Below are 46,827 nucleotides of genomic sequence, written 5' to 3'. Positions count from 1 at the left end.
GGTGGGAGGTGGGCGGTGGGAGGTGGGCGGTGGGTTATACGGCGGACGGTCAGATGGAAGTGGTCAGTGGCCAGAAGTGCTAGGGTCAGCGTTTTGGCCGAGCTGGCAATTCGGGTGCGTGCGCGACCAGGGCCTCGGGGTGCTGGTCGAAGTGATGACGGCGGCTGAGTCCGTCTTCGGTGATCAACGTCTCGGGGGTATCTCGGCAGCCGAACGATGGCTCGTCGTTGCCGTACACGCACCCCGTGCGGACGCGGCGCAGCTTCTCGCGCTCGGGTCCGTTGGGGAGGTCGCTTGATCGGCTTACGTCGCGGACCAATTCTACAAAGTGAAACTCGAAACTCGTGGTGAGGGCGAGTCCGAACAACGCGAGTCTCACCAACTGCTGCTCGAGGGTAGTTGGTCGACGAGTGGTCACGAACGGCACGGTGTCGGCGCCTCGAGCATGGCCAACCAGCACGATCCGATCGGTCAACCATTGCCGTTGGGCGGGTTGTGATTACGCGCACGGGATAATGGTGTCTCCTTCTACACCAGTAAAGTCCGAGGGCTCGTCGCGCGCCTATTTCACCCCGAACGCCATCGCTTCCGCCCGCAACACCACACTCGCCATATCCGATGTCGAACTGAACATCACGTTGCCCTTAGCGTCGAGCAGATACATCGACGGCGTGCCCAGTTGTTGAACGCGTTGCCGGCACTGCCTCCGGCGTCGAGATACACGGGCAGTGTGAACCCCTTCGCGCGCAGCAGGTCGCGCATTGCCAGCGTAGGCTGCGACTGTTCGGAAATGGTGATGGTGCGGATGCCACGCGCGGCGAGTGTCTTGGTGGCAGTTTGAATCTCGGCGAGCGCATCTACGGCGGGGCCGCAGTCGGCCGACCAGAACACGACCACGGTGACGGCTGGCGCCAACAGCGATCGGAGTGACGCGCTGGCGCCGTCGAGGCCGCGCAGGGTGATGTCGGGCAGCACGCGTCGCTTGGCGCCGGCCATGACACGCGTGGAGAGATCACGTTGCGCGTTGCGCACGAGCTGCGCAAACGCCTCGGCACCAATCTGCGATGCCCCGAACGCCTGCATGGAGTCGCGGCGTGCTGCGCGCGTGCCCGGATCGACGGCAATGCGCGCCGACATGATGCGGGCGGTGGCGCTATCGCCCACGCGCAAGCTGGTTTCGCGCACCGCACTGAACACGCTGACATCCCATCCGGCGGCGGTGGCGCGGGCCAGCGTGTCGAGCGCTGCCCGAGGCGCGCCGTCGTCGGCGAGGGCACGTCCGAGCTGCGCCAACGCCAGCCGCTGCGAGCCGGCCAGTCGCGCCTCCTGTTCGGCGTGCGACTCACCGAGCAGACGCAACTGCGTGCGACCGCGCTCGAGCCGTGCGATTTCGGTGCGCAGTCGACGCTTGCCTTCGTTGCGCCAGGTGGGCGACGCGAGCAGCCGCACGGCGAGGAAGCGCGCGGCGCCTGATGATGAGTCGGCAGCGAGTAAACGATTCGACCAGCGCAGCAGGTCGGCCGCATTGGCACTCGGCGGCGGCAACAACGTGAGCGCGGCCGAGGCAATTTGGGTGGCACGATCGGCCGGCACGTCGGGCCACAGCGTCTCGAGCGCGACGAGTGCGGAAATGGTGTCGCGGCGCAGGGTGAACTGTTGCGAAAAGATGTCGTTCATCCGCTCTTGCGCCGCGAACGACTGGGTCGGCGCTTCGCGCAGCAGACGTTCGCGCCAGTAGCTGTTGGCGGTACTGTCGCTGCGGCGTGTATACCAGAACGTTTGACCAATGATGGCCGGAGAGATGTCGCGCAAGGCGCGATGCCGGGCGTGGAACATGACTACTGCGCGGCGATGCTCGGCGCGCGTGCTGTCGGTGTCGAGTGACATCCACGATTCGAAGCTCTGCAGCCAACTCCACGCCGTGAGTGAATCTGGATACAGCCGCATCATGCGACGCGTGGTGGAAAGTCCTTCTTCCCAGCCACGTCCCATGAGATCGTTGTTCCGCTGGTCGAGTGCGGAAAGCAGGGGTTGCCCGTTCGGTCCGGCGCGCATGACCTCCCAGGCGCGGCCGCCAAGATCATCCACGGCGATGGCGGCGGTATCTTCGACCGCCAGCGCGGCAAACACCACGGAGTCGGGGAGCGTGAAGCGCCCGGTGTATTCGTTGCCCGTCGTGCGCTGCAGCGTGGCAATCTCGATCACGGGGACGGTGGCGTTGTAGTTCTCGCCGTGCACGGTCCGAATGCGCGCGCGGAGTCGCAGCACCGGCGGACGTCCAAGCAGCGCACCGGCGTTGTAGCGCACCGTGACCGCCTCGCCGGCCTTGGGCAACACGGTCGATAGCGTCATGGTGCCGGAGATCATGCCGGCCTCGACCACCGGCGTGCCGCGCACGAACGCGATTGCCGTCCAGGCGGCGATTCCGGCGGCGATGGTGGTCGGAACGCGCCAACGAGTACGCCACAGCGGCTGCGCCGCATGCTGCGCGACGGGTGATGCACTGGATATATGGTCGTCGAAGCTCTCGTGGTCGATACGCTCGTCATCGAATGCTTCCACCTGCTCAGGCACGAGCACACGCACGCCAGCGGCGCGCGAGGCCAGTATGCGTTCGCGCAATTCCTGTGGCGCGGAGCCCGTGGGATGCTGCGCCACGAGCGCTTGCAAGCTACTGAGATAGCGCACGGTGCGCTCGCACTCGATGCAGCGCTGCCGATGATTGGCGAGCGTGCGGTCACGTGCGACAATTGGCGTACTGAGATAGTCCTGCCAGGTGGCCATGGACGGATGCGCAGCGTGCAAGGCAGTGGGCGTGGTCATCGGGTGATCCTGGCGCGGAGATGTTCGAGCGCGCGGGTGTGTCGTACGCGCGAATTGCCTTCGGAAATACCGAGCAGGGCGGCGATCTCGGGATGGGAAACGCCTTCGAACTGTCGCCGCACGAATACGGTGCGCAGCGTGTCGGGTAGCGTCGCGATGGCGCGCTCGAGGTCAGCTAGGCCGAAGCCGCTGTCGGCCGATGCGTGTTGCGCGACGTGATCGCTGTCGGCGAGCGCGTCTTCGCGACGACGTTTTGCGCTGCGAAGTCGTATGAGGGCGACACGGACGGTGCGGGTGGTCAGCCACCCGCGTAGTGTGCCGCGTTCGTCGTAGCGCCGTAGTGCTTCGGGCAGCCCGACGAACATGTCGTGCACTGCGTCTTCGGCATCTTGGCGGGGACCAAGCAGTTGCCGGGCCACGCGCAGTAGGCGCGGCGCGAACTCGTCGTAGAGTTGGCCGAGCGCGTGCGGATCACCGGCGCGCACCTGATCGATCAGGTGTGTCGGTTGGTCGGTCACTCGGCGAGGTGCGGTAGGAGCGGTCATGATGGGAAGGATTTCCCAATCAATGCCGGCGGAGGGTGGAACGTTACAGGGGGGCGATTAGGGAGTAGGGAGTAGGGAGTAGCGAGTAGGGAGTAGGGAGTAGGGGAGTCGGTGGGGGAGGCTTGTGAGCGAACGATAGGCTGTGGGCGTGTGGCCATGGGCCATGGGCCATGGGCTGCGGGTGGTGGGTTTTACGGCAATGGTCACTGGTCAGAAGTCAGACGGACATCGGTCAGCGTTTCTGACTGTTGGGGATTACGTGACGCCTGACGTCGGCGGCATCGACCGGGTGGCGCTAGCGTTCTGGTCGAGTCAGTAATGCCAGTACGTGCGCGACCAGGGCGTCGGTATTCTGGTCGAAGTGATGACCACCGCGGCGTCCATCTTTCGTGATAAGTGTCGCGGGTGCGTCCCGACAACCGGATGCTGGCTCGTCGGTGCCATATACGCACACCATGCGGACGCCACGCAGCTTTTCGAGCTCAGGTGCGATGAGAAGGTCGCTGGGACGGTTTGTATCGCGTATAAGGTCCATCAGGTGAAACTCGAAACTCGCGGTTGGGGCGAGACCAAAGAACGCCAGTCCAGCCAACTGCGCCTTCTCGCCAGCCGGAAGGCGCGTTGCCACGAACGGCAAGATGTCGGCACCACGGGAATAGCCTACCAGCACAATCCGATCGCTCGGCCATCGCTGGCGGGCGGCGTTGATCACGCGCACCACGGCGGCCGCCGTGGCGTCGGGTGACTTGGCTGAAGACAGCCAGGCGCGCGAGTTGAACCCGACCACACCGATACCCTTGCTGGTGAGCCCGACGGCCACCGACTTTACAAGTTCCGCCCAGCCTCCATCGCCCGTGAGAATAACCGCGGTCACCCGCACGCGCGCGCCTTGCGGGTCGTTCCAAGTGAGGGGCAAGTCGGAGACATTCACGGCCGCCGTGGTGGGCTGTGCGCGCGCGGGCGTGGCGGCCGTGGCGGCAACCAGCACGGCAAGAAGTCCCGACATGTATTTGCGCATAGGAGCGATTGCGGTCACTTATGGAATATGCCTCCCAGACCACCCGAGATCAGCGCGGCCACGTTGGTCAAAATGCGAGGGAGTACGAGACCGCCGGGTGACGCGAGATAGCGCGGTTCCCAGATGGGATCGAACTTGTCCTTGTACTGGCGTAGACCGCGGAAGTTGTAAAAGTGTTCGCCGAACCTGAACACCAGCGAGCCCGCGCGATTCCAGAGCGGCGCCAGCGCGCGCGGATCAAGCCCGGACAGGGGTGCCATGCCGAGGTTGAAGTGGCCATAGCCCTCTGCTTTGCCCCACAACATGAGCTGCACGAACAGGAAGTCCATCATGCCGCCGGGCGCACTTGGCGTCCACCGCATCAGGTCGACGCTGAGTTCCGAGTGCTCCGCACCGCACCACACGTTCGCGAAGGCGACCAACTCGCCCTCGTGTCGCACGACCGCCATCGGGTGATGCTGAAGATACGCGGGGTCGAAACGCCCCAGCGAGAACCCCTTCTCGCGAACCAACTTCTCCGCAAGCCACGCATCCGAAATGCGCTGCAGGTCGGGCATAATCGCGCCGACCTGCTCAACGGGGACCATCTCGAACGTCACGCGCTTTTTCTCGGCATCCTTCACCACGCGACGCAGGCCCTTCCGTGCGCTACCGTCCAGCCCAAAGTCGGCCAGCGGGACGATCGCCTCTTCGCCCAGCTTGAGTAGCGAGAGACCGAGATCGATGTACAGTGGCAGTCGCTCGGTGCCAACTTCGTAAAACACCGTCCAGCCACCGTGGCGATCGGCAAGCTCGCGGAAGCGCCACGCGAGTTCTTCCGCGGCGGCCGGCTCGCCGATCGGATCGCCAAGCGCGATCCAGCTGCGTCCTTCAATGCCATACATGAGCATTGCACGATCGGCGTCATCCATCAACAGCGCCTTGTCACCAAGCAGCGCGAGGTTTGAGCGGGTATCACTGGCGTGCGCTACCACCGTTGCGGCTCGCGCGAGGGTGATCGTATCGGGCAGCGCCGGCTCACCCGGCGCATGTCGCATCAGTCGCCAGAAGGCGAGGAGCACCGTGCTGCCGAGCACCGCCGTGGTCGCGCGCAGGAAGCGCGGTGCATCGCCATGTCGGGTAAATCGCCACCACAGATCGTTGTCGTAGTCGACGTGACGATAGGCAAACATGCCAAAGGCGATGCTGGCGCCAATGGCCGCGACGATGGCGATGATCCACTCCGGCTCGAGTGGCTCGGCCAGCAACGCCGCGCGCCGATGGAACGCCGAGCGACTGGGGATCAGGACCGCAAGAACGGTGGACAGGACAACGGCCTCCTCGACATCGAGCCCCTTGAGCAGCGACACCACAATGCCGACGCTCAGCGCGACGACGCCCAGGACCCACGCCGCATCCAGCCGACGACGGAGCGCCCACGCCAGCACCAGTAGCGCCGCGCCCAGCAGACTGCCGGTGAGGTGCGAGACCTCAATGACTCCCAGCGGCAGCACCCCATCGATCGCCGCAATGCGGGCGTTCTCGGCCGGGAGCGCGCCAGAGAGCAGGAGAATGAGTCCGGCCACGAACGTCGCGCCGCTGAGCGCCGTCGGGAGCACCGTCGGTCCCCACCGACTGGCTATGCGCACGGTCGCACGCGCCGCGTGGGTAATGCGCTCCCGGCGCTGCCGGATGACCAGCACGGACAGTGACGACGCGGCGAGTATGAACGGCAGCAGATAGTAGATGGCGCGATAGGCGACGAGCGATGCCAGCGCCTGCGGCGCGCCGCCATGCGGTGTGAGCAGCAGCACCATTAACGCGTCGAACACCCCAAGCCCGCCCGGTACGTGGCTCACCAGCCCGACTGCCTGTGCCAACGCAAAGGCCCCAAGGAATGCCACAAAGCTGAGTCCCGGCGTCGAGGGGAGCAGCGCCCACAGCACCGCGCTGGCGAGTGTCCAGTCGGCCGCTGCCACCACGAGTTGCAATCCGGTCAGGATGGGTCCGGGCGGTGAGAACAACATCCCCGCGACCGCAATGGGGCGACGACGCACGCTGGCGACGAGTACGTAGCACGCGACGATAGCGAGCAGTAGCACGCCGACGGCACGCAGTACCGCGCTCGGCGCGTACCCGAGTACTGCCGTCGGCAGCGTCTCGAACGTCAGCGCGAGTCCGCACGTTGTGAGCATCCCGAGCCAGAAGCCGATCCCCGAGAAAGAGGCGGCGCGCGCCACATCACTGGTCGTCAGTCCCGCCGCCGTCCAGAAACGCAGCCGGACGGCGCCGCCGGTGATGGCCGCAAAGCCAAGGGTTTGGCTGAACGCGTAGGCGAAGAACGAGGCCTGCATCGAACGGAGGAGAGGAATTGGCGTGCGCGCGTAGCGTAATCCGAGCAGGTCGTACATCGGCAACACGAGGTAGCACGCGATGGTCAGGGCAACGGCGCTGAGCACCGCGCGGCGCGGCACTGCGTTGACGGCGCGCATGACGGAGTCATAGTTGGTCGTGCGCAGGACGTCGCGCACGGCCATCGTCGCGATCATCAGGATCGCCAGCGTCAGCACCGGGACGAGCCAACGTCGCCAGGTCGTGTTTCCGCGCAGCGTTGATGGAGCGGCGGGTTGCGCGCGATCGACGGGTGACAATGCGGGAGCGCTCATCTGACGGGCACCTGCACCGTGGCCTTGCGTTCCAGTTTGCCCCAGCCGACCAGCCCACCGCGCGCTGCTGCCGCGAATGCCTTGAGCACCACCCAATACATGAACTGCCGATAGGCGAAGCGCTGCAGGAATACCAGGAGCGTGAGGCGCCAGTCTTCGTCCGGCTCCACGAGGATCGCGATCACGGCCGCCGCCCAATCGAGCAGCAGAAACACCGCATACAACGTGAGCACCTGCTCCAGCGGGGCGACCGCGTAGGTCGCACCGTGTTGCAGCTCGATCAGCCACACGGACACGAGGCTCCAGACGAACATCAGGTCGGCCAGGGGTGCGATCGCACCGACGAGCAACTGGAAAATCCATGTGTTCGGCAACGCGATCATACCCAGCGATCCGTAGCGTGGCCGCAGCAGCGCGTCGCGATGCTTCCACATGCACTGCAGCGTGCCGAAGCTCCAGCGAAAACGCTGTTTGAGCAGGCCATGAACGGTATCTGGCGCTTCGGTCCAGGCGATCGCGAGGGGCGCGTAGGCGACATGGTATCCGCGCCGTAGCAGGGCCAAGGTCAAATCCTGATCTTCAGCCAGCGTGTCATCTGAGAAGCCGCCTGCCTCACGTACCGCCGCGCGTCGCCACGCACCGACGGCACCCGGGACGACGGTGATGCCGTTGAGGAGTGCGAACGCGCGTCGGTCGAGATTCTGGCTCGTGATGTACTCGATTGCCTGCCATCGCGTGAGGAGATTGATCCGGTTGCCGACCTTGGCATTACCGGCGACCGCGGCGACGGTCGGTTCGGCGAGCGGTTGCACCAGCTGCGCCACCGTATCCGGCTCGAAGAGTGTGTCCGCATCGAGCCCGACCACGATATCGGATTGCGCGTATTGCAGTCCGACGTTGAGTGCGCTGGCCTTGCCGCCATTGGTCTTGGTGAAGACCCGCACCCGTGGATCATGCGCGAAGGCAGTCTTGGCCACGTCGTACGTGTCATCGGGAGACCCGTCATCAACCACGATGACTTCGAGTATGCCCGCGTAGCGCTGCTTGAGGAGGCTCTCGACGGTGCGCGCGATGACTTGTGATTCGCGAAAGGCGGGGACGATGATCGTGACGGGCGGGGCGAACGGCACGCCGCCGCGGCGCGCAGTGGCGGAGGCGAATACCCGTGCGACGCGGCGTTCTCGCCACCGGTGGACCAGCGCCAGTGAGCCGACGGCCAGCACCCGCCCCACGCCCAACGTAACGGCGATGAGGAACAGCCACGTGAGCACCCACTCCACACTGCCGATCGCGGCGATGCCCGCGAATTCCAAGGTGCGGGCGGCCTCGTCTCCGTGCGCCAGCGGGACCATGCCTTCGATCGCACCATTTGACAGCCCAGAGAGCGTGACCAGTGTATCACCGTGCGCCTGAAGCGAGTCGATGAGCGGGCCGAGCGCCGCGATCGTCTGCGAGCGCTCGCCCCCGCCATCGTGCAGCAGCACGACGTTGCCGCGCGGTCGCGATTGGAGGACGTTGCGAACGATGTTCGACGCGCCCGGCCGTTCCCAGTCGCGCGAATCAACGTGCAGTCCGGCGATCACATAGCCACGATCAGATGCGATGGACGCCGGTAGCAGTTCATCGGCCGTCGTGGGTTCGGCATCGCCGAAGTACGGTGCGCGGAAGAATACGATCCGACGGTCGAGCGCCACCTGCAGCATCCGCTGATTGACGTCGAGCTCGAGTCCCACCAGCCGATCCGGGAGCATCGCCAGGTTGGGGTGCGTGAAGGTGTGGCTGCCGACTTCGTGGCCGTGGTCCATCACGCGCCTCGCCAGTCGCAGGTGGCGTTCCACTTGCGACCCGATCATGAAGAACGTTGCGTGTACGCCACGTGAGGCGAGCGTGTCGAGGATGGCGGGCGTCCAATCGGGGTCGGGCCCGTCATCAAACGTCAGCGCGACCTTGTGTGGATGGGCACCAAAGCGCTGCACCACCCACGGCGATGGATACGACGTCACCTGCTGCGCAACGATAACGCCGCGTGACGTGTCGAGGCGGGTGGTTCGCTGCCCGTTGGTTGGCTTACTCTGCACACGCAGTAGCTCGCCGCTACCGTCGAACTGCACATCATATCCCGGCGGGATCCGGCTCAGCCCCGCGACCGACGTGCGTTCACCAAGCACTTCCCACAATGACGGGTCCTCGGCGCCGAGGCGCCATAGCGCATGTCCGCGGACGCCGAGTCGACGACCGGCGGACAGCTCATTCCACGCGGTCACGCCGTCGAGGTACCAGGCTACGTGGTCGGTGGAGTCCGCATCTGTCCACGTGAGGTACGGATTGAGCGAGACGCTGTCGAAATGAATCGGGGCTCGATGAGTTTTCGCCACGCGCATGATGTCCTGAAAGGTCATCGCGTCTCCCGACGAAACCGGGCCAGCGTCGTTCCAGTCGTAGCCATACGCGCCTATCGCGAGGAGGGCCTTGTCGACCGGCACCACTTGCAGCAACCGCGCCGCTTCCTGCTCGTACCACGCCTGACTCGCCACCGGTCCTGGATCGCCATGCCCATAGTGCTCGTCATAGAGCATGAGGAAGAGGCGATCGTTCACGGCGGCGTACTGTTGGAGGACACTGGGCGCGAGGTCGGTGCCCACCGCCTGCGTGAGCATCGGTCGCGGCGCGCCGGGCGCCCTGGGGATCGAATCGAGCGCGGCGCGGAGGTCGCGAAGAAAGGTCAGCACGGCGGGATGTAGCGCCGCCGGGATTTCTTCGAAATCCACCGACACGCCGCCCAATCCCCACGTACTCACAAGCCGGCGTAGTTGCGCGATGGCCTGCGCCCGAGCCGTCGGTCGCGAGACGAGCGCCTCGAGTCGTTTGGGGTCGAATCGCTGCGTGGAGGAATCGATGTTGCTGATCATGGCCAACACGCGCGGACGCTCGTGCGGTGGCATGCGCGAGAGCAGGAACGGCACACGCCGATCGACTGTGATGCGCAGTGAGTCGCCGCCCGCCGTCACGAATGCCCATTCGCACACCAGCAGATCGATGGCGCTGGCGTGGGCGGACAGGGCAGCGAACGCGTTGTCGTCCCAATTCACGTAGAACGCCGCAAGCTCACCGCGCTCGAGGGGTGGGCGTCGCGAGCCCGCCACCGACTGCACCGGCAAACTGGCGGCGCGAATCGACGGCACCGATGGCCGATGCTCCAGCGACGCCAAGAGCTTCCGTCGGGCCTGCTCTCGCTCCCGCAGGCCTTTCGTTCCTCGCCATATCGGCAACGCCGTCAAGGCGCGATCCACGCGTAACCCGGACGTTGCGGGAAGGGCGGGGGGCACGAGCACGTACGCCAAGAGCGCCAGCGCCGAGACGGTGCTCATGATGCCAACGCCCAAGGCCGCGCGCCGGACGCGTCGCCACCGTCGACCGGTCGGGTCCGCGAAGATATGCTGAGTCATATTGCGGTTAAGTCAACGTTGCGCCGCCTTACTGCAGCATGAACAGCCGCCACCGCTCGGTGCCGTTCCTCCGGAGGGGTATCGCCTGTCGTGGTCAGGAAAGCTCGTAGGCGATGACGACACAGACCACGGACATGCACGTCAGGCCCACGAGAAAGAGGGCATCGGCGGCCCTCTCGAACCGACGATACGCCACCGCTGTTCTTGATCGCATCGCGCCATATGCGAGCGTTGCCGCGCCGAGGAAGACGAGGGAATCGATCGCCAGCAGGTTGTCTTCGATCGTGCGCACGGTTTGCAGGTTCTCGATGACCCGAATCAATCCAATCACGGTCAGGCAAACACCAACGAGCGCCGCCGACACGGACAGGATGCTGGCGCTAAGCGTCACCTGCTCGGCGGAGCGCACGAAGGATGAATCGGTCGTCGCCGAAGGCGGACGGTCAGCGGGCCCCTCGGCTTCCGGGTTCGGCCGTGCCGACAGTGCGCTGGGCATCATTGACTCTCGGTGCGAGCGGGTCTCCCAGGATGCCGAACAAGATCGTCCAGCATCCGTATCTGCTGCTGTTGCATCAGGATCATCTCCGCCCACTGTGACTCACGCAGGACGTCGAGCTTGTCATGCAGTTGACGGATCTCGAGTTCTGCCTTGAGGTTGACTCCGTAGTCATTTTTGGCCTCTACGCGGTCGCGCTGCGCGGCGCGATTCTGCGACATCATGATCAGTGGCGCTTGGAGTGCCGCGATCATGGAGAGCAGCAAATTGAGAAAGATGTAGGGATACGGATCGAAGGCGGCCTGTCGAGGACCAAGGACTTCGGTGTTCAGCACCGCCCACGTGAGCAGAAAACTGAGGAACAACAAAATGAACGTCCACGATCCGCCAAAGGTGGCGATGCGATCTGCCATGCGTTCGCCGAAGTTCCGCGTCTCGCGGAACTCAGCGTCCGTGTCGTGCGAAATAATTTCCGATCCGGCGATGCGCGACAGGACGCCGTCAATCACGGTGCGCTCTTGCGGCGAAAGCGTGTCCCAATGCCGCCGAAGCATCCGTTTCGCCAGGGCGTCAACGGTGGTCGGCGTCTCGTCGCTGCGTTCGGCCGCACGCGATTCCTTAAACGGAGCGCCGGTCATGATTGTTGGTCCGGGCAGACGTAGCGAGCGTGTCTGTGCCACGCGGACGGATTCGGTACACTCATGGTGGTACTCTCCCGTCGTCGAAAAGACCTGATTGGCTCCCAAGTAAGAGGCAACATACCGGTGTACACCGAACCAGACAAAACGGCGGTGTAGCACGGCCGAGGGGATCGCGACTAGACTTCCCGCATGATCCGATTCGGTGCGCGTCACGGTGCCATGCAGCTGTCGTTGCTGGCGCTGATGGTCATGGTGGGATGCCTCACGCCGCCCTTGTCACCGCCGGTGGGCGTACGCACAAGCGATGTCGAGGAAGTCGAGACGTCGTTTCGGAGCGGTGGCGAGGAGATTCGCGTCGATGTGTACCGTCCGAAGTCCGCCGGTCGACACGCGGTCGCCATCATCCTGCATGGCTCCGGCGGGATTCATGCCATCGCCCCGAGCACCACGAACCGCTATGCACGCACGTTGGCGCAGCTCGGCGTCGAAGCCCTCGTCGTGCACTACTTCGACGGGACGGGCCATTTTCGCGCGGATGATCAGGCAGAACGTGACTTCTACTACCACTGGGTACGCGAAGTGAAGGACGCCGTCACGTGGGTACGACGGCGCACCGACGTCCAGTCGAATCGCATCTCGTTGGTCGGGCAGTCGCTGGGTTCGTGGGTGGCGGTCGGCGCAGCAGTCGGTGACCCTCGCATCTACCGCATCGCGCTCTTCGGGGCGGGACTCGAACCATTTCTGGAGGATAGTCTCGCGCGCGTGCCTCCGATGCTCCTTTTCCATGGTGACGCGGACGATGTCGTCCCGCTGTCCGACGCGAAGCATCTTGCTGCGTTGTTGACGGCGAATGGTCGACGGGTTCAGTTGGTGGTCTATCCTGGCGAGCGCCACACGCTCAGCGACTCCGCCGCGACCGATGCGCTGCTGCGCACGGCACGATTCATCGACCCCAAACGGGGAATCGTACCACGTCGATAGCGTGTGATGGGCTCGCCGCGCCAGCCCTTGTCCTGATGCGATTCAGACGGCGTTCGAGGCGTTGTCTGACGTAGTAGACCAGGTGTATCTGGTCGACGTCGCCGATGGTGAGCCGGCGAAGCTGCTGATGCGTTCCGTGACATTGTTATCGACACGGGCAGCTGTGCGCGCGGCCATCATGCCGTCCTGAGCCGTACGTCGGCTCATGCGTCTTGATGCCGAACTTGGTCGAGAGCGGTGGCTGGAGCCTTTCGGCGGTCAGGAGGGCATGCTGCCGATGTATCGACCGCAACGGTACTACGAAGTATGAAGTACGCGAGCGCGCTTAGCGGCGCGTGCTGGAACCCGGATGATGGCCGTGGGCCGTGAATAGCGGGTCAGACGCTCAGAGGTCAGGCGGTTCAGATATCAGATTTTCTGTCTTCAGGGTTTTAGAGTTCTCGGTATGAGACGACTTCTGTGGGCCGCGATCGTGGTCGGGGTAACGGGGTGCGCTGGGGCACCTCGATTTGCGGTGCCGATTCCGCCGGTGGAGGGGAAGGCGGTGCCGCTGTTCTCGCTCTCCGCGATTGATCTCGCCGTGGGAGCGGGAACGGCGCTCACTGCGGGGCGCTGTGTGTACGCGCATTACACGGGGTGGACAACGGACGGTAAGAAATTCGACTCGTCACGTGACACCACCAACGCCGGCCGGGCGAAGGATCCGATCAGCTTTCCGCAGGGATTCCGACGCGTGATTGCGGGATGGGATTTGGGTTTTCAGGGGATGAACGTGGGCGGTTCGCGCCGGCTCGTCATTCCGTGGCAGTTGGCGTACGGAGAGAAGGGACGGCCGCCGGCGATCCCGGGAAAGGCCACGTTGATTTTCGACGTGGAGTTGATGCACGTCGCCGATACGATTCCGCGTGCCGATGGGTCGCCGCGACCGGCTGGACAGGCGCCATCGTGTCCGACGTGGAGTGCGGTGCAGCCGGTGCAGGCGCCTACATTTCGGGAATGAACGATTCGTCCACTCCAACGTTTCCGGCCACCTCGCCGTGCATCAAAGTCTGCGTGATCGACCTGCGCGGGGAGTGTCGCGGTTGTCGGCGCACGCTCGCGGAGATCGGACGGTGGTCGTACATGTCAGACCACGAACGGCGCGAGGTGAACGAGCGTATCGGGTTTCGTGGCCACGACGAGAACCGTTGAATGGGCATCGCGCGGGCATCGCGCGGGCATCGCGCGGGCATCGCGCGGGCATCGCGCGGGCATCGCGCGGGAGCCATCAACTCCATTGGAACGACCTCACGCTACATCGCGAGCGGCAACCGAACGACAAAGGTGCTGCCGTGTTCGAGCCCGGGGCTCCGCGCCTCCACCTGACCGCCGTGCAGTTCCACGATGCCTTTTACGAGCGCCAGTCCGATGCCGAGGCCGTCGTCTGAGCGGAAGCGCACGCTCTCGACCTGCGTGAACATGCCGAACACGCGCTCGAGATCGGCCTCGGCCATACTGATACCGTTGTCTTCGACTTCGATCACGGCGTGTAGTCCGTCGCGCACAATGCGCAGGGAAATGGCGCCGCCGGTATCGGTGAACTTGGCCGCGTTGGTGAGCAGGTTGCAGCACATCTGTGCCAGTCGCTCGATGTCGCCATGCACGTGCATCCGATCACTCGGCGCTTCGACCACGAGCTGATGGCTGCGCGCTTCGATAGCCGGCCGCGCCATCTCGACGCCGCGCTCGAGCATCGCGGCGAGTGTCACCGCTTCGCGTTGCAGGGTGATCTTCCCGTGTGTGATGCGTGACAGGTCGAGCAGGTCGTCGAGCAGTCGCCCCATCTGCGTGACCTGACGGTCGATAATGTCACGACACCAGGCGAGTTGTGCCGTGGAAATGGGATCCTCCAACAACGCCACGACGTTGCCGAGCGGTGCCAGCGGATTGCGCAGTTCATGCGCGAGGGTGGCGATGAAGCGATTCTTCTGCGCGTCCGCCTCGCGCAACCCGAGTTCGGCCTGCTTTCGATCGGTGATGTCGCGCATGAGGGTGTCCCGGTACTGCGGAACGCCGGCGTCGTTGCGTACGAGCGTCATGATCGCCCAGAACCAGCGCCGGTCTCCCGACGCCGAGAAGGAGCGGAACTCCGAGTCGGCGCGGCCCTCGCGCTCGAGCGTCTTGAACGCGGCCGCCAGCGACGGCCGGTCGTCTTCATGCACCATCATCTCGAAATGGCCGACGTCCATCCGCATGAGTTCCTCGGGAGCGAAACCCAACACTCGCTGACACGACGGACTGACGTACTCGTCATACCCGGTGCTCAGGTTCGCCCGCAGATGCAGGTCGGGCATGTGTTCCACGAGCGAGCGAAAATGCGCTTCGCGGCGTGTCAGCGCTTCGGCCGTGGCGCGTTGCGCGGTGATGTCCTCGAACACCGCATAGGCTTCCACTGGCATCGGGAAGCTGCTGTGCATGAGCGGCACCGCGTCGATGGAATCCACCGACGCTGGCGTTCCCGTGGATTGTAGACGCCCATGACCACGTTGCGCACGGTAACGCCGGAGGTGAGCGCGACCATCACGGGATGTTCCATTGCCGGGAAGACGGACCCATCTTCCCGCACCGTGTGGTGCTCGGCCTGTTCCGATGTGCTGCCCAGCATTTCGGCGCGCGACTTCCCAAGAATGCGTTCGGCGGCCGGGTTCATGGCGATGATGCGTCCGTCGGCCGACTGATGCACGACCCCGTGCAGCATGGTGTCGGCCAGCACGCGATAGCGCGCATTGCTGTCGCGGAGTGCCGCCAACGCGTGCGGAAGATCGGGCGTGTCCATCCCGGCGGCCGTCAGACTGTGCAGGGGGGCCGCTACTGAGAACCGACGGTGATCACGACGGGATCACATCTTGATGACGGCGGCGATCGCGGTCGCGGCCACTTGTTCATCCTGCGCGCTGGTGGCTCCACTTACCCCGACGGCGCCGATCACTTTGCCGCCCACGAGGATGGGAAGGCCCCCCTGCAGTGCAACGAGCCCGTCGACAGAAAGAAACGTCAGCGTGTCGCTGAGAATCCGGTCGGCGTACACTTTGGTGGGCCGCCCGAAGCGCGCCGCGGTGCGCGCCTTGCCCTGCGCAATCTGTGCGGAGCCGACGCTGGCATTGTCGAGCTTGAGGAAGCCCAGAAGGTCTCCGCCAGCGTCGGTTACGGCGATCGACACGTTCCACTTGTTCTGCTTGGCGGTGGCTTCGGCGCTGGCGAGGAGGCTTTTCACCGCCTCGGCGGTGAGCTGCTTGGCGTCGGCCAGCTGCGCCAACGATACGCGCGGTGTGGTGATCGTCAGGACAACGACGGCAACGGCTGCGGACAGCAGGCGAGCGATGTGCATACTGGGGGGAGCTGATGGTGGGTGGGCGGCGGGGCGCACCGTAACACTCAAGGCAACATGTAGCCGTTTTCGCGCCGCGGCGCCAGCATGAATGTATGGATGAGCTCTCTGTAGTGGCTGGTGCTTGGCGTGGTCATGGTCGGCACCGACAGCGGCGTGTGATGACTGCGATACCGTACCGGCTGGTTCGCGCGACGCTCGCGGAGAACGCGACAGCAGGCGAAGAACCGCAAACAGCCCGTTCGTTGTTTTTGAATACACAATGACCCACCGTCGATTCGATCAGACCGTGGGTCATCTGCTATTTCTCCCCGCTGTTCTTCGCATCCCAAGAGCACCCCGAACGCACTCTTCAGAGCGATCCCAGCAAATCGTCGATGGCTTTCCGGTCGGCGTCTTCCAGCGGTTCGGCGCCATGGATGATGCGCTGCAGGATGTCGACCGCTTCTTCGGCCAGGTTGTCCGGATACTTGCGGTCCTTGGCGAAGCGCACGATGTGGCCGAGGAGAATGGTTTCGAACGGTGACTCGCTGTCGCCGTCCTCATCATCGTCGTCCGTGTCGTCGTCCATGTCGTCGTCGGTGTCGCGCATGGCCTCGTAGCTCGGCACGCTCGCCTTCCACGGTTCCGACGCGTGCGCGTCGGCTTCGAGCGAGGCGCGCGGCACGAGGGCAAACAGGCGGCACTGCAGACCCGGGGCCTCTTCGTAGGCGAACAGGCCGAGGGGGACGGGCTCCTCGAAAAGCTTGAGATCCACGAGACGTTCGATCGCTTCTGGCGGCATCGCGCTGCGCGCCACCATGCGGCCGTCGATGTAGGCGGCGAGCGCGGACGACTCCGGCGCGCGCGGATCGTCCAGACGCGACACCACCAGCGCGATCGGTTCGCGCGTGGTCACGAAAACGGCTGGCTTCGCCTCGCCATCGACCTCATTCGGGTTGATGCTGTCGGTGACGCCGTAATCGTCGTCATCGCCGTCATCGCCGTCATCGCCGTCGTCATCCCCGTCGTTGTCGTCGGGGGACGCAGGCGTGTCGTGATCGGGCGTTTCGTCCGGCGTTTCGTCGTCGGGCACTTTGAATTCGTCAGCCGGCATGGCTCATGGACACGGTTCGTGAATCCTGCAACGGGGACATACCCCGGCATGGCAGGTTAGGCACCAAACCACCCCACGGGAAGGGCGCAGTCAGGCGACGATCAGGTGGAGGCGGCGACCTCGCTCACATCGATCTTCTCAAATACGCCGCCAAGCCAGAACAGGATCGGCCAGAGCTCGGCCACCACCACCACACAGGCCAGCATGGTGGCGACCAGCACCGACCAGCCGCCCCAGTCGTTGGTGAACCACAGGATCAGTCCACCCAGTCCCACCGGAAATACCAAGGCAACGGCGGCCACGAGCGTCGTGGCCCCAGTGGTGAGCAGGTTCTGCCCCATGGTTTCGAAGCCGCGCGCTTCGGTGCCTAAGCGCACCCACGCTGGAAAGAGCAGCGCGGTGCCGTTCTGGATTGTAAACATGAGCGCGTTGAAGATCGGTACGCCCACCACCACCGACACAATGATCGGAATGGTAGCGCCGCTGTCGGCCAGTAATGCGGGCTCCTGCAGGAACATCACCAACGGTACGACCATCAGCGACCACACGGTGATGGAATGCAGTGCGGTCACGGCGGCAATCTCGGCCGCTACGATGCGCCACCCGGGCAGCGGCATCGTTTTCAGCATCGCTAGACGCGGGAGGTCGAGACGCAGGTCGAAGCGCATCCAGAGAGGCCCGATGAACAGCAACATCGCGCCCCACCCGAAGGTGACACCCAGGAACACATCGCCGGCGCGATCGGAGGCGGAGCGCGTGACGGCGGCCAACACGGCGAGACCGATCGTAAACGTGAGGAGTTGCGTGCGCCACGCGCCACCGCGGAGGGCGGCCACCACGTTTTTCCACGCGATGGCCATTTCCGGGCGACCCGTGAGCGCGAGCGACGGCACTTTGGCCAGCTTTCCCTTCCGCGAACGTGAGTTGCCCATTTGCGACGTGCGGAATCGCTGCAGTCGCTCGGCGCGATGCTGGGTGGCCTCGAGCGCGGCTTCTTCGAACGCTTTGTCGAGACGTACGACCCAGATGTAGTGCAGTGTGAGCATCGCGGCGGCCCACGGCATGGCCACGAGCCACTTCGCGCCGCTGCCGAGGAAGACCGGTTCGAGGACCGCGCGCACGGGCCAGAGGGCGGCCGACGGCATCGGAGTGCGGAGTGCGTCGGTGATCGCGAGTAATACCGCCTTGAAGCCCGACAGACTCGCGACACGCAGCAGCGGCCACGCGGTAACGACGCCGGAGATCACGGCCACCAGCACGACGCCGAACACGATGAGCGGCAGGATGAGCCGGCGACGGGCCTTGCCGACGTGCTCCATGGCGTTCGCGTGGACGATCGAGGCGCCCAGTCGATGCAACGCAAGGGTGGAGAAGAGCATCCAGAGCGAGAGACCGCGCTGCCACCCTTCTACGGTGCCGCCGCCGCCGCGAAGCAGCACGGTGAAGATCAGCGTATTGAGCAAGATCGCGAGCTGCATGCGCACCAGCTTCGCATGTACGAGTTGCCGTCGACTCACGGGGGCCGGAAACAGGAACTGCACTTCGGCCGGTGTGAACGCCAGCGCACTGCGTTCGCCGCCGAACACCCACCACCGTGCGGCCGAGAGCAGCATGAGGGCACTGGCGATCGGGACGGCCACGTCGGTTTTTACGATCGACGCGAGCGGTCCGCCGCCGAACTGTGAATTTCGGAATAGCGCCCACCAGATGTAGAGCATGCCCATGACCACGGCCGCGAGGTAGCGCGGGCTTTTGGCGCGGGCCGCCTGTCGGCGCAGCCGATTTACCAGGGTGCGCTGATACAGAAAGAGCATGGCCGGCACGGGAGCCGACAGTGGAGGCACGCTCACGAGACCGTATCGTCGCCGGTCAGCGCGATGAACATCTCCTCGAGCGAACGCCCGGCCAGTTCAGGGCGGGACTCGACGATCTCCGCCAGCGTGCCGAGGGCCACGGCCTGACCGCGACGAATCACGAGGATGCGCGTGCACAGTTCTTCGACGAGATGCAGCAGGTGGGAGCTGAGAATGACGGCGGCGCCTTCGCGGGCGCGCGCCGCGATCGTTTCCTTCATGCGACGGATGCCAACCGGATCGAGTCCGGTGAGCGGTTCGTCGAGCAGCAACGCCGTCGGTCGATGCAGCAGACCGCACGCGATCGCCAGCTTCTGTTTCATGCCACGGGAGAGCTCGGTGGGCAGCGCATCTTTTTTGGCGGTGAGCTCGAGCTCTTCGAGTAACACCGGAATGCGTGGCGCCGCGTCAGGCACGCCATACAGACGCGCCACGAACTGCAGATGCTCAGTGACCGTGAGATAGTCGAATAGTTGCGGTTCATCGGGGATGAACGCGAGCCGCGACTTGGCGGCCACCGGATCGGCGTGGAGATCGATGTCGGCAATGCGAATGCTCCCCGACGTGGGCTGCAGGATGCCGGCGAGGGCGCGCAATGTGGTGGTCTTGCCGGCTCCATTGGGACCGACCAGACCGAGCACATCGCCCGGGGCCACGCGAAACGACAGGGACTGCACGGCCACGGTGTCGCCGTACAGCTTGGTGTATTCGATGACGTCAATCACGCAAAACAGTAAGGAGTACGGAGCACGGAGGAAGGAGTACGGGGGGCATAGGACGAACTACGTAATGTGCTTGCTACGGAAAAATGAGCGGTGCACTGAGCGTGACGATGAGGGTCGCTCCGGCCGGAAGACACCGCTCTGTCTGTGCATTGCGCGCGGCGGCAATGGTTCCCGCGGCCGCGCCGCCGGCGGCTCCTATGACAGTACCACGGGTCCCGCCGCCGAGCACGCGGCCGGCGATCGCGCCGAGAATGGCGCCGGTGATAACCTTGCCTTTGTCGCCGCCTTTGGAGACCCGTCGCTCGGTGATGGCCACGTCGTCGCCCACGCGCACGGCGCCCTGTACGGGGACGAGCTCTCCGTTCACCTGCACGCTGCGCAGGCGGAACACGAAGCTGCCGTCGGTTGCCGGGGGCGCCATTTCCACGAGGATCGGGGTGCCGGCGGGGAGCGAAGCGCCGTCGGGGCCGTTCACGGACACCGCGAGCTCCGCAACGATACGGTCACCGGGGCGATTGGCCAGCGAGCAGATGGCGGCGTTCGTTTTTCCAGAGAGGGACGTTCCGGCGGCCAGTCCTCGGGCCGGGCCGGACGCGCTGACTGGTGCTGAGCTTGGTATGGCGGCGGCCATTGACGTTTCGGCGACGACGGCCGGCGCAGTGGCCGGTACCTTAGCTTCAAGAGGAGGGCGCGAAGGAGGGCGCGAAGGAGGGCGAACAGCAGGGCGAACAGGTGCCGGTTCAACGGGGCGGGGGGTCGCGGGCGTTGGTGAGCTGGGGCTAGAGAGTGCCGTGTCGCCGATTGCGGGCGTGGATCGCACGGGCGAGTCGCCGGCCGCCAGTGTGAGGTCGCGCGCGAGGAGTGAGTCGACGGCCGACATTGGCGCATTACGATCGCGACATCCGGCCATCATGAACATTGATAACGGGAGGCTGAGTGCGATAATGTGTCGCACACCGAAACGCTTCATCCCTTTTCGACGTTCGCATTGAAGTTGCTGCATGGTCACGCCGATAGTCGAGGGTAAGATGACGAACCCGGGTCCCGAATGAATTACACCGAAGTCGACGTGACGCCGCCACCGACGGCGCAGCACGTGTTCATTGCGCGCCAGCCGATCTTCGATACCAATCGACGTCGGGTTGCGTATGAGCTGCTGTATCGCGCGAGCCGGGATGCCACGCAGGCAATGGGCCTGTCGGAATCGCACATGTGCGGCGATACGGCCCTGCACGCTCTGCTGTCCATCGGCCTCGACCGACTCACGGCCGGCACCACGGCGTTCGTGAACATTACCCGCGAACACCTGCTGGGCGAGCTCTATAAGATCTTCGACCCGACGGCGGTAGTGCTCGAGCTCTTGGAAACGGTGGACGGCGACGCAGCGGTGGTCGATGCCTGCAAGCGCGCGGTGGCCGAGGGGTATCGCCTCGCACTCGATGACTACGACGGACGTACGTCGCTCGATAGCTTGTTGCCGTTTGCCAGTATCGTAAAGCTAGATGTCCTCGGGAAGACCGCCGCCGAGCTCGCGCCGACGGTGTTTCGCTTGAAGGAGCTTGGACTCACCGTGCTCGCCGAACGGGTGGAAACGGCGGAAATGCTGCACGCCTGCGAGGCGATGGGGTGTGTACTGTTTCAGGGCTATGTGTTCAGCCGTCCTGAAACGCTGGACGGACGCGCGGTCAACGTGCAGCATGCCACGGTGTTCAACATCATGGCGCTGTTGAACGAGCCGGATGTCACGGAAGCGGCGCTCGAGGATGCGTTTCGCAGCCACCCGTCGCTGTCGCTGTCTTTGCTCCGTATCGTGAATTCGGCCTCGTTCGGGGCGCGCTCCGTCGACTCGATTCCGTTTGCCATTCGCCTGATCGGCCGTGAAGCGCTGTCGCGCTGGATGCTGATCATGTTGATCGCCACCGTCGGCGCGCAGAGCCCGGTGGCGCACGAAGCCGTCGTGCAGGCCCTCGTCCGTGGCCGCTTCTGTGAGACAGTCACCGCCCACGGCCTTAGCGGCGATCCAGCCGCACGTTTCTTGGTGGGACTGCTCTCGCGCATGGACGCGTTGCTAGGCCTGCCAATGGAGTCCGTCCTGGAGCGGCTCCCGGTAAGCATCGACGTGCGCGACGCCCTGCTCTCGGGTACCGGACCGCATGCACCGGTGCTACGCCTGGCCGATGCCTACGAGCGCGGTGAGTGGGCCGAGGTCGATGCCGACGACAGTGTGGCGATCGCGCTGCGGGCCGAGCTCGCGGGGCTGTACGCGGATGCGGCGCTGTGGGCGACGCAACGGCTGGCGAGCGCGGGATAACGACAGCGTATGGAGTGCGGAGTCGGGGGTATGGAGTAGCTATTCCCTACTCCCTACTCCCTACTCCCTACTTCGCCATTATTGCGGGACCCGTTTCGCCAAACTGGCGTGCATGGAGTCCGTCTTGTACTGCGCCATACTCGCGGCATCCGCGGCCCCATCGGGCGTTACGCTGAACGGCAGCAGAATCGAGATACGGCGGTTGGCGGCGGAGAGCGGATCGTTCATGATGCGCGGTTTGGTGGCGGCGTATCCGCGCACTTCCACGATGCGTCCGTCGCTCAGTCCCACACCTTCGAGCACGCGACGGGCGGCATTGGCGCGGTCGGCGGAGAGCTCCCAGTTGCCGTAGGTGCCGCCGGCGGTGCTGAACTGCGCGCCGTCGGTGTGGCCTTCGAGAATCACCGGGTGGTGCAGCGTGGCGAGTTCGGTGCCGATCAACTGCAGGGCGAGCATCGTCGGTGACTTCATCTTGGCCGAGCCCAGCGGGAAATACACGTCGCCGGTGCCGGTTTCCACGAGCTCGATACGCAGGCCGTCGTTCGTGACTTGCACATCAACCAGGGCCTTGAGTGCCTTGAGCGAATCGTTCGACGCGACCTTCTCGAGAATCGCGTTCTTGAGCTGTTCGAACGTGCGTTGTTCGGTGCTGCGCACGATCATGCGCAATGGTGTCTTCTGCACGTTCGTGGGCGCGGTGCCAGTAGACAACGGACTCGAACCAGCGCCGTATCCCTTCTTGTAGCCGACGGGATTGGAGAAGTAGCCTTCAATGGCCATCTTCGTTTTGTCGTCCATGCCAAGAATCCACATCACCATGAAGAATGCCATCATGGCGGTCACGAAGTCGGCGTAGGCCACCTTCCATGAGCCACCGTGATGGCCACCGTGAGCGGCGACCTTCTTCTTGACGATGATGATCTTCTTGCCGCCACGCGGAGCCATGAGCTTACGCGGCCTTCTTGCGGGTCATCTCTTCAAGCTCGGTGAAGGTCGGGCGCTCATGCGGCTCAACGTTGCGACGGGCAAATTCCACGGCAGTCATCGGCGCATCGCCACGCGCAAAGCACAGCAGGGCCGTGCGCACGCACAGCATGTAGTCATGCTCGGCGGCAATACGACTGCCCATGGCGGCGGCGATCGGACTGAAGACGCCGTAAGCGAGCAGAATACCGAGGAAGGTGCCGACGAGTGCGGCGGCGACCTTTTCACCGATTTCGGAGGCGGCGCCGCCGATCGAGCCCATCGTGATGATGACGCCGAGGACGGCGGCGACGATGCCGAAGCCGGGCATGGCGTCGCCGACGGCTGTCACGGCGCTCGGTACCAGCATGGCTTCGTGATGATGCTTCTCGAGGTCTACGTCGAGAATTTCGGCGAGGTTATGATCTTCCACGGTACCCGTGAGCAGCACTTTGAGCGTATCACAGAGGAGCGACACGGCGTGGTGGTTACCCATGAACGACGGGTACTTTTGGAAGATGTCGCTGGACTCAGGATTCTCGATGTGTGATTCGAGGCCGACCAGACCGTCCTTGCGGGCCTTCTGGAAAATCTCGTAGAGGACCTGCAGGAGTTCCGCGTAGGCGGTCGCGCCGAACGGATTCGGCTTGAGCAAGCCGAGCGTCTGGGACACGACACCTTTCAGGACCGCGGGAGGATTGGCCACGATCATCGAGCCAAGTCCCGCCCCACCGAGAATGAGAAACTCGTTGGGCTGGATGAGCACGGCGAGCTCGCCGTGGTGCATCATATAGCCACCGATGACGGAGCCCATCACGATGACCAAGCCGATGATGACAAACACGCGGCAGATCCTGGAGTGCGAGTGGAAAGTTCAGACGTGAGCGGCGACGCCGGAGCGGCGCGCTGGCTCTCGGTACATGACGATTTGCTTCGCGGCTTGGCACATGCTTTCAGCAATCGGGTGGCGACGGTCTCGGCCATCGCCGCGCTCTTCGATCCGTCGCGTAGTCCCGACGAACGCGTGCTTTCCGGATTGCGTACAGATGCCGACCGATTGGACGGTTTGCTGGAGCAGATGCGGCAACTGCCGCGACGCGGCGATGCCGATCTCGAACCCTTGATGCCCGGCGACAGTGTCCGCGCCGCGCTGGCGCTGTTCGAGCATCATCCCGAGTACCGCGACGTGCGCTGCACCGTGATCGCCGCCGATACTGTCCAGCCGGTCCGAGCCGAGCCGTCGGCGCTGCAGCACGCCGTGTGTGTGGCTCTGGCGGCGGCGTGCCGGGTGGGAGCCGGCGGTGGCGGAGCGTCCGGCGCGGGAGTGCGCGTGGTGCTCTCCACCGACGGCGACGTGGTGCGGATCGAGGTGTCCACCGACGGCAGCACCGGCGAGGGTGAGGCCGACGCCCTGGCGCTCGACGCGGGCGCGATCGACTGGCTGCTGGCGCGAAGCCACGGACGCGGTCACCCGTATCCGTACGGCTGTCTCATCGAGCTGCCCACCTTGCAGGCCTCGCGCCGAGCGCGCTGACATCAGGCGTCCGGTTCTGCGATCGGCGCGGGCGCCGGAGTGCTGGCGGGCGCGGTAGCGGGCGCGGTAGCGGGCGCGGTAGCGGGCGCGGTAGCGGGCGCGCCAAGGGCGGCCAGCCATTCCCGAGCCACCGGGGCCGCGGCGCGCTCGTTTTCCGACTTGACCTGATCGGCGATCTCGCCGCGCAGAATCTTGACGCTGCTGGGCGCGTCGATACCAATGCGGACGCCCCCGCGATCGCAGGACACGACGACGATCCGAATCCCGCCGTCAATAATGATCGAGTCGCCTTCGCGACGTCCGAGGATGAGCATCGCGTATCAGACCAGTGAGAGGAGCGTCTGCATCATTTCATCGGCCACCTTAATCATCTTCGTGGCCGCCTGATAAGACTGCTGCACGCGCATCATGTTCACCAGTTCCTCGTCGGTACTGACGCCGCTGACCGACTGGCGTCGGGCGTCGGCCTGGTCGGCCAGGCTGCGATACACGGTCGCATTGTCATCCGCCGCGGCGGCATCGATGCCGATGCGGGTGACCATGCTGCGAAAGAAGCTCAGAAATGAGCCGGTCTCCGTGGCGCCGCTGCTCGACGTCCAGTTGACCGTGTTCTCGACGATGCGCAGTCCGGCGAGTCCCTGCGCCACGCTGTTGTCGGTAGGTCCGTTGGCGTTTCCGCTGGCGGCAATCTTGAGCGGGTCGCCGAGAATGGCGCTGTCGAGCTTGAGCGTGGCTGCGGAGACCGGGTTGGTGACCGAACCGGCATCGAAGAAGTTGCCGGCGGCGGTACCGGGGACGGTGGTGCCGCTAAAGCTGTAGCCGGTGGTGTGCACGGTGTTCACGGCCGTCGCGAACTGCGCCGCCATGGCATCGAGCCGGCTGCGAGCATCGGGAATGTCCGTATTCAGTACGTCCACCATCGACTTGAGCTCGCCGGCCAATGGCGCGAGACGATCGGGAGACGTACCAAGTTGGATCCGCACGTTCACGTCAGTGAGCGGCGTGGCCGGCATGGGGTTGGGCATCTCGAGCTTGAGCGAGAGCGGCCGCGCCGTATCGCCCTGCACGAGCGTGGAGTTGCCGATCAGCACCGACACCGTGCCGTTGGCCTGCGGAATGACCCGCGTGCCGGCAATCTTCGAGAGCTCGTCAAGCTTGATGTCGCGCAGATCGCGCAGATCGTTGTTGGCGTTCCCGTTGCTCTCGGACGTCACGATCCGCGTGTTCAACTCGGCGACCTGCGCCGCGATCGAGTTGATCGTGTTCACTGTATTCTGCAGCCGTTCCAGCGTAGAGTCGCGCTGCTGCGTAAGCTGCGTGTCGTACGCATTGAACAGCTGTGCCACCTGACGGCCGCGCTGTTGCACCACCGAGCGCGCCGACAAACTGCTGGGCGATGCGGACAGATCGCTCCACGATCCCCAGAAGGCATCGAGAGCGCTGGCCATGCCGGCGTCGCTCGGCTCACCGAATACGCCTTCCACTTGGCCCATGAGATCGCGACGCATTTCCGCATTGCCCGCGAGGGTGCTCGCCGAGCGATAGCTGTCGTCGAGCAACAGGTCGCGCTTGCGGATGATCGTTTCGACGTGGACGCCGGTACCGACGTTGCCGTACGTCATGCGAACCGGCACGTTGGCAGCGAGGACTGCTTCCTGGCGCGAGTATCCCGGCGTCTCCGCGTTCGCGATGTTCTGCGAGATCGTCTGGAGTGCGGATTGATGCGTGAGAAGCGCTGTGCGCGCAATGCTTAACAGGCCGGAGGACATGTTATGCGGTCCGGTTCACGAGCACGCCGCGTGGCGCGCCGCTGCTGGGCGTGGCTACCCCTTCGGTGGCATACGTGATGGGCAGGGCAGGCGCGCCCACGAGGGTGCGCACGTGCTGGTCCGTGTTGGTCAGCGCTTCGCGCAGCAGCTTACGGTTCATGCCGACTTCGCGGGTGAGGAGATCGGCGGCTTGCGTGAGACGGAGCCGTGCATCGCGCAGTCGCGTGTCGACCTGATCGCCGAGCATGTCTTCGAGTTCGCGCAGCGTGCAGTCTTCGGAGCCGCCCAGCAGGATGTTGAGCTGACGACGACGCGTGCGCGCCTGTCCGAGTGTCGCGAGAATGCGGTGCGTGGCGAACGTGCTTTCGTCCACCCCTTCGATGTCATCCGCCCCTACCGCCGCGCGCTGGCGTCGCATCTGCGCAATCAGATCATCGAGCAGCCGGCGCTCGCTGATGAGCGCATCATGCAGCGCCTCCAGCAATGCCCCGGTCGGTACGCCGAGGCGAGGGGCAGGTTCTTGTGCGAAGAGTGTCATCGGCGACATCAGCGGGTGTTTGAATCAGGAGTAGTCACGGAGTCCTGGGTTGCGTCAGCGAGTGTGCCGTGACGCAGCTGTCGGTAAAGCGCTTGTGCGATCCCATGCTCCCACTGCTTGGGAGTCTCGGCAGCAAGGTGCTGATCCAGGAGTCCCGTGAAAATGTCTTCCCCGGCCCCTCCTGAAACGATTCCTTCCTGCTGTGGAACGGTCTCGCGCATTGCTTTGTAGAGTTGCTGCACGAACATGCCCTCGAGCTGACTGGCGGACTTCATGAGCGCGGCGTCCCGCTGGTCCTTGGCGGACAATGGGGCCGACGGCACGCTCGCGCTCTTCAGGCTGCTGGCATTGATGCGGTCGATCATCGAACGATGACCTCGGCGGTGATAGCGCCCACTTCGCGAAGGGCCGCGAAAATGGCGGCGATCTCGTTGGGCGGCGTGCGCACCGCATGCAGTGCGGAGGCAACGCGCTGCACCGGAATGCCCGCCGGTAAGCGGACACTGCCCGGAATCGCACTCGTGTCGTTGGCGGTCTCGGTGCCGATGGCCAGGGTGATGGCGCCGTGACTCACGGTGGCCGAGCCGACGATCATCTCGCCGCCGGCAACGACGGTACCGTCTTTCCCATCGATGATGATGCGCGGGCGCGACTCCGGCTTGATCGCAAGGTCACGAATGCGGGCGAGCGCGGTGGGCTTCTGCACCGAGTCGGGGAGCGTGACGATCACTGAACCTTCGTCTTCCACGGTGGCAGTTTTTTCGCCGTACGTGGCGTTGATGGCAATCGCGATGCGCGTGGCGGTACCGAGGTCGGGCTCACGCAGCAGCAGTCGCGAGGTGGCGACGATGGCTGGGCGCGGCAAATCGGCTTCGAGCACGCCACCGGTGGGAATGCGCGCCGACGTTTCATGCGACGGCATATACCGGGTGGCCGCGCCTCCGTCACTGACCAGCAGCGATCCTTGCGCCGAGGCGAGTGGGGCACCGCTGGCATCGGCTACCAGCGGCGTCATATACAGTGTGCCACCGCGCAGCGAACGCGCATCACCCATGGATGCCACGTTCACTTCAAAGCGGCCACCGGCGCGCAGGTATGGAGAGACTTCGGCGGTCACGAGCACCGCCGCCACGTTGCGCATCCGAATGAGATCGGCCGGCACTTCGATGTTGAAGCGACGCAGGATGTTGATGACGCTCTGAATGGTAGGGCCAGCCGTCTGTCCGCCGATCGCCCGGTCACCGGTGCCATCGAGTCCGACCGCGAGTCCGTAGCCCACCAGGCGCACGGGCAAGGCGCCCTCGGCGCTCGTCAGATCGCGGATCTTGCTGTCGTTCTGCGCGCGAGCCATGACCGGCAACAAGAGCAGGCCAGCGCTCACGAGAATGGCACGGACGATCTTCACGCCGAGATGACGCGCCTGAATTGAGGTCATGGCCAGAGTGCTCCGAGCACTTTCGTGATGATGCCCTGCTTCGGTTTGCCGAGCGGTCCAGGCGAGGCGTACCCCAACTGTGCGTCGGCCACGCGGCTCGATTCAATCACGTTGGACGTGGACACGTCCTGCGCGCGCACCCAGCCGGTAAATACGATGTCCTGCAGTGCCTTGTCGATGTCGATCTTCTTCGTACCCTTGAGTTGCAGCAGGCCGTTCGGGCCCATCGCGACGATGCGCACGCTCATCTCGTTCTGGAAACGGTTCTCGCGGCGCGCTGAACCACGCTGTTGCTGGTCGGCGCTGTTGCGTGAGTCGATGCCGACTTGCTTGGAGCTGGTGGGAAGCTTGGCGTTCACCGACAAGCCGCGCGTGCGGTTGTCGGAAGCCGAGTTCTCTTTCACCGCGGTAGAGATGGTGTAGTCGTCGATGAGAATCGTGATGATGTCACCGACGGCAAAGCTGCGACGATCGGCGGTCCATGATTCACGCGGTTTGATCGGAGCCACCGGCGGCACGGTGGTCGTGCTTGCAGTCGCCGTCGCGGCCTGTGCGGCGGCGGTAGGCGGAGCGATTGGCGGCGTCGCACCGGCAGGCTGCGCTTGGAGCGGATGCGCAGAGAGTGCCAGCGCAACGGCGACGCGGGTGGTGATAGGCAGGCGCATAGGAGTCATATCGGCGGTCCTCACCTGATGGGGCTTCAACGGAGGCGAACAGTATTGGGCCCGGCCGCAATGCCGTCGAGCCGACGTGTGGGATCGATGCGAACGCCGACCGGTGCTCCGATGGCGGCAGTATTGGTGGCGATGCCGGTGACGACCACGCGGAGCGGACCATCCTGCCAGATCGCGGTGACGCGGGTGCCGCTGGTGATCACGGGCGGCGGCATCACGGCTGGTGCACGCAACACTTCGCCGAGGGCGATGTTGCGGCGCGTCACCCAGCCTGGAAGCGCACGCGTGGAGTCCGGCGCGATCGAGTTCCAGCGCCATACGATCGTCGTGTCCATGGTCGCGATGTCGCTGGCCTGCAGCGTCTCGCCGCGTGCGAGCGCGCGCGCCGCGACGGAGACCGTGATCGTCCGTTCCTGCGCGCCGAGCACGGAGACCGCGCCGACAAGCATGAACGTCGCGACCAGGAGTCGCATGAGCACGAGTTTCATGAGCCGAGCTAGCGAGTGATGTTGTTGGCGATCTGACCCATCTCGTCGGCCGTCTTGATGGCTTTCGAGTTGATCTCATAGGCGCGCATGGCGGCGATCATCTCGACCATCTCGGTCACGATTTCGACGTTGCTGCCCTCAAGGCTGCCCTGCTGCAAGCGTCCCATGCCTTCATCGTTGGGAAAGCCAACCACCGGCTGTCCGGACGCCGCCGTGGGGGCGAGTAGGTTCTGGCCGAGCGACATGAGTCCCGACGGATTGGCGAACCGGGCGATTTCGATGCGTCCGAGTTCGGTTGGTTCGATGTCGTTGCCGCGACGCACGGACACGATACCGGTGTTCGAGATCGTCAACTCAGCCGAGTCGATCGGAATCTGAATGGGCGGCTGCAATCCGTAGCCGGCGCTGGTGACAAGCTGTCCTTGATCGGAGATCTGGAAACTGCCGTCGCGCGTGTAGACGGTCTCGCCATTCGGCATCTGCAGCTGGAAGAAGCCTTCGCCTTCGATCGCGACGTCGAGATTGCGATTGGTCTGTTCGAGCGGCCCTTGCTCGTGCATACGCTGCACGCCGGAGAGTCGCGTACCACGTCCGACCTGAATGGCGGCAGTGGTATTGGTGGCGGTCTCGCCGAGGATGGCTTGATCCTGCACGGTCTGGTACAGCAGATCCTCGAAGTGCGCCCGGCTCCGCTTGAAGCCGGGCGTGTTCACGTTGGCGAGGTTATTGGCGATGACTTCGGTGCGGGTCTGTTGCGCCATCATGCCGGTAGCGGCGGCGCGAAGTGCCGGATCCATGTCCTATTCTCCTTAAACGGGCTTGGCGAGGTCGTTCACGGTCGTCCCGCGCGCGGCATCGATGGTCGAAAGCGCCTTCTGGGCCGCACCGTATCGGTGCAGCACGGCGAGCATGTCGGTCATCGCCGACATCGTGTTGACGTTGGATTCTTCGAGGAATCCCTGGCGGACGGTGCGCGCGGCCGGCGGAATCGCCTGACGCGAGGCATCGGGTACGAACTGGGTGCCACCTTCGTGCAGGAGCTGCGCGCCATCGGCCACACGTTCAAGCCGCAGTCGCTGCAGCACGCGTCCATTCACTTTAACGGTGCCGTCCTGTTCTACTTCGACGTTGCCCGTAGGTAGCACGAGCGGACCGTCTTCACCGAGCACCGGATTGCCGCGTGCATCCACGAGCTGGCGTTCCGGATCGAGCCGGAAGCTGCCGTTCCGAACAAAGCGTTCCCCGTTGGGGGTTTGCGTGACGAAGAACCCGTCGCCTTCGACGGCGAGATCGAGACTGTTGTGCGTCTCGGTCAGGGAGCCGGCGGTGAGGTCGAGGGCGGTGTCGGTCTTGGCGAGCTGGTTGTCCATCAGCCGTGCGAACGCGGTCTCCGCTTTGAATCCGCGGGTGGAAGCGTTGGCGAGGTTGTTGGCAAGCACCTGCTGCTTCCGCTCCAGCATCTGCATGGCGGCTGCGGCACTGCTCATACCATTGGTTCGAACGGGTCCGGGCATGGTCGTGGTCGGGAAAGGGTACACGAGCTCACCAGGGGAACAAGCAACGGTCGGGCCACGAATGGCCCGACCGGTATAATTTCTCTAACGTGTTGTTGGTATTCGTTTTAGCTAGTACTGCGAGGTGCCGTTCGGCGTCATCGTGGATACCGCAGGTCGGCAATAGCTGCCGATTGGTACTGGATCGACAACGGGCCTCGGCGGGAGTTGCCGGAAGGGGGACGGCGGAGTCTGCTGGCGCTTTCAACGACGACAGACAACTCAGCAGATGATCATGTTGCTTCTCTGTGCGGCTCCGTGCAATCCGCCAACTCCGTGTTCCAGCCGGTCGTTGTTGCGGTCGTTGTTGTACCGGCTCCAGCGCCCGGTGTCAGCCCACGAGCGCCGCGGTCCGTGCGCCGGAGATCTCGAGGAGCATGGATACGGCGTCCACGGGGAGGCCGGTTTTCCAGGCAATCTCGGTGGGGTTGGCGCCGGCGGCGGCGAGGGCGGCTACGGCGCGCGGGGTGCGCGACGACTTGCCGCCGCGCAGCGTGATCGAGGGGGCCGGGGCCTGACGAGCCTGACGGGTGGTCCTGGTGGGGCGCGTGCGGAGCGCACGGATCACCAGGCGCGCGGCGAGGACTACGGCGGCGATGCCGAACAGTGCGGCGATGCCGAGCAGGCGCTGTTGGTGTGATACAGCGGGCGACACGACCACGGCGCCGATAATCAGGCCGATCACTGTGACAGCCAGCCCGACCCCGATGAACTGCATCGTGTCGCGGAGTATCGTGCGCGTGGTCGTATTCATGCCACGTTCCCGCGGAGCGGCGTGAGTTCGACGCGGAGCTTGCTGAGCGCTTTCGAGCGAATCTGCGACACGCGCGATTCCGTCAGTTCGAGCACCTTCGCGATCTCGTGCAGCTTGAGCTCCTCAAAATAGTACAGCGACAGCACCACGCGCTCCTGCTCCTTGAGATGCATGATCGCATCTTTGAGATGCGACACTTCTTGCTCGTGCGTGAGGCTATCCTCGACATCGTTGTCGCCGTCGCTGCTGAGCGTTTCAGCCGGCACCGGTGAGCTATTCTCGCGCTCGCCCGGGGCGCGGTCGAGCGGGATGTGATGCGCGCCTTCTACGTCGGCCTGCCAGCGCCACAGTGTATCCATGTCTACATTCAGATGCTGCGCGAGCTCCTGGTCGTCGGGAGCGCGGCCATGCGCACGCTGAAACGCTTCACGGCCGGCGGAGATTTCACGCGTCTTCCGACGAATCGAGCGCGGGACATGGTCCTGCTTGCGCAGCTCGTCGAGAATGGCGCCGCGGATACGCGGCGCCGCGAAGGTGCTGAACGCGAGCCCACGCGAGAAATCGAAACCCTCGAGCGCCGTCATCAGTCCAATCGTACCGGCGCTGACTAGCTCATCGAAGTCGGCGCGTACGGCGAGCGTGCGTGAGACCTGACGGGCCACATGATGGACGAGTCCGAGGTGCTCTTCGAGGAGCCGATCGCGCGCGGTCTGATTGCCGGCCTGGTATGACTGCCAAAGCTTGGAGTGCATGGTGGCAGCGCCTTGCGTAGAAACGAGAGTCACGGTCAAGTACCAGATCGGGAGAGGGAAGCAGTTGCGAGCGCGCGCATCACGACTTCGTGAGCAGCAATCGCCGCCGGCGAGCCGGCAGCCGCATGCGGAAAAGGCATTCCCGCGCGGAGCGCGGCGTCGAGCGTCGGATCGGTGGGAACAACGCCTGCGAGTTGCAGAGAAATTCCGAGGAACTGTCGGGCACCGGCGTCGATGGCGTCGAAGCAGCGAGCGGCTTCGCTCCCTTCATGCCGATTGACGAGTACGTCCATCGGAAGGGCACCGTGACGGGTGTGCACCGCTTTGCAGAGAGCGTAGGTCGAGGCGAGGCCCACCGGATCAGAGCCGGCGGAGATGGCGATGAGGCGTTCGTCGGCGTGCGGCGTGATGGCGGCCAGTACCGTGTCGATGCGCGCCCCACAATCGATGACGACGAGGTCCATGCCGTCTGACAGAATGCCGAGGCGACGCATGCAGGCGCGGCGTTCGGCAGCGGAGAGTGCGAGCGCGTCGGAGCCAAGGCGCGGGGCGCCGCCGGCCACGAGCGTCAGCGTGGTGCTGATGGGTGTGGCCACATCGGCGGGCGTCACTCGACCGCCGCGCAGATCCTGCCATGACGCTCGGGCCTGCACACCGAGTGTGAGCGAGAGCGGTCCGACGAAATCATCGGCGTCGATGAGGAGCACGCGACGACCATCGCCTGCCGCCGCGACCGCGAGCAGTGCCGACACCAGCGAGGTGCCGCTCCCACCGCGGCCACTGGCCACCAGCAGGGTCGTCACACCGCGCGGGGTACCGCGGAGCGTCTCGCCCTGCTGCGCGCCGTGACGCGGGCCGCGACCACGCAGCGCATCAACTTGCGACACGTTGGCGGTTCCACGCGGCGGCGACATGAGCTGTTGACCGGTCATGCCGGCATCCAGTCAGGCTCCGCATCGGCGGAGAGTCCCCACGCGCGTAGTAAGCGCGGCACACCGGGCTTGAGATCGCTGGGCACGTCCTGGCCGTCGGTCACCCACCGCGTAGGCATTTCGAGCGACAGCGCGAGATCGCTGATGCCTGACTCGCGCGGCACTTCGTCGACCTTGGAGAGAATGAGGTGGGTCGCACCGCAGTGATGGCGCGTGGCGCGATAGGCGCGGCCGATATCGACCGCGAGATCGGCGCGTAGCGATGCCGGAATCACCAGATGCACCTCGTCGGGATTGAGCGCGTCGAGCAGTGAACGCCAGCGTTCGGTGAGTTCCGCCGACGCCGGACTGCGGCCCGGCGTGTCGATGATGATCACATCGCACGTACCAGAGAGTCGCTTCATCGCGGCGTCTACTTCACGCGCGTCGTACACGACCTCGAACGGCACGTCGGCAAGTTCGGCGTATGTCGCCAGCTGCTCCATCCCTCCCACGCGATACGTGTCGATGGTAAGCAGACCGGGGCGCGCGGCGCCGAACATGCCGCGACGCACCGCGAGTTTGGCGGCGGTGGTGGTTTTGCCGGCGCCGGTCGGACCGACGAGCGCGATGCAGTACGGACGACCGTCGGCCTGGCGCATGTTCAGCGGGAACGGCGTCGGCTCCAGCCGCGCGCGCACGCGGTCGATCGCGGTGGACGGCGCCGCCAGGACTTCGACCATCGGCACGCCACCGTCGCGCACCATGCGCGTGTGGAGGATCATGACATCGTCACCGAGCGTGCGTCGGGCCCGATCGGCCACGCGCGAGAGATCGGCACCACGGAAACGTTCGGCCGAGTTGGAGTGCATCAGTTCATCTCCCAAGTGGCAACACTGCTCAGCGTGATCTGCGCGGGGAGCTCGGCGAGCGAGACCACCGGGAGGCTGGGCAACACAGGTTCAATCAGGCGGCGCACACCGACCCGTAGCGACGGCGGCGTGATGAGCGGGAGCGGACGCCCATCCACCGAGTAGGTGCTGGCCATCTGGTTGAGATCACGCAGCAAGCCAGCGAGCGATTCCGGCGTGAGTACCGGCGCGTTGACGTTCGACGAGCGCGGCGAGAAAAGACCGAGCAGCGCCGACTCGAGCCGGCCGCCGATGGTGATGCCGCGAACGACCCCACTCTGATCGGCGAAGAGACGGGCAATGACGTTGGTGAGCGACTTGCGCACGACTTCGGTCAGCGCTTCGGGATCCTTCGTGGCATCCGCGCCGTCGCCGATTGCTTCGAGGATCGTGACCAGATCGCGAATGGGAACACGCTCACGGAGGAGGCGCTGCAGCACGCGATGCAGCACGCTGAGCGAGACCTTGTTCGGAATGATCTCTTCGACAAGTGCCGGGTGCGACTTCTTGAGCGTCTCGACCATTTCCTGCACTTCCTGGCGACCGAGCAGATCGGCGGCGCTCATCTTGAGCGTCTCCAGTAGATGCGTGGCCACGACGGTGGTGGGCTCGACGACCACGTACCCGCGCGCCTCGGCGTCGGAACGCTGTCCCATGGAGACCCACTTGGCCGGCATGCCGAACGACGGGTCGACGGTATCCATGCCCTGGATCTCTTCGACCACACCACCGGTGTTGAGCGCCATCACGAAACGCGGGAGTACTTCACCGCGCGCCACTTCGGAGCCACGCAGCTTGATGACGTACTCGTTGGCCGGCAACCGGATGTCGTCGCGGATGCGAATGGCCGGCACGAGAATGCCGAGTTCGAGCGCTGCCTGCTTGCGCAGCAGGCCGATGCGTTCGAGGAGATCGCCGCCTTGATTTTCGTCTACGAGCGGGATGAGCGAGTAACCGACTTCGAGTTCGATGGGATCGATCTGCAACAGGTCGCGCATCGGATCGCTCGGCGCGGGCGCTTCGATGTCGGCGATCGGGGCGGCCGAAAATTGTGCGAGTTCGTTCCGCGTCGTCGCCGCCTTCTCCGACATTTTGGCGAGCACCGCCGCGCCTGCGGCCAACGCGAGGAAGGGGAACATCGGCAGTCCAGGAATCAGCGCGAATGACGAGAGCACGCCGGCCACCATCCACATGGCACGCGGATGCGCACCGAGCTGCTTACTGAGCACGGTGCCCATGCGCTCGTTGCCTGCCGCGCTGGTGACCATGAGACCGGCGGCGGTGCTGATGATCAGCGCCGGCACTTGCGACACGATGCCGTCACCGACGGTGAGCATGGTGTATGTGCTGGCCGCCTTCTCGAGCGACATGCCCTTCTGGATGACGCCAATGAAGATGCCGCCGACGATGTTGACCGCGACCACGAGAATGCCGAGGATCGCGTCGCCTTTCACGTACTTCGAGGCGCCGTCCATCGCGCCGTAAAAGTCGGCGGTCCGCGAGATCACGTCGCGACGCGTGCGGGCCTCCTTCTCGTCGATCAGTCCGGCCGAGAGGTCGGCGTCAATCGCCATCTGCTTGCCGGGCATGGCGTCGAGCGCGAAGCGCGCACCGACTTCCGCGATACGTCCGGCACCCTTAGTGATGACGATGAAATTGATGCCGATGAGCAGCAGGAAGATCACGATACCGACGGCGTAGTTGCCACCGATCACGAAATTGCCGAACGCCTCGATCACCTTGCCCGCATGCGCCTGCGTGAGAATGAGGCGCGTGGACGACACGTTGAGGCCGATGCGGAAGAGCGTGAGCAGCAACAGCAGTGCAGGGAAGCTGCTGAAGTCGAGCGGATCGGTGGTGTACAACGACACCAGCAGTACGACCAGCGAGAGCCCGATGCTGGCGGCGAGAAACAGGTCGAGCATGATCGGCGGCAACGGGACCACGATCAGTGCCAGGATGAGCACGACCGCGAGCGCGAGCGCGACTTCCGCCTTTTTGCCGGGGTCGGCGGGGAGCGACATTGGGAGTGCGGCGCTGGTCACTTAGGCGTTCCTCATGCGGCGGCCGTTCCACGCCACGAGGCGCCGAACCGTTCACGCTGGCGCATCACGAAGGCCAGCACTTCGGCCACGGCCAGATACATCTCGACGGGAATGACGGTGCCCACCTTCGCCACGAGGATGAGCGCGCGGGCGAGGGGGATGTTTTCGATTACGGGCACGTTGTGCTTGAAAGCGAGTTCCTTGATACGCAGGGCGATCTTGCGCTGGCCGATCGCGACGACATATGGCGCGGGCGCGACCATGGGGTCGTATTTGATTGCGATGGCGATGTGCACCGGGTTGACGATGACGACATCGGCCTTGGGGACTTCCGCGAACATCTGGCGACGGATGCGCTCGCGGCCGATCTGGCGACGACGTCCCTTCACTTCCTGATTGCCTTCTTGCGACTTCGATTCTTCCTTCACTTCTTGCTTCGTCATCTTCAACGACTCGGTCGTGCTGTACTTCTGCCACGCGAAATCCGCGACGGCGAGCACGAGGAACATCAGACCGGCGTTCTTGAGCAGCGCGACCGCGTACTTGGACACGACCTGCATGAGCGCGGCGGGCGACTTGTCGAGGGCAAGTCCCTGCACGTCAGGCCAGGCATCGGCGAGTGTGGAGTACACAGCCCACGCGACAATGCTGAGCTTCAGCAACGCCTTCACGAGTTCGACGATCGATTGCTTACCGAGGAGCCGTCCGAGGTTGTTCATCGGATTGATGCGGCTGAACTTCGGCGTGAGCGTTTCGATGGTGAGCAAGCCGCCGGTCTGCAGCGCTTGGACGGCGATCGCAATCACGGCGAGGGCCGTCATCATGCCGACCATCGCCACGATGGTGCGGAAGCCGATGGCCTGCAGAAATGGAATCGCCGACGCGCCGCCACGTTCGAGATTGCCTGCGTTGGCGAGCGTGTTGCCCATGGTATCGAGTAGGAACTGCCAGAGCGGCGGTCCCGCCATCGTCATCGTGAGCGTGGAGCCCAAGAGGAAGGCGGCGGTCGTGAGCTCTGGGCTCTTGGCGATCTGTCCTTTGTTGCGCGCGTCGTCGAGCTTTTTGCCAGAGGGCGCTTCTGTCTTTTCGCCGGAATCTGAATCAGACATGGATCAACGCCCCGTCGTCGGCTCAGGGGTGACGTGCACCGCCCGCGCAAAAGTTTCGAGCGTCGTGGCGTAGGCCGGCGTCCAGTCAGCGAGCGCGTGCACGACGAGGCCGATCGAACCGGCGAAGGTGAGCAGGCCGATTCCAATCTGCAGCGGGAAGGCGAGGCTCATGACCTGTAGCTGCGGCGCGGCGCGTCCGAGGATCGCCAGCGCGATGTTGGCCACGAGGATCGCGGCGATCACCGGTGCGGCGAACTGTACGCCGGTGGAAAAGATCGAAGCGCCGGCCTTGGTAACCGACAGCATGCCGTTGGCGAGATCGAGCGGGGCGCCCAGCGGCATGGAGACGAAGCTCTGCGCGACGGCCTGCAACATGATGAGGTGACCGCCGCCCGTGAGTAGCAGCGTGATGGCCAGCATCTGCATGAAGGTGCCCAGGATGGCACCCTGCGTGTTGTTCACGGGATCGAGAATCGCCATGCCGGAGAGACCGATCGAGTTGGTCATGAGCTCACCGGCGAACTCGGCCCCGGCCACGATGATCGCGGCGGCAAAGCCGATTACGAAGCCGATGATAGTCTCACTGAGGAACGTCACCGGCGTGATGCGCAGTACGGTGAGATCCGTAGTCGCGGCAGCGCTCGGAATGAGCAGCGTGGCGAAGACGACGAGGACGGCGGTGCGGAGCTTCATCGGGAAGCTCTTGGCCGACCACGCCGGGGCGACGAGCAACAGCCCGCCCACGCGCAGTGCGGTCAGCACGAAGGCTGTCGCGACGCCGGGAGCGAAGAAGTCAGGGAGGCCAAAGAGGCCCGTCGACGGGGGCACGTAGGCGATCCGGCTCAGCCGACCATCGCGGGGATGCCGCGAAAGAGTTCAGTGGTGTAGCGGATCAGGATCTGGAGCAGCCACGGCATGCCGACGATGAAGGCGCCGCCCACGAGGACAAGCTTCGGGACGAAGGCCAGCGTCTGTTCCTGGATCTGGGTCACCGACTGGATGATCGACACGACGAGGCCGACGCCGAGGGCGATGAGTAGCATCGGGGCCGCGATCATGAGTGCAGTCATGATCGCCTGGCGTGATAAGTCGATGACGAGTTGGTGAGACATCCGGGGTGGCTCGGGTAAGTGATGCTTCCGAGCACTTGGTAAAGCAGGGGTCGTACCAAAGGGTACGCGGATCACATTCGTCTGTAAAGCATTGCCATGGTTGAAGTTAAGTGCACAAAAGAAATCGGTCGCATTGACTGATTTCGGCAATTCGGCAGGAATTGCCGAGTTGTTCCGCGGCGAGAGTTGCCGCGGAAGCGATAACTGCCAACGCCTAGGATGGAGGGGGGAGGGTATCCGGATGGAGGGAATTGACGCGGAAAAGGGCAGCACCGCGGAAATCCGCCGTCCTGCCCCCTGCTCCCTGATACCCTCCCTCCGGCTTCCTAGGCAGTCCCTACTTGAAGCTCTGCACCAGACTCGTGATGGTGAGTGTCCACCCATCAACGAGTACGAAGAGCAACAGCTTGAACGGCAGGGAGATCATGGCCGGTGGCAGCATCATCATGCCCATGCTCATGAGCACCGACGCGACCACGGCGTCGATGATGATGAAGGGCAGGTAGATCGCGAAGCCGATCTGAAAGGCTGTGCGCAGCTCACTGGCCACGAAGGCCGACATGAGCACATGGAGTGGCACATCATCAACGCTGTTCGGTCGCGGCAGGCGGCTCATTTCAACGAACGTCTTCAGATCCGATTCACGCGTCTGCCGCAGCATGAATTCCCGCATCGGCTTGACGCCAGTCTTCATCATTTCGACTTGCGAGATCGTGCCGTCGAGCCACGGCGTAATGGCGTCGCGATTCACTTGGGTGAGTGTGGGTGTCATCACGAATCCCGTCAGCAACAGCGCCATGCCGGCGAGCAAGTGCGCCGGAGGCGCGCTCTGGGTGCCCATCGCTTGCTTCAGGAAGTGCAAGACGATCAGGATGCGGGTGAAGCCCGTCATCATGAGCAACAGCGTGGGCAGCAGCGTGAGCAGCCCCATCATCACGACGATGCCCACCGTGCCGTTCAGGCGCAGGCCACCGTTCTCACCGTCGCCGCCGAGCTTGACATCCATTTGCGGCATCATGCGCATGATGGCGTCATCAGTGCCGACGGGCGCGGGCGAGGCGGTGTTGGCCCTTCCACGCGCATCGCGCACGGAGTCCACGACCATCTGCGACATCGGACGCCGCGACGCCGCGGCTTGGGCGGTCAGCGCCGCACCGTTGTCAGAGCCCGGGGTCGCTCCCAGTCTGGAGTGGCGGCTCTTCGGCTTCGCCGTTGCCGCCGCACCCGGCTTGGTGGCCGCTTCGGCGGCGGCAGCCTTCTGCACCAAATCCTGCGTCACTTGCTGCAATGATGCGGGCAGTGCGAAGTCGGGAACACTCGGCGCCGCCGGAGCGGGCAGTGTTGCGGCCGCGGCCGGCGCACCGGGAAGCGCCGGGGCCTGCAGCGCCACTGGTGTCGACGCTGCCGCTGCCGGCGTGGCTGGACGCGGCGGCACGGTCTGCGTCGCGGTCTGTGCGCTCAGCGACGTGGTGCCGAGCAGAACCATCGCCGCGGCGAACGTTGCGAGGCGTGTGGCACCACCCAGCGAAATGCCAAGCATCGCGCGAAAGTCACGATCGGCCTGCTGCGACGTCTGCGGCGTCCCGTATAGGGGCGCGGCCATCGCGGAGCGGGGCGCATACGTAAGCACGTCACCACGGCGTGTCGTCACGGGCGCCGTTAGAAACGCTGGCACTTCGCGCGGCTCGACCGGTGAGAACGGCAGCACCTCCCCGCGCGGCGCACCCGGCGCCAGCACGGCGGCGTCGATTTCGAGATCGGCTTGCGCCATCGCGGCCTGCACAGTGGTGGCGTTGAGCGAGCGGCGGAACATCGCGCCGAACTTGCCCGGAAATGCCGTGCTCATCGCCGCGGGCAGCGCCGTCGATATCGTGAACGCCGCCGAAGCGGCCGCGCTGGAGACCATCGGCACCGGCAACGTGCTGGTCGCGATCACACGCAGGCGATCGACTTCATCGAGTTCGAACAGCTGACGAACACCGCCTTCGCCGACCGAAAGTGCCATCACTCGTTCTCCCACGCGCACCACGGCGAGCCCGGTTTTCGGGCCCAGCGGAATGCGCTGCACGACTTCCAGCGGCACACGCGTCTTCGACGCGAGAGCACCGGCTCCAAAGCGCTTGAGCGCCCAGAGGCAGACGGCGCCAAGTCCGAGGACGAAGGCGAGAGCGGCGACAACACCGAACGCAGCGGTCAGCATGTCAGGTCTCAGGCTGCGTTGGCAGCGCTGGAGGCGGCCGGATTGGCCAGCACGCGCGTAATGCGCACGCCAAAGTGTTCGCCGAGCACCACCACTTCCCCTTCGGCGAAGCGACGGTCTCCGACATAGATGTCGATCGGTTCGCCGGCGAGGCGCTCGAGTTGAATCACCGAGCCACGACCGAGGCGCAGAATCTCCTGCACCGTCATCGAGGTGCGACCCAGTTCGATGGACACGGGGAGGGTGAGATCCAGGAGCATGCCGATCGGCACTTCCGTGGTGCTCATCATCGTCTGTTCGAACTCCGTGAGCTGCGGAGCGCGAACCGGGATCGCGGCGGGCGTAGCCGATTCGTCCATCAGCGACGAGATAGGCTGGCCGGCCGCCTTGGCGGCTTGCGCGCTGGCAACGAGCGCGTCGATTTCGGCGGGATTCATGCGGAGTCCGTCCGTGAGTCTGAGGTCGTGGTGCTGGGTACGGCATCGAGGATGCGCACCGCGAGATTTCCGCTCACGCGGCCGGGATGGCCAATGAAGCGTTCCTGCGTCCCGGCCCGCACGATCACGCGCGCGTCGGTCGGGATACCGGTCGGGATGATCGTGCCTTCGGTAATACCGGCGATGTCGCGCATCGAGAGCTGGAAGTCGGGCAGACGCGCGGTGAGCGGCACTCTCGTCGCGCGAAGCGCGGTTTCGCTACGCTGCCGTGTCGTCTCGCGTTCCCGATCGCTCGTGGTGAGCAATGCATTGCGCTGTTGGCCACTCGAGGAGAAAAACTTGTCGAGCACCGAGAAGGGCAAGCAGATCAGTAACAAGCTGCTCACACTGCCGGTGGTGAATTCGACGTTCGCCACAAGCACGGGATCTTCGCGGTTGACGACCTGCAGAATTTCTGGAGACGACTCGAAGCCCGTAATGTTGAGGTCCATCGCGACATGGTCCTGCCAGATCTCCTGAAGGAGACCGCTGACCTTGTCGGCGACCGACCGAACGGCCATCCGCTCGATGGGGGTAAGCGCACGCGTGAGCGCGCTGCCCGTTCCCTCGCCACCGAACAGGCGATCGATGATGTAGGTGCTGAACTCGGGCCCGACGTCGATGACGCCCTTCTGGCCCGTGCCGGTGATGTCGAAGATGAACGACGAACAGGGCATCGGCAGCGAAAGCGTAAACTCGCCGAATGAGAACTGCTCGACGCTTTGCAGACGGACTTCGATCTGTCCGCGCACACGCGAGATGAGCCACGCTTCCAATCCTTTTACGAGGCGCTCGTACATGGCCTCGAGCGTGCGCAGGCGTTCCTTGGACACGCGGTGCGGACGACGGAAGTCGTACACCTGCACGTCCATCGCCAACGTCGGTGCGGCCGATTGACGTGAGCCGCCGCCGAGGAGGCGATCAATGTCGTGCTGGCTGAGAGTTTCGGAGCTCATCGTGTGGTCGGTGCGGCGTGACTTACTGAACGACGAACTGCGGGAAGTAGATGCGCTTCACCGACTTCTTGCCGAAGCGCTCGTCCACGGCCTTCATGATCTCGGCCTTGAACTGTTCGCGGGTGGCCATGTCGGTGAGTTGATCGACGGGCTTGGTGCCCAGGGTGGTCAGCACGATGTCGCGTAGTTCGGCGTCACGTGCCTTGAAGCTTTCGACGGCGGTGGGCGAGCCCACTTCGATCGCCACGGTCAGCAGGAGGTAGCGCGAGCCACCACTGCCGGCGGGATTGAGCACCATGTTGTCGAGGACGTGGATCGCCGCCTCAGCGACGCCGCCTTCCTTGCCTCCCTCAGCCGGTGGCCCGTGTTCGCCCGCGGCGGCGGTGGAGTCACTGCCGTGCGCGCTATCCGCCGCCACGATCGGGGTGACCTTGCCCATTTTCTTGGCGACCATCGGTCCGAGCAGCGCTGCCCCCGTTGCACCGCCCACGGCGAGACCGACGGCAACCATGCCGATCAGCAGCGGGAGCTTTGCTTTGGTGGGCGCGACTGGAGCGTCTTCGGGAGCCTGCGGGGTTTCGTTGGCCATGGATCGATTGATCGAGTCTGACAGAGGGACTGCTACAGCCCCTCTAAAAGCAGGACCGGGGCCACAATGAGTTCGGAGTGTCGCGTTTCGAGTAATGCGTTTATTGACAACAGTTTACAGCGACTTTTGGTGGCGAAAGGTCTGAAAAAGTACGGCGTACGGTATGTCACGTGTCCGGCCGATTTTACTTCTTCCGGCATTTTCTGCCGGTGTGCAAACGCCAAAGGCGGAGGATGAGGGCCCGTGCGTGCCCCCACCCTCCGCCTTCTGGCCGCCCGGATCCAGGCGGTCCAGCCAACCCGGTTACTGGTTAGCGCTTGATGCTCATTAATTCTTGCAGCATTTCGTCTGAGGTCGAGACGACCTTGCCATTCGCCTGAAATCCGCGCTGGGCCACGATCATATTCGTGAACTCCTGCGCCAAGTCGACGTTGGACATTTCGAGTGCGCCGCTGGTGAGCTGCGACTGCGAGCCTTCGAGCGCGAAGCCAAGCACCGCACCTCCCGAGTTGGCTGATTCTTGGTACATGTTGTCGCCGATACGGAGCATGCCGCTCGGGTTGTTGAAGTCGGCGAGCACGATCTTGGCTAGTGACGACGTGGTGCCGTTCGTGAAGAAGCCGGTGATCAGACCGAAGCGGTCGATGCTGAAGTTCTGCAGCGTACCAGCGGTGTAGCCGTTCTGGTCACGCAGCACGGCGGTGGACGCCGTAGACGCGAACTGCGTGAGGCCGCTGACGCCGCCGTTGAGCTTGAGGTTGAGCTGCACCGGATTGGCACCGGGCACCGCGAAGTTGATCGCGGCCGCGATGTTGGTGTTCATGATGCCGGCGCTGTCGAACGTGAACGTGCCGGTGTTCTCGCTCGTTGTCGCGGTGGTCGGGCTCATGAAGTACGAAATCTTGATCTCGGAACTCGACGGCATGCTCGCCGTGAACTGCACGGCCGGCGGCGGGCCACTCGAGAAGCTGTAGTCGGCGGGCGACAGATACTCGGTACCCGACGCGCTGTACACCTTCACGTTGGCCGGCAGGATCTCGTACCCGGCCGGCGGCGTGGGAAGTGCGATGTCCGACGGTGGCGAGTTCGCATCCGTCTGGAAGCTCTCGGTGACGCCCGAGGCGATCGGATCGATCTGCCAATCCCAGGTGTTCGGCCCGGTCTTCCACATCTGGATCTTGATGTCGCGCTTCGTACCCTGCGAATCGAACACGGCGATTTGCGATTCCGTCCACGACTTCTCGTTGATCGGGAGCGCGCGCACGAGCGGATCCTGAAAGTCACCCTGGAACGCCGGCGCTGAGGCGTTCAAGTTGCCGGCCAGTACGGCTTCGGTCGTCGGCTTGGCTGACACCTTCTGACCGAATGGCAGGCGGATGTCCTGGAAGCCGTCCTGCAGCACGCCGTTGTCGTACATGCGACCTTGCACGATGAAGCCGTTGGCCGGCGACACCATCTGCCCGTTCGCGTCGATCTGGAAATTGCCGGCGCGCGTGTAGAAGCTCTGGTTGCCCTTTCGCACGACGAAGAACGAGTCGCCTTGAATCGCGACGTCCGTGTTCAAGCCGGTCGTTTCGAGGTTGCCCTGATTGAAGATCTGATCGATCGAGCCGATCTGCATACCGAGGCCGATCTGGACCGGGTTGATACCACCCTGGTCTCCAGGCGGACGACTTGCGCCCTGTAGCAACTGTGCGAAGCCTTCCTTGAACGTGACGCGACCGGCCTTGAAGGCCACCGTGTTCACGTTCGCAATGTTATTACCGATCACGTCCATGCGCACCTGGTTGTTGCGCAGGCCGGAGACTCCGGCAAAGAGAGAACGAAGCATCTGTAAAAATCCTCGTGGGTCAGGTCGCGATCAGGCGCGCACTTGGGTGAGCTGCGACATCGGCACGTTCAGCGAATCGCCGATGATCAGGATGGGGTTGCCGCTTTCGTACCGCATGCCGGTAATCCGTCCGGCCGTGTACGTCTTCGCTGCTTGCCACTGGCCGCCATCCGTTGCGACCTCGAACTTGTATGTGTACTTCCCGGGGGCGAGTGGCGGCGTCCACGCATAGTCGCCAAGCTCGAACGACATCTGCCCCCCCTTCACATCGCCGACGCTGGTGGTGCCGACGGTGACGCCCTTCTCGTTGACCATGCTGATGCGGCCACCGCCCTTCATGGTGCCGCTGTCCACCACGATCGTGCCGTTGCCGGCTTTGTCAACGAAGGTGTTGTTGCCGGTGGTCACGCCGATTTTGCCCACGGTGCCCATCGCCATCTGCCCTTCGATGAGCTGCGCGAGTTCATCGGACCGCGAATTCTGCGTCGTCTCGAGCGACTTGATCGCTTCAGCCGTTGCGGTTGCTGACGCGGCCTGCGCTTCCATCGACTTGTTCATCGTGATCAGCTGCTCGACGGTGGAGAACTGGGCGAGCTGCGCCGCCATGTCCTTGCCGTCCATCGGATTCAGGGGATCCTGATTCTTCAGCTGAGCGACGAGCATCTTGAGGAACTCGTCCTGTCCCATCGCGCTCGTCTTGGCCAGGCCGCTGATCTTGGCGGATGGCTCGGCAACGCCGACCGGTGGCTTCGCGCCGGTGGGCGCGTCCGTCGTGGCGTACCTCGGCGTGATCGTGCTTGGATCAAATGCGTTGGCGGCGTTCCGCGTAGCGGTAATCATCACTTGGTCCCGTTGAAGAGATTCTGCCAGCCGCGCTGGTTCGCCTGCTCGCGCTGCTGATCCCGCGCCGCTTGCTCCTTCTGCTCGCGGCGAGCATCCTGCTGCTTATCCCAGTCGCGGCCAGTTGCCCGGTCGCGCTGGCTCTGCGACTGTGCATTCTCTCCCGACGTGGTCGGCGTCGCGCCGTTCGTGCGGAGCGCATCGCGCTCGCTGCCGATCGTGCGTGAGGCGTCACTCGGCTCCAACCTCGCGGCACTGGTAATGCGCACACGGTCGGCGTCAAGACCATGACGGCCTAGCGATTCCTGCAGTTCGCCGGTGCGCAGTTTCATCCGCTCGGCGCTTGACGCATCGGTCGAGATGACCGTGTCCACGACGGTGCCGCGCAGATCGACGGTGATGCGGTCCTGCGTGCCGTTGGCGTTCTCGACGTTGAGCGTCATCCGCGAGAGCGGACCGGCCGGTGCATCCGCACGCATCGCTTGAATCTCCGACACGCGTTGGGCCTGCTCGTTGCCAGCGGCCTGACCAACCGACGCCGCGCGCTCGGCGCCCGTCGTCTTCGTGCTGCCCTGGGCGTTGCTGTGCATCGCACCAAAGCCTGACGTGTCGCTCGCGGCCTCCTGCTTGGCGTGTCCGAGCTTCCGTCCCTCGTTGATTGGATGTCCGTTCTCGTCGCGTGCACCGCGGCCGAATGCGTTGCCATTCTGCTCACCCTTGGCGCTCGTGTTCGTATGGGCCTGCGCAACGTACGCGGCAGCGCCTTCGCCCAGAGCGGCCGGAGCGGCCTTGGCATCGGCTACGCGCGCCACTTGCGCGACACCGGCCACACTCGCGACCGGCGCGACACCGGCCGGTGCCGCCGCCGCTGAAGCAGCCGACGACGACTGGCGCTGAAACGCCGCCGTCACCTTGTCGAGCGCAGCTCCGCAGGCGCTCGCGCGCGCGCTCGCCATGATTGTCGAGCTCGAGATGTCCCGGGTCCTTCATCCCGAGCGTGTGAAGCCCCTCTTCTTTGGCGATGCGCTGCAGGCGGGCGAAGCCCTGCGCATTCGCCCATGACCCGTCCACGATCACGTCGACCGCGTCACCCCGCGTGTGCGCGGAATCGCGCGTCCACGTGACGACGGCGCCTGGACGTGTGCGCCCCTGCTCGTAGAGCTGGTCCTGACGCTCCTGCGAGCGGGCCGTTTCGACGATCGAAACGTCGTGACCGTACTCGCCCTTCATACGATCGATCACGCGCTGCACCCGTGAGCGAAGCTCCGGAGCAACGGCATCGAGATCCTTGATCGGCGTGGTCGGGTCGGCAGCCGACGCTGCCATGGCCCCCGCCAGTGCCGATGCGGTGGCCATGGCAGCAGCTGTGGAAGCGGCAGCGCTGTCCGCGATTTCAGTACCCGCCGGCGTGCCTGCCTTCGCGAGGAGGGCATCCAACGC

The 46,827-nt window shown here is 64.6% G+C and carries 46 protein-coding genes and 1 pseudogene (1 of these 47 cut by a window edge); 5 read left to right on the top strand and 42 right to left on the bottom strand.

All coding sequences use genetic code 11. From position 1 onward, the window contains the following. Positions 1 to 85: 85 nt before the first annotated feature. The 8 genes and pseudogenes from ACLL97_RS12135 to ACLL97_RS12100 all read right to left on the bottom strand — a co-directional run. Positions 86 to 478: pseudogene (locus tag ACLL97_RS12135) on the bottom strand (AcvB/VirJ family lysyl-phosphatidylglycerol hydrolase); the annotation flags it as partial. 155 nt (positions 479 to 633) lie between these two features. Next, complete coding sequence (locus ACLL97_RS12130; RefSeq protein ID WP_411280735.1) at positions 634 to 2,823, bottom strand: TlpA disulfide reductase family protein; 2,190 nt, start codon at positions 2,821 to 2,823, stop codon at positions 634 to 636. Further along, the gene (locus ACLL97_RS12125; RefSeq protein ID WP_411280734.1) at positions 2,820 to 3,368 is read right to left on the bottom strand and encodes an RNA polymerase sigma factor; all 549 of its coding nucleotides are present in this window, start codon (positions 3,366 to 3,368) and stop codon (positions 2,820 to 2,822) included. The genes ACLL97_RS12130 and ACLL97_RS12125 overlap by 4 nt, the downstream gene beginning before the upstream one ends. A gap of 295 nt (positions 3,369 to 3,663) precedes the next feature. Continuing rightward, positions 3,664 to 4,404, bottom strand: coding sequence for an AcvB/VirJ family lysyl-phosphatidylglycerol hydrolase (locus tag ACLL97_RS12120; RefSeq protein WP_411280733.1), 741 nt, complete (start codon positions 4,402 to 4,404; stop codon positions 3,664 to 3,666). Continuing rightward, positions 4,401 to 7,031, bottom strand: a complete 2,631-nt coding sequence (mprF, locus tag ACLL97_RS12115) for a bifunctional lysylphosphatidylglycerol flippase/synthetase MprF (RefSeq protein WP_411280732.1) — start codon at positions 7,029 to 7,031, stop codon at positions 4,401 to 4,403. Before mprF ends, ACLL97_RS12120 begins: the two co-directional genes overlap by 4 nt. Beyond that, positions 7,028 to 10,399, bottom strand: coding sequence for a glycosyltransferase (locus tag ACLL97_RS12110; RefSeq protein WP_411280731.1), 3,372 nt, complete (start codon positions 10,397 to 10,399; stop codon positions 7,028 to 7,030). Before ACLL97_RS12110 ends, mprF begins: the two co-directional genes overlap by 4 nt. A gap of 172 nt (positions 10,400 to 10,571) precedes the next feature. Continuing rightward, complete coding sequence (locus ACLL97_RS12105) at positions 10,572 to 10,976, bottom strand: hypothetical protein (RefSeq protein WP_411280730.1); 405 nt, start codon at positions 10,974 to 10,976, stop codon at positions 10,572 to 10,574. After that, a complete protein-coding gene (locus ACLL97_RS12100; protein ID WP_411280729.1) occupies positions 10,973 to 11,611 on the bottom strand; it encodes a DUF1003 domain-containing protein in 639 nt (212 codons plus the stop codon). The genes ACLL97_RS12105 and ACLL97_RS12100 overlap by 4 nt, the downstream gene beginning before the upstream one ends. Positions 11,612 to 11,803: 192 nt before the next feature. Here ACLL97_RS12100 and ACLL97_RS12095 point away from each other — a divergent pair, with 192 nt between their 5' ends. The 3 genes from ACLL97_RS12095 (at position 11,804) to ACLL97_RS12085 (ending at position 13,786) form a co-directional block, all read left to right on the top strand. Continuing rightward, the gene (locus tag ACLL97_RS12095) at positions 11,804 to 12,595 is read left to right on the top strand and encodes an alpha/beta hydrolase family protein (protein ID WP_411280728.1); all 792 of its coding nucleotides are present in this window, start codon (positions 11,804 to 11,806) and stop codon (positions 12,593 to 12,595) included. Positions 12,596 to 13,040: 445 nt separating this feature from the next. Next, positions 13,041 to 13,595 carry an FKBP-type peptidyl-prolyl cis-trans isomerase gene (locus ACLL97_RS12090; RefSeq protein ID WP_411280727.1) on the top strand — a complete coding sequence of 185 codons (555 nt, stop codon included), beginning with the start codon at positions 13,041 to 13,043 and terminating at the stop codon, positions 13,593 to 13,595. Then, positions 13,592 to 13,786 (top strand): DUF1289 domain-containing protein, encoded by a 195-nt coding sequence (locus tag ACLL97_RS12085; RefSeq protein ID WP_411280726.1) that lies wholly within the window; start codon positions 13,592 to 13,594, stop codon positions 13,784 to 13,786. Before ACLL97_RS12090 ends, ACLL97_RS12085 begins: the two co-directional genes overlap by 4 nt. Positions 13,787 to 13,887: 101 nt before the next feature. On the opposite strand, the gene ACLL97_RS12080 is transcribed toward ACLL97_RS12085, so the two are convergent. From ACLL97_RS12080 to ACLL97_RS12050, 7 genes are all read right to left on the bottom strand, one after another. Continuing rightward, a complete protein-coding gene (locus tag ACLL97_RS12080) occupies positions 13,888 to 15,051 on the bottom strand; it encodes an ATP-binding protein (RefSeq protein ID WP_411280725.1) in 1,164 nt (387 codons plus the stop codon). Next, the gene (locus ACLL97_RS12075) at positions 14,967 to 15,410 is read right to left on the bottom strand and encodes a PAS domain S-box protein (RefSeq protein ID WP_411280724.1); all 444 of its coding nucleotides are present in this window, start codon (positions 15,408 to 15,410) and stop codon (positions 14,967 to 14,969) included. The genes ACLL97_RS12080 and ACLL97_RS12075 overlap by 85 nt, the downstream gene beginning before the upstream one ends. A gap of 63 nt (positions 15,411 to 15,473) precedes the next feature. Next, positions 15,474 to 15,962 (bottom strand): GlcG/HbpS family heme-binding protein, encoded by a 489-nt coding sequence (locus tag ACLL97_RS12070; protein ID WP_411280723.1) that lies wholly within the window; start codon positions 15,960 to 15,962, stop codon positions 15,474 to 15,476. Between the two features lie 352 nt (positions 15,963 to 16,314). Continuing rightward, positions 16,315 to 17,058, bottom strand: coding sequence for a hypothetical protein (locus tag ACLL97_RS12065; protein ID WP_411280722.1), 744 nt, complete (start codon positions 17,056 to 17,058; stop codon positions 16,315 to 16,317). A gap of 101 nt (positions 17,059 to 17,159) precedes the next feature. Further along, positions 17,160 to 18,908 (bottom strand): putative ABC exporter domain-containing protein, encoded by a 1,749-nt coding sequence (locus ACLL97_RS12060; RefSeq protein ID WP_411280721.1) that lies wholly within the window; start codon positions 18,906 to 18,908, stop codon positions 17,160 to 17,162. Further along, positions 18,905 to 19,645 carry an ABC transporter ATP-binding protein gene (locus ACLL97_RS12055; protein ID WP_411280740.1) on the bottom strand — a complete coding sequence of 247 codons (741 nt, stop codon included), beginning with the start codon at positions 19,643 to 19,645 and terminating at the stop codon, positions 18,905 to 18,907. Before ACLL97_RS12055 ends, ACLL97_RS12060 begins: the two co-directional genes overlap by 4 nt. Positions 19,646 to 19,709: 64 nt before the next feature. Beyond that, a complete protein-coding gene (locus ACLL97_RS12050) occupies positions 19,710 to 20,267 on the bottom strand; it encodes a hypothetical protein (RefSeq protein ID WP_411280720.1) in 558 nt (185 codons plus the stop codon). Between the two features lie 417 nt (positions 20,268 to 20,684). Here ACLL97_RS12050 and ACLL97_RS12045 point away from each other — a divergent pair, with 417 nt between their 5' ends. After that, positions 20,685 to 21,947 (top strand): EAL and HDOD domain-containing protein, encoded by a 1,263-nt coding sequence (locus tag ACLL97_RS12045; protein WP_411280719.1) that lies wholly within the window; start codon positions 20,685 to 20,687, stop codon positions 21,945 to 21,947. Between the two features lie 78 nt (positions 21,948 to 22,025). Here ACLL97_RS12045 and ACLL97_RS12040 read toward each other — a convergent pair whose 3' ends face one another. Together ACLL97_RS12040 and motA are read right to left on the bottom strand one after the other, a co-directional pair. Beyond that, positions 22,026 to 22,892 (bottom strand): flagellar motor protein MotB, encoded by an 867-nt coding sequence (locus tag ACLL97_RS12040; protein ID WP_411280718.1) that lies wholly within the window; start codon positions 22,890 to 22,892, stop codon positions 22,026 to 22,028. Positions 22,893 to 22,896: 4 nt separating this feature from the next. Then, the gene (gene motA / locus ACLL97_RS12035) at positions 22,897 to 23,754 is read right to left on the bottom strand and encodes a flagellar motor stator protein MotA (RefSeq protein WP_411280717.1); all 858 of its coding nucleotides are present in this window, start codon (positions 23,752 to 23,754) and stop codon (positions 22,897 to 22,899) included. A gap of 36 nt (positions 23,755 to 23,790) precedes the next feature. Between motA and ACLL97_RS12030 the strand changes: the two genes are divergently transcribed. Beyond that, positions 23,791 to 24,444: a hypothetical protein gene (locus ACLL97_RS12030; protein ID WP_411280716.1), complete on the top strand. Its 654-nt coding sequence runs from the start codon at positions 23,791 to 23,793 to the stop codon at positions 24,442 to 24,444. 2 nt (positions 24,445 to 24,446) lie between these two features. Here ACLL97_RS12030 and ACLL97_RS12025 read toward each other — a convergent pair whose 3' ends face one another. The 25 genes from ACLL97_RS12025 to ACLL97_RS11905 form a co-directional block, all read right to left on the bottom strand. Next, the gene (locus ACLL97_RS12025) at positions 24,447 to 24,758 is read right to left on the bottom strand and encodes a carbon storage regulator (RefSeq protein WP_411280715.1); all 312 of its coding nucleotides are present in this window, start codon (positions 24,756 to 24,758) and stop codon (positions 24,447 to 24,449) included. Positions 24,759 to 24,764: 6 nt separating this feature from the next. Beyond that, complete coding sequence (gene flgK, locus ACLL97_RS12020; protein ID WP_411280714.1) at positions 24,765 to 26,213, bottom strand: flagellar hook-associated protein FlgK; 1,449 nt, start codon at positions 26,211 to 26,213, stop codon at positions 24,765 to 24,767. A 1-nt stretch (position 26,214) separates the two neighbouring features. Beyond that, complete coding sequence (gene flgN, locus ACLL97_RS12015) at positions 26,215 to 26,751, bottom strand: flagellar export chaperone FlgN (RefSeq protein ID WP_411280713.1); 537 nt, start codon at positions 26,749 to 26,751, stop codon at positions 26,215 to 26,217. An 8-nt stretch (positions 26,752 to 26,759) separates the two neighbouring features. Further along, positions 26,760 to 27,116, bottom strand: coding sequence for a rod-binding protein (locus tag ACLL97_RS12010; protein ID WP_411280712.1), 357 nt, complete (start codon positions 27,114 to 27,116; stop codon positions 26,760 to 26,762). After that, positions 27,113 to 28,186 (bottom strand): flagellar basal body P-ring protein FlgI, encoded by a 1,074-nt coding sequence (locus tag ACLL97_RS12005; protein ID WP_411280711.1) that lies wholly within the window; start codon positions 28,184 to 28,186, stop codon positions 27,113 to 27,115. The genes ACLL97_RS12010 and ACLL97_RS12005 overlap by 4 nt, the downstream gene beginning before the upstream one ends. Next, a complete protein-coding gene (locus tag ACLL97_RS12000) occupies positions 28,183 to 28,860 on the bottom strand; it encodes a flagellar basal body L-ring protein FlgH (protein WP_411280710.1) in 678 nt (225 codons plus the stop codon). Before ACLL97_RS12000 ends, ACLL97_RS12005 begins: the two co-directional genes overlap by 4 nt. 26 nt (positions 28,861 to 28,886) lie before the next feature. Beyond that, positions 28,887 to 29,348: a flagellar basal body P-ring formation chaperone FlgA gene (gene flgA, locus ACLL97_RS11995; RefSeq protein WP_411280709.1), complete on the bottom strand. Its 462-nt coding sequence runs from the start codon at positions 29,346 to 29,348 to the stop codon at positions 28,887 to 28,889. Positions 29,349 to 29,356: 8 nt separating this feature from the next. Next, on the bottom strand, positions 29,357 to 30,145 hold the full coding sequence (flgG, locus tag ACLL97_RS11990) for a flagellar basal-body rod protein FlgG (RefSeq protein WP_411280708.1): 789 nt from the start codon (positions 30,143 to 30,145) through the stop codon (positions 29,357 to 29,359). 12 nt (positions 30,146 to 30,157) lie between these two features. Next, a complete protein-coding gene (locus ACLL97_RS11985; protein ID WP_411280707.1) occupies positions 30,158 to 30,835 on the bottom strand; it encodes a flagellar hook-basal body protein in 678 nt (225 codons plus the stop codon). Between the two features lie 397 nt (positions 30,836 to 31,232). Next, positions 31,233 to 31,655: a hypothetical protein gene (locus ACLL97_RS11980; protein ID WP_411280706.1), complete on the bottom strand. Its 423-nt coding sequence runs from the start codon at positions 31,653 to 31,655 to the stop codon at positions 31,233 to 31,235. Further along, entirely contained in the window at positions 31,652 to 32,440 is a 789-nt protein-coding gene (locus ACLL97_RS11975; RefSeq protein ID WP_411280705.1) for a sigma-70 family RNA polymerase sigma factor, read from the bottom strand. Before ACLL97_RS11975 ends, ACLL97_RS11980 begins: the two co-directional genes overlap by 4 nt. Positions 32,441 to 32,442: 2 nt before the next feature. Then, positions 32,443 to 33,339, bottom strand: a complete 897-nt coding sequence (locus ACLL97_RS11970) for a MinD/ParA family protein (protein WP_411280704.1) — start codon at positions 33,337 to 33,339, stop codon at positions 32,443 to 32,445. After that, the gene (locus ACLL97_RS11965) at positions 33,336 to 34,190 is read right to left on the bottom strand and encodes a hypothetical protein (protein WP_411280703.1); all 855 of its coding nucleotides are present in this window, start codon (positions 34,188 to 34,190) and stop codon (positions 33,336 to 33,338) included. The genes ACLL97_RS11970 and ACLL97_RS11965 overlap by 4 nt, the downstream gene beginning before the upstream one ends. Then, positions 34,190 to 36,274 carry a flagellar biosynthesis protein FlhA gene (gene flhA, locus ACLL97_RS11960; RefSeq protein ID WP_411280702.1) on the bottom strand — a complete coding sequence of 695 codons (2,085 nt, stop codon included), beginning with the start codon at positions 36,272 to 36,274 and terminating at the stop codon, positions 34,190 to 34,192. The genes ACLL97_RS11965 and flhA overlap by 1 nt, the downstream gene beginning before the upstream one ends. 11 nt (positions 36,275 to 36,285) lie before the next feature. Continuing rightward, positions 36,286 to 37,383: a flagellar biosynthesis protein FlhB gene (locus ACLL97_RS11955; protein ID WP_411280701.1), complete on the bottom strand. Its 1,098-nt coding sequence runs from the start codon at positions 37,381 to 37,383 to the stop codon at positions 36,286 to 36,288. Between the two features lie 3 nt (positions 37,384 to 37,386). Beyond that, positions 37,387 to 38,211: a flagellar biosynthetic protein FliR gene (locus tag ACLL97_RS11950; RefSeq protein ID WP_411280700.1), complete on the bottom strand. Its 825-nt coding sequence runs from the start codon at positions 38,209 to 38,211 to the stop codon at positions 37,387 to 37,389. Positions 38,212 to 38,225: 14 nt separating this feature from the next. Further along, complete coding sequence (gene fliQ / locus ACLL97_RS11945) at positions 38,226 to 38,495, bottom strand: flagellar biosynthesis protein FliQ (protein WP_171225899.1); 270 nt, start codon at positions 38,493 to 38,495, stop codon at positions 38,226 to 38,228. 337 nt (positions 38,496 to 38,832) lie between these two features. Further along, complete coding sequence (fliP, locus tag ACLL97_RS11940) at positions 38,833 to 40,695, bottom strand: flagellar type III secretion system pore protein FliP (RefSeq protein ID WP_411280699.1); 1,863 nt, start codon at positions 40,693 to 40,695, stop codon at positions 38,833 to 38,835. 8 nt (positions 40,696 to 40,703) lie between these two features. Beyond that, the gene (gene fliN, locus ACLL97_RS11935; protein ID WP_411280698.1) at positions 40,704 to 41,132 is read right to left on the bottom strand and encodes a flagellar motor switch protein FliN; all 429 of its coding nucleotides are present in this window, start codon (positions 41,130 to 41,132) and stop codon (positions 40,704 to 40,706) included. Then, positions 41,129 to 42,127: a flagellar motor switch protein FliM gene (locus ACLL97_RS11930; protein WP_411280697.1), complete on the bottom strand. Its 999-nt coding sequence runs from the start codon at positions 42,125 to 42,127 to the stop codon at positions 41,129 to 41,131. Before ACLL97_RS11930 ends, fliN begins: the two co-directional genes overlap by 4 nt. Positions 42,128 to 42,149: 22 nt before the next feature. Then, positions 42,150 to 42,716, bottom strand: a complete 567-nt coding sequence (gene fliL, locus ACLL97_RS11925) for a flagellar basal body-associated protein FliL (protein ID WP_411280696.1) — start codon at positions 42,714 to 42,716, stop codon at positions 42,150 to 42,152. Between the two features lie 310 nt (positions 42,717 to 43,026). Beyond that, entirely contained in the window at positions 43,027 to 44,547 is a 1,521-nt protein-coding gene (locus tag ACLL97_RS11920) for a flagellar hook protein FlgE (RefSeq protein WP_411280695.1), read from the bottom strand. A gap of 30 nt (positions 44,548 to 44,577) precedes the next feature. Next, a complete protein-coding gene (locus ACLL97_RS11915; RefSeq protein ID WP_411280694.1) occupies positions 44,578 to 45,387 on the bottom strand; it encodes a flagellar hook assembly protein FlgD in 810 nt (269 codons plus the stop codon). Continuing rightward, positions 45,387 to 46,199: a hypothetical protein gene (locus ACLL97_RS11910; protein WP_411280693.1), complete on the bottom strand. Its 813-nt coding sequence runs from the start codon at positions 46,197 to 46,199 to the stop codon at positions 45,387 to 45,389. Before ACLL97_RS11910 ends, ACLL97_RS11915 begins: the two co-directional genes overlap by 1 nt. Next, positions 46,099 to 46,827, bottom strand: the 3' portion of a protein-coding gene (locus ACLL97_RS11905) for a M15 family metallopeptidase (protein WP_411280692.1). Its footprint extends 711 nt past the window's final position; 729 of the gene's 1,440 nt are visible here — the last part of the coding sequence; the start codon falls outside the window, past its right edge; it ends in the stop codon at positions 46,099 to 46,101. Before ACLL97_RS11905 ends, ACLL97_RS11910 begins: the two co-directional genes overlap by 101 nt.

It is taken from the genome of Gemmatimonas sp., from assembly GCF_046594945.1.
GTDB lineage: Bacteria > Gemmatimonadota > Gemmatimonadetes > Gemmatimonadales > Gemmatimonadaceae > Gemmatimonas.
The sequence above is the reverse complement of the archived record's forward strand: the minus strand, read 5'-3'. Positions and strand labels throughout refer to the sequence as shown.

What these genes read in the sequence shown, in the direction of transcription:
- ACLL97_RS12130 (WP_411280735.1), bottom strand. Translation starts at nt 2,823, where the DNA reads ATGACCACGCCCACTGCCTTGCACGCTGCGCATCCGTCCATGGCCACC.
- ACLL97_RS12125 (WP_411280734.1), bottom strand. Translation starts at nt 3,368, where the DNA reads ATGACCGCTCCTACCGCACCTCGCCGAGTGACCGACCAACCGACACAC.
- mprF (WP_411280732.1), bottom strand. Translation starts at nt 7,031, where the DNA reads ATGAGCGCTCCCGCATTGTCACCCGTCGATCGCGCGCAACCCGCCGCT.
- ACLL97_RS12110 (WP_411280731.1), bottom strand. Translation starts at nt 10,399, where the DNA reads ATGAGCACCGTCTCGGCGCTGGCGCTCTTGGCGTACGTGCTCGTGCCC.
- ACLL97_RS12105 (WP_411280730.1), bottom strand. Translation starts at nt 10,976, where the DNA reads ATGATGCCCAGCGCACTGTCGGCACGGCCGAACCCGGAAGCCGAGGGG.
- ACLL97_RS12100 (WP_411280729.1), bottom strand. Translation starts at nt 11,611, where the DNA reads ATGACCGGCGCTCCGTTTAAGGAATCGCGTGCGGCCGAACGCAGCGAC.
- ACLL97_RS12095 (WP_411280728.1), top strand. Translation starts at nt 11,804, where the DNA reads ATGATCCGATTCGGTGCGCGTCACGGTGCCATGCAGCTGTCGTTGCTG.
- ACLL97_RS12090 (WP_411280727.1), top strand. Translation starts at nt 13,041, where the DNA reads ATGAGACGACTTCTGTGGGCCGCGATCGTGGTCGGGGTAACGGGGTGC.
- ACLL97_RS12085 (WP_411280726.1), top strand. Translation starts at nt 13,592, where the DNA reads ATGAACGATTCGTCCACTCCAACGTTTCCGGCCACCTCGCCGTGCATC.
- ACLL97_RS12080 (WP_411280725.1), bottom strand. Translation starts at nt 15,051, where the DNA reads ATGCACAGCAGCTTCCCGATGCCAGTGGAAGCCTATGCGGTGTTCGAG.
- ACLL97_RS12075 (WP_411280724.1), bottom strand. Translation starts at nt 15,410, where the DNA reads ATGGACACGCCCGATCTTCCGCACGCGTTGGCGGCACTCCGCGACAGC.
- ACLL97_RS12070 (WP_411280723.1), bottom strand. Translation starts at nt 15,962, where the DNA reads ATGCACATCGCTCGCCTGCTGTCCGCAGCCGTTGCCGTCGTTGTCCTG.
- ACLL97_RS12065 (WP_411280722.1), bottom strand. Translation starts at nt 17,058, where the DNA reads ATGCCGGCTGACGAATTCAAAGTGCCCGACGACGAAACGCCGGACGAA.
- ACLL97_RS12050 (WP_411280720.1), bottom strand. Translation starts at nt 20,267, where the DNA reads ATGGCCGCCGCCATACCAAGCTCAGCACCAGTCAGCGCGTCCGGCCCG.
- ACLL97_RS12045 (WP_411280719.1), top strand. Translation starts at nt 20,685, where the DNA reads ATGAATTACACCGAAGTCGACGTGACGCCGCCACCGACGGCGCAGCAC.
- ACLL97_RS12040 (WP_411280718.1), bottom strand. Translation starts at nt 22,892, where the DNA reads ATGGCTCCGCGTGGCGGCAAGAAGATCATCATCGTCAAGAAGAAGGTC.
- ACLL97_RS12025 (WP_411280715.1), bottom strand. Translation starts at nt 24,758, where the DNA reads ATGCTCATCCTCGGACGTCGCGAAGGCGACTCGATCATTATTGACGGC.
- flgK (WP_411280714.1), bottom strand. Translation starts at nt 26,213, where the DNA reads ATGTCCTCCGGCCTGTTAAGCATTGCGCGCACAGCGCTTCTCACGCAT.
- flgN (WP_411280713.1), bottom strand. Translation starts at nt 26,751, where the DNA reads ATGACACTCTTCGCACAAGAACCTGCCCCTCGCCTCGGCGTACCGACC.
- ACLL97_RS12010 (WP_411280712.1), bottom strand. Translation starts at nt 27,116, where the DNA reads ATGATCGACCGCATCAATGCCAGCAGCCTGAAGAGCGCGAGCGTGCCG.
- ACLL97_RS12005 (WP_411280711.1), bottom strand. Translation starts at nt 28,186, where the DNA reads ATGACCTCAATTCAGGCGCGTCATCTCGGCGTGAAGATCGTCCGTGCC.
- ACLL97_RS12000 (WP_411280710.1), bottom strand. Translation starts at nt 28,860, where the DNA reads ATGACTCCTATGCGCCTGCCTATCACCACCCGCGTCGCCGTTGCGCTG.
- flgA (WP_411280709.1), bottom strand. Translation starts at nt 29,348, where the DNA reads ATGAAACTCGTGCTCATGCGACTCCTGGTCGCGACGTTCATGCTTGTC.
- flgG (WP_411280708.1), bottom strand. Translation starts at nt 30,145, where the DNA reads ATGGATCCGGCACTTCGCGCCGCCGCTACCGGCATGATGGCGCAACAG.
- ACLL97_RS11985 (WP_411280707.1), bottom strand. Translation starts at nt 30,835, where the DNA reads ATGAGCAGTGCCGCAGCCGCCATGCAGATGCTGGAGCGGAAGCAGCAG.
- ACLL97_RS11980 (WP_411280706.1), bottom strand. Translation starts at nt 31,655, where the DNA reads ATGAATACGACCACGCGCACGATACTCCGCGACACGATGCAGTTCATC.
- ACLL97_RS11970 (WP_411280704.1), bottom strand. Translation starts at nt 33,339, where the DNA reads ATGACCGGTCAACAGCTCATGTCGCCGCCGCGTGGAACCGCCAACGTG.
- ACLL97_RS11965 (WP_411280703.1), bottom strand. Translation starts at nt 34,190, where the DNA reads ATGCACTCCAACTCGGCCGAACGTTTCCGTGGTGCCGATCTCTCGCGC.
- ACLL97_RS11955 (WP_411280701.1), bottom strand. Translation starts at nt 37,383, where the DNA reads ATGTCTGATTCAGATTCCGGCGAAAAGACAGAAGCGCCCTCTGGCAAA.
- fliQ (WP_171225899.1), bottom strand. Translation starts at nt 38,495, where the DNA reads ATGTCTCACCAACTCGTCATCGACTTATCACGCCAGGCGATCATGACT.
- fliP (WP_411280699.1), bottom strand. Translation starts at nt 40,695, where the DNA reads ATGCTGACCGCTGCGTTCGGTGTTGTCGCCGCTCTCGCCTTCGTCCTC.
- fliN (WP_411280698.1), bottom strand. Translation starts at nt 41,132, where the DNA reads ATGAATCCCGCCGAAATCGACGCGCTCGTTGCCAGCGCGCAAGCCGCC.
- ACLL97_RS11930 (WP_411280697.1), bottom strand. Translation starts at nt 42,127, where the DNA reads ATGAGCTCCGAAACTCTCAGCCAGCACGACATTGATCGCCTCCTCGGC.
- fliL (WP_411280696.1), bottom strand. Translation starts at nt 42,716, where the DNA reads ATGGCCAACGAAACCCCGCAGGCTCCCGAAGACGCTCCAGTCGCGCCC.
- ACLL97_RS11920 (WP_411280695.1), bottom strand. Translation starts at nt 44,547, where the DNA reads ATGCTTCGTTCTCTCTTTGCCGGAGTCTCCGGCCTGCGCAACAACCAG.
- ACLL97_RS11915 (WP_411280694.1), bottom strand. Translation starts at nt 45,387, where the DNA reads ATGATTACCGCTACGCGGAACGCCGCCAACGCATTTGATCCAAGCACG.